Annotated in this window: 50 protein-coding genes, 3 tRNA genes and 2 pseudogenes (1 of these 55 running past the window's edge); 35 read left to right on the top strand and 20 right to left on the bottom strand. The window is 52.8% G+C overall.

Translation table 11 applies throughout. The features are described from left to right. Positions 1–289 precede the first annotated feature (289 nt). On the bottom strand, positions 290–511 hold the full coding sequence (locus M6D81_RS12515; protein WP_262677237.1) for a hypothetical protein: 222 nt from the start codon (positions 509–511) through the stop codon (positions 290–292). Positions 512–787: 276 nt separating this feature from the next. On the opposite strand from M6D81_RS12515, the gene nrdI reads away from it, so the two are divergent. The 5 genes from nrdI to M6D81_RS12490 all read left to right on the top strand — a co-directional run bounded on the left by nrdI (position 788) and on the right by M6D81_RS12490 (position 5,858). After that, positions 788–1,147 (top strand): class Ib ribonucleoside-diphosphate reductase assembly flavoprotein NrdI, encoded by a 360-nt coding sequence (gene nrdI, locus M6D81_RS12510; RefSeq protein WP_262677236.1) that lies wholly within the window; start codon positions 788–790, stop codon positions 1,145–1,147. Next, positions 1,134–3,218 carry a class 1b ribonucleoside-diphosphate reductase subunit alpha gene (nrdE, locus tag M6D81_RS12505; RefSeq protein WP_262677235.1) on the top strand — a complete coding sequence of 695 codons (2,085 nt, stop codon included), beginning with the start codon at positions 1,134–1,136 and terminating at the stop codon, positions 3,216–3,218. Before nrdI ends, nrdE begins: the two co-directional genes overlap by 14 nt. A 50-nt stretch (positions 3,219–3,268) precedes the next feature. Continuing rightward, positions 3,269–4,225 carry a class 1b ribonucleoside-diphosphate reductase subunit beta gene (gene nrdF, locus M6D81_RS12500; RefSeq protein WP_262677234.1) on the top strand — a complete coding sequence of 319 codons (957 nt, stop codon included), beginning with the start codon at positions 3,269–3,271 and terminating at the stop codon, positions 4,223–4,225. Positions 4,226–4,408: 183 nt separating this feature from the next. After that, on the top strand, positions 4,409–5,314 hold the full coding sequence (gene hprK / locus M6D81_RS12495) for an HPr(Ser) kinase/phosphatase (protein WP_262677233.1): 906 nt from the start codon (positions 4,409–4,411) through the stop codon (positions 5,312–5,314). Positions 5,315–5,402: 88 nt separating this feature from the next. After that, complete coding sequence (locus M6D81_RS12490; protein ID WP_262677232.1) at positions 5,403–5,858, top strand: GyrI-like domain-containing protein; 456 nt, start codon at positions 5,403–5,405, stop codon at positions 5,856–5,858. A gap of 72 nt (positions 5,859–5,930) precedes the next feature. Here the strand turns inward: M6D81_RS12490 and M6D81_RS12485 are convergent, their stop codons facing one another. Next, on the bottom strand, positions 5,931–7,100 hold the full coding sequence (locus M6D81_RS12485) for a GGDEF domain-containing protein (RefSeq protein ID WP_262677231.1): 1,170 nt from the start codon (positions 7,098–7,100) through the stop codon (positions 5,931–5,933). A gap of 264 nt (positions 7,101–7,364) precedes the next feature. Between M6D81_RS12485 and M6D81_RS12480 the strand changes: the two genes are divergently transcribed. The 3 genes from M6D81_RS12480 to M6D81_RS12470 are packed head-to-tail and all read left to right on the top strand — an operon-like array spanning position 7,365 to position 13,124. Continuing rightward, complete coding sequence (locus tag M6D81_RS12480) at positions 7,365–8,513, top strand: glycosyltransferase family 4 protein (RefSeq protein WP_262677230.1); 1,149 nt, start codon at positions 7,365–7,367, stop codon at positions 8,511–8,513. Continuing rightward, complete coding sequence (locus M6D81_RS12475; protein ID WP_262677229.1) at positions 8,510–9,808, top strand: metallophosphoesterase family protein; 1,299 nt, start codon at positions 8,510–8,512, stop codon at positions 9,806–9,808. The genes M6D81_RS12480 and M6D81_RS12475 overlap by 4 nt, the downstream gene beginning before the upstream one ends. A 55-nt stretch (positions 9,809–9,863) precedes the next feature. Beyond that, positions 9,864–13,124: an AAA family ATPase gene (locus tag M6D81_RS12470; RefSeq protein WP_262677228.1), complete on the top strand. Its 3,261-nt coding sequence runs from the start codon at positions 9,864–9,866 to the stop codon at positions 13,122–13,124. On the opposite strand, the gene M6D81_RS12465 is transcribed toward M6D81_RS12470, so the two are convergent. Together M6D81_RS12465 and M6D81_RS12460 are read right to left on the bottom strand one after the other, a co-directional pair. Further along, a complete protein-coding gene (locus tag M6D81_RS12465) occupies positions 13,090–14,136 on the bottom strand; it encodes a YkvI family membrane protein (RefSeq protein ID WP_262677227.1) in 1,047 nt (348 codons plus the stop codon). The two genes, M6D81_RS12470 and M6D81_RS12465, sit on opposite strands and share 35 nt — an antisense overlap. Before the next feature lie 191 nt (positions 14,137–14,327). Then, positions 14,328–15,041, bottom strand: coding sequence for a hypothetical protein (locus M6D81_RS12460; protein WP_262677226.1), 714 nt, complete (start codon positions 15,039–15,041; stop codon positions 14,328–14,330). Between the two features lie 144 nt (positions 15,042–15,185). Here M6D81_RS12460 and M6D81_RS12455 point away from each other — a divergent pair, with 144 nt between their 5' ends. The 6 genes and pseudogenes from M6D81_RS12455 to M6D81_RS12430 all read left to right on the top strand — a co-directional run bounded on the left by M6D81_RS12455 (position 15,186) and on the right by M6D81_RS12430 (position 18,522). Continuing rightward, the gene (locus tag M6D81_RS12455) at positions 15,186–15,755 is read left to right on the top strand and encodes a xanthine phosphoribosyltransferase (protein WP_262677225.1); all 570 of its coding nucleotides are present in this window, start codon (positions 15,186–15,188) and stop codon (positions 15,753–15,755) included. An 82-nt stretch (positions 15,756–15,837) separates the two neighbouring features. Then, the gene (locus M6D81_RS12450; protein WP_262677224.1) at positions 15,838–16,158 is read left to right on the top strand and encodes a hypothetical protein; all 321 of its coding nucleotides are present in this window, start codon (positions 15,838–15,840) and stop codon (positions 16,156–16,158) included. Positions 16,159–16,258: 100 nt separating this feature from the next. After that, positions 16,259–16,489, top strand: coding sequence for a hypothetical protein (locus M6D81_RS12445; protein WP_262677223.1), 231 nt, complete (start codon positions 16,259–16,261; stop codon positions 16,487–16,489). A gap of 27 nt (positions 16,490–16,516) precedes the next feature. Beyond that, positions 16,517–16,661: pseudogene (locus M6D81_RS12440) on the top strand (TFIIB-type zinc ribbon-containing protein); the annotation flags it as partial. A gap of 722 nt (positions 16,662–17,383) precedes the next feature. Further along, positions 17,384–17,893 (top strand): DMT family transporter, encoded by a 510-nt coding sequence (locus M6D81_RS12435; RefSeq protein ID WP_262677222.1) that lies wholly within the window; start codon positions 17,384–17,386, stop codon positions 17,891–17,893. A gap of 281 nt (positions 17,894–18,174) precedes the next feature. Further along, complete coding sequence (locus M6D81_RS12430; RefSeq protein ID WP_262677221.1) at positions 18,175–18,522, top strand: nitroreductase family protein; 348 nt, start codon at positions 18,175–18,177, stop codon at positions 18,520–18,522. Positions 18,523–18,587: 65 nt separating this feature from the next. Here M6D81_RS12430 and M6D81_RS12425 read toward each other — a convergent pair. Together M6D81_RS12425 and M6D81_RS12420 are read right to left on the bottom strand one after the other, a co-directional pair. Next, positions 18,588–18,674, bottom strand: a tRNA-Leu gene (locus tag M6D81_RS12425). A gap of 112 nt (positions 18,675–18,786) precedes the next feature. Next, entirely contained in the window at positions 18,787–20,178 is a 1,392-nt protein-coding gene (locus M6D81_RS12420) for a cytochrome P450 (RefSeq protein WP_262677220.1), read from the bottom strand. A gap of 153 nt (positions 20,179–20,331) precedes the next feature. Between M6D81_RS12420 and M6D81_RS12415 the strand changes: the two genes are divergently transcribed. Together M6D81_RS12415 and M6D81_RS12410 are read left to right on the top strand one after the other, a co-directional pair. Further along, the gene (locus M6D81_RS12415) at positions 20,332–20,928 is read left to right on the top strand and encodes a TetR/AcrR family transcriptional regulator (protein ID WP_262677219.1); all 597 of its coding nucleotides are present in this window, start codon (positions 20,332–20,334) and stop codon (positions 20,926–20,928) included. A gap of 93 nt (positions 20,929–21,021) precedes the next feature. Continuing rightward, positions 21,022–21,108 (top strand) — tRNA-Leu (locus tag M6D81_RS12410). Between the two features lie 184 nt (positions 21,109–21,292). Here M6D81_RS12410 and M6D81_RS31810 read toward each other — a convergent pair. Next, a complete protein-coding gene (locus M6D81_RS31810; protein WP_410795730.1) occupies positions 21,293–21,364 on the bottom strand; it encodes a YvbH-like oligomerization domain-containing protein in 72 nt (23 codons plus the stop codon). A 96-nt stretch (positions 21,365–21,460) separates the two neighbouring features. Here M6D81_RS31810 and M6D81_RS12405 point away from each other — a divergent pair, with 96 nt between their 5' ends. Beyond that, complete coding sequence (locus M6D81_RS12405) at positions 21,461–22,291, top strand: divergent polysaccharide deacetylase family protein (protein ID WP_262677218.1); 831 nt, start codon at positions 21,461–21,463, stop codon at positions 22,289–22,291. Here the strand turns inward: M6D81_RS12405 and M6D81_RS12400 are convergent. Continuing rightward, on the bottom strand, positions 22,256–22,987 hold the full coding sequence (locus M6D81_RS12400) for an N-acetylmuramoyl-L-alanine amidase (RefSeq protein WP_262677217.1): 732 nt from the start codon (positions 22,985–22,987) through the stop codon (positions 22,256–22,258). The two genes, M6D81_RS12405 and M6D81_RS12400, sit on opposite strands and share 36 nt — an antisense overlap. A 144-nt stretch (positions 22,988–23,131) precedes the next feature. Here M6D81_RS12400 and M6D81_RS12395 point away from each other — a divergent pair, with 144 nt between their 5' ends. Then, positions 23,132–23,317, top strand: coding sequence for a YqzE family protein (locus tag M6D81_RS12395; RefSeq protein WP_262677216.1), 186 nt, complete (start codon positions 23,132–23,134; stop codon positions 23,315–23,317). On the opposite strand, the gene M6D81_RS12390 is transcribed toward M6D81_RS12395, so the two are convergent. The 3 genes from M6D81_RS12390 to M6D81_RS12380 all read right to left on the bottom strand — a co-directional run bounded on the left by M6D81_RS12390 (position 23,302) and on the right by M6D81_RS12380 (position 27,078). Then, positions 23,302–24,201 (bottom strand): hypothetical protein, encoded by a 900-nt coding sequence (locus M6D81_RS12390; protein WP_262677215.1) that lies wholly within the window; start codon positions 24,199–24,201, stop codon positions 23,302–23,304. The two genes, M6D81_RS12395 and M6D81_RS12390, sit on opposite strands and share 16 nt — an antisense overlap. Positions 24,202–24,313: 112 nt before the next feature. Continuing rightward, positions 24,314–25,258 (bottom strand): YqhG family protein, encoded by a 945-nt coding sequence (locus tag M6D81_RS12385; RefSeq protein WP_262677214.1) that lies wholly within the window; start codon positions 25,256–25,258, stop codon positions 24,314–24,316. Continuing rightward, positions 25,255–27,078, bottom strand: coding sequence for a DEAD/DEAH box helicase (locus M6D81_RS12380; protein ID WP_262677213.1), 1,824 nt, complete (start codon positions 27,076–27,078; stop codon positions 25,255–25,257). The genes M6D81_RS12385 and M6D81_RS12380 overlap by 4 nt, the downstream gene beginning before the upstream one ends. Positions 27,079–27,353: 275 nt before the next feature. Between M6D81_RS12380 and M6D81_RS12375 the strand changes: the two genes are divergently transcribed. Beyond that, positions 27,354–31,085, top strand: a complete 3,732-nt coding sequence (locus M6D81_RS12375; protein ID WP_262677212.1) for an LAGLIDADG family homing endonuclease — start codon at positions 27,354–27,356, stop codon at positions 31,083–31,085. A gap of 9 nt (positions 31,086–31,094) precedes the next feature. Here the strand turns inward: M6D81_RS12375 and M6D81_RS12370 are convergent, their stop codons facing one another. Continuing rightward, complete coding sequence (locus tag M6D81_RS12370; RefSeq protein WP_262677211.1) at positions 31,095–31,886, bottom strand: MerR family transcriptional regulator; 792 nt, start codon at positions 31,884–31,886, stop codon at positions 31,095–31,097. A gap of 466 nt (positions 31,887–32,352) precedes the next feature. On the opposite strand from M6D81_RS12370, the gene M6D81_RS12365 reads away from it, so the two are divergent. After that, the gene (locus tag M6D81_RS12365; RefSeq protein ID WP_262677210.1) at positions 32,353–32,832 is read left to right on the top strand and encodes an NUDIX domain-containing protein; all 480 of its coding nucleotides are present in this window, start codon (positions 32,353–32,355) and stop codon (positions 32,830–32,832) included. Between the two features lie 115 nt (positions 32,833–32,947). Here M6D81_RS12365 and M6D81_RS12360 read toward each other — a convergent pair whose 3' ends face one another. Together M6D81_RS12360 and M6D81_RS12355 are read right to left on the bottom strand one after the other, a co-directional pair. Beyond that, positions 32,948–33,187: a hypothetical protein gene (locus M6D81_RS12360; protein ID WP_262677209.1), complete on the bottom strand. Its 240-nt coding sequence runs from the start codon at positions 33,185–33,187 to the stop codon at positions 32,948–32,950. Between the two features lie 136 nt (positions 33,188–33,323). Beyond that, positions 33,324–33,899, bottom strand: coding sequence for a hypothetical protein (locus tag M6D81_RS12355; RefSeq protein WP_262677208.1), 576 nt, complete (start codon positions 33,897–33,899; stop codon positions 33,324–33,326). Between the two features lie 807 nt (positions 33,900–34,706). Here M6D81_RS12355 and thrS point away from each other — a divergent pair. Further along, positions 34,707–36,419: pseudogene (gene thrS / locus M6D81_RS12350) on the top strand (threonine--tRNA ligase); the annotation flags it as partial. Between the two features lie 77 nt (positions 36,420–36,496). Here the strand turns inward: thrS and M6D81_RS12345 are convergent. Further along, complete coding sequence (locus M6D81_RS12345; protein WP_262677240.1) at positions 36,497–37,621, bottom strand: glycoside hydrolase family 88 protein; 1,125 nt, start codon at positions 37,619–37,621, stop codon at positions 36,497–36,499. A gap of 117 nt (positions 37,622–37,738) precedes the next feature. On the opposite strand from M6D81_RS12345, the gene M6D81_RS12340 reads away from it, so the two are divergent. Then, positions 37,739–38,602: an AraC family transcriptional regulator gene (locus M6D81_RS12340; RefSeq protein WP_262677207.1), complete on the top strand. Its 864-nt coding sequence runs from the start codon at positions 37,739–37,741 to the stop codon at positions 38,600–38,602. Positions 38,603–38,640: 38 nt separating this feature from the next. Here M6D81_RS12340 and M6D81_RS12335 read toward each other — a convergent pair whose 3' ends face one another. Continuing rightward, on the bottom strand, positions 38,641–38,850 hold the full coding sequence (locus M6D81_RS12335) for a DUF2536 family protein (RefSeq protein WP_262677206.1): 210 nt from the start codon (positions 38,848–38,850) through the stop codon (positions 38,641–38,643). A gap of 115 nt (positions 38,851–38,965) precedes the next feature. Here M6D81_RS12335 and M6D81_RS12330 point away from each other — a divergent pair, with 115 nt between their 5' ends. Then, complete coding sequence (locus tag M6D81_RS12330) at positions 38,966–39,088, top strand: hypothetical protein (RefSeq protein ID WP_262677205.1); 123 nt, start codon at positions 38,966–38,968, stop codon at positions 39,086–39,088. A gap of 183 nt (positions 39,089–39,271) precedes the next feature. Here the strand turns inward: M6D81_RS12330 and M6D81_RS12325 are convergent. Both M6D81_RS12325 and M6D81_RS12320 read right to left on the bottom strand, forming a co-directional pair. Continuing rightward, positions 39,272–39,347 (bottom strand) — tRNA-Thr (locus M6D81_RS12325). Positions 39,348–39,517: 170 nt separating this feature from the next. Beyond that, positions 39,518–40,840: a hemolysin family protein gene (locus M6D81_RS12320; RefSeq protein WP_262677204.1), complete on the bottom strand. Its 1,323-nt coding sequence runs from the start codon at positions 40,838–40,840 to the stop codon at positions 39,518–39,520. A gap of 382 nt (positions 40,841–41,222) precedes the next feature. Between M6D81_RS12320 and M6D81_RS12315 the strand changes: the two genes are divergently transcribed. Next, a complete protein-coding gene (locus tag M6D81_RS12315; RefSeq protein ID WP_262677203.1) occupies positions 41,223–42,374 on the top strand; it encodes a cysteine desulfurase family protein in 1,152 nt (383 codons plus the stop codon). Continuing rightward, positions 42,371–43,591, top strand: coding sequence for a tRNA uracil 4-sulfurtransferase ThiI (thiI, locus tag M6D81_RS12310; protein WP_262677202.1), 1,221 nt, complete (start codon positions 42,371–42,373; stop codon positions 43,589–43,591). The genes M6D81_RS12315 and thiI overlap by 4 nt, the downstream gene beginning before the upstream one ends. 21 nt (positions 43,592–43,612) lie before the next feature. On the opposite strand, the gene M6D81_RS12305 is transcribed toward thiI, so the two are convergent. Then, positions 43,613–44,308 (bottom strand): TerC family protein, encoded by a 696-nt coding sequence (locus M6D81_RS12305; protein ID WP_262677201.1) that lies wholly within the window; start codon positions 44,306–44,308, stop codon positions 43,613–43,615. A gap of 141 nt (positions 44,309–44,449) precedes the next feature. Here M6D81_RS12305 and M6D81_RS12300 point away from each other — a divergent pair, with 141 nt between their 5' ends. The 9 genes from M6D81_RS12300 (at position 44,450) to M6D81_RS12260 (ending at position 52,295) form a co-directional block, all read left to right on the top strand. Further along, entirely contained in the window at positions 44,450–45,109 is a 660-nt protein-coding gene (locus M6D81_RS12300; protein WP_262677200.1) for a TerC family protein, read from the top strand. 108 nt (positions 45,110–45,217) lie between these two features. Further along, positions 45,218–45,715 (top strand): hypothetical protein, encoded by a 498-nt coding sequence (locus tag M6D81_RS12295; RefSeq protein WP_262677199.1) that lies wholly within the window; start codon positions 45,218–45,220, stop codon positions 45,713–45,715. 45 nt (positions 45,716–45,760) lie between these two features. Further along, positions 45,761–47,602 (top strand): translational GTPase TypA, encoded by a 1,842-nt coding sequence (gene typA, locus M6D81_RS12290; protein WP_262677198.1) that lies wholly within the window; start codon positions 45,761–45,763, stop codon positions 47,600–47,602. Positions 47,603–47,630: 28 nt separating this feature from the next. Then, the gene (locus M6D81_RS12285) at positions 47,631–47,906 is read left to right on the top strand and encodes a YlaH-like family protein (RefSeq protein ID WP_262677197.1); all 276 of its coding nucleotides are present in this window, start codon (positions 47,631–47,633) and stop codon (positions 47,904–47,906) included. Positions 47,907–47,941: 35 nt separating this feature from the next. Further along, positions 47,942–48,214 carry a hypothetical protein gene (locus M6D81_RS12280; RefSeq protein WP_262677196.1) on the top strand — a complete coding sequence of 91 codons (273 nt, stop codon included), beginning with the start codon at positions 47,942–47,944 and terminating at the stop codon, positions 48,212–48,214. Positions 48,215–48,230: 16 nt separating this feature from the next. Then, positions 48,231–49,313: an LCP family protein gene (locus M6D81_RS12275; RefSeq protein WP_262677195.1), complete on the top strand. Its 1,083-nt coding sequence runs from the start codon at positions 48,231–48,233 to the stop codon at positions 49,311–49,313. 58 nt (positions 49,314–49,371) lie between these two features. Next, positions 49,372–49,509 carry a hypothetical protein gene (locus M6D81_RS12270; RefSeq protein WP_262677194.1) on the top strand — a complete coding sequence of 46 codons (138 nt, stop codon included), beginning with the start codon at positions 49,372–49,374 and terminating at the stop codon, positions 49,507–49,509. 104 nt (positions 49,510–49,613) lie between these two features. After that, positions 49,614–50,954: a PhoH family protein gene (locus M6D81_RS12265; protein WP_262677192.1), complete on the top strand. Its 1,341-nt coding sequence runs from the start codon at positions 49,614–49,616 to the stop codon at positions 50,952–50,954. Positions 50,955–51,083: 129 nt separating this feature from the next. Then, positions 51,084–52,295, top strand: a complete 1,212-nt coding sequence (locus M6D81_RS12260; RefSeq protein ID WP_262677191.1) for an extracellular solute-binding protein — start codon at positions 51,084–51,086, stop codon at positions 52,293–52,295. 18 nt (positions 52,296–52,313) lie between these two features. On the opposite strand, the gene M6D81_RS12255 is transcribed toward M6D81_RS12260, so the two are convergent. Then, positions 52,314–53,420: a coiled-coil domain-containing protein gene (locus M6D81_RS12255; protein WP_262677190.1), complete on the bottom strand. Its 1,107-nt coding sequence runs from the start codon at positions 53,418–53,420 to the stop codon at positions 52,314–52,316. 83 nt (positions 53,421–53,503) lie between these two features. Here M6D81_RS12255 and M6D81_RS12250 point away from each other — a divergent pair, with 83 nt between their 5' ends. Beyond that, on the top strand, positions 53,504–54,630 hold the 5' portion of the coding sequence (locus tag M6D81_RS12250) for a class I SAM-dependent methyltransferase (RefSeq protein WP_262677189.1). It continues 19 nt past the right edge of the window; the window shows 1,127 of its 1,146 coding nt (coding positions 1–1,127); its start codon is at positions 53,504–53,506; its stop codon lies beyond the right edge, outside the window.

The following is a 54,630-nucleotide window of genomic DNA, read 5'->3' as shown; positions in this document are numbered from 1 at the left end:
AAAAACGTACAAAGTAAGTAGTTATATAGACAGTAACTGCCTATCACTCCAATTGAGCGCATAGGAGGCGGGAATGAGCTGTAACATGCGATTGATCGCCCCAAATGGTCACATAGCCCCGCCAAGAGTGCCACGTCCGCCCCAAAGCCGCCATTAATCGCTCAAATTGGTTACATTACGGGCGGGAATGAGCTGTAACATGCGATCTATCGCCCATATTGATTACATAACAGACGGGAATGAGTTGAAACATGCGATCTATCGCCCCAAATGTTCACACTCATCCACGCTATTCTCGCAGCGCATCCTTCAAGCGGCTGTTCATGGCATCCGACGAGGCGCGTCGTTTGGAGGCGGAGAGCTTCAGCTGACGCACCTCATCACGAAGTCGATTGCGCTCGAATTCGATCGTTTCCACATAGTCCAATAGATCTTGAGACTTTCGTCCCGCTTCTTCGAACAGGACATGAAGTTCCCGAACCGCTTCCTCCCGGGATATCGTTTTTTTCATGTCTACCTCCAAATATAGCTATAAAATGTCACTATCCCATCATAGCCATATCTGATAGAATAGTCGAGTACGCTCAAAAACGCGGCAAAAAAACTAACCATATTTTTCATTGACGGAACCTATATCTTGATGTAAAATCAAAATCACCAACTACATATTGATGTATGTAGTGGTTTCAGTAATAGCCATCAGGCGAATCGTTACCTAGCGCATCTGCCACAGTCAGGGACAGAAGCGCATTTTTATTGCTATAATTCGGTAGAGGAGCGGGCGTTGATGCTAGTTGTCTATGATTCAAAAACAGGCAATGTGAAGCGTTTCGTCAACAAGCTGGAAATGCGGACGATGTCGATTGACGAGTATCATGATATTGACGAGCCTTATGTATTAATTACATACACGACAGGCTTCGGGCAAGTTCCGGAGAAGGTTGCAAGCTTCCTGGAAGCGAAGCATGGAATGTTGCGCGGCGTCGCCGCCAGCGGCAATCGGAATTGGGGAACGGGCTTCGCCAAGAGCGCGGATACCATCTCCCAGAAGTACGATGTCCCCGTCATTGCAAAGTTTGAGTTGTCAGGTACGACACAGGATAGGTTACATTTTGTTGAGAGGGTGCAAACCATTGAAGCATATTGAGTTGAACAACGAATTGATGCAGCGCGGCGAGGACGGCTTCTATCAGCTGGAGAAGGACAAGGAAGCCGTACTGGCATTCATGGCGGAAGTGGACGAGAAGAGCATGAAGTTCGACTCGCTGCGGGAGAAGCTGGATTACCTTATTGATAACGACTATTACGATAATGTATATGACAAATATACATACGAGCAAATAGAGGCTGTATTCCATCTGACGGCAAGCAACAATTTTCAATTCCAGTCTTACATGGCGGCATCGAAGTTCTACAAGGACTACGCCCTCAAAACCAACGACAAAAAGATGTATCTGGAGCAATATGCGGATCGAGTAGCCATCGTAGCTCTGCACCTTGGGGAAGGAAATATCGACAAGGCACTCAGCATTGCAGAGGCTATGATCGATCAGCGCTTGCAGCCGGCGACGCCGACATTCCTGAATGCGGGCAAGAGCCGCCGCGGTGAGATGGTATCCTGCTTCCTGCTGGAGATGGACGACTCCTTGAACTCCATCAACTATGTGCTGGGCACGTGCATGCAGCTGTCGAAGATCGGCGGCGGCGTAGCGGTCAACCTGTCCAAGCTGAGAGGACGCGGCGAACCGATCAAGGGCGTAGCGGGAGCGGCCAAAGGCATTATGCCGGTGCTGAAGCTGATGGAGGATGCATTCTCCTACGCGGATCAGATGGGCCAGCGCAAAGGCTCGGGTGCGGGCTACTACAATATTTTCGGCTGGGACGTTATCGAGTTCCTGGATTGCAAAAAAATTAACGCCGATGAGAAATCGCGCATCAAGACGCTGTCCATCGGCTTGATCATTCCGAATAAATTCTATGAGCTTGCCGCGGGGAACAAGCCGCTTGTCGTCTTCGGCCCGCATTCCGTTCACAAGGCATACGGCGTACACCTGGACGACATGGATATGGACAAGATGTACGAGGAGTTGCTGGCTAACGAGGCCGTGACGAAGAAGACGGTCATGAATGCGCGCGAGATGCTGACGAAGGTCGCTTCCATCCAGTTGGAATCCGGCTACCCGTATATTATGAACAAGTCCAATGCGAACGAAGTGCATGCGCTTAAGGATATCGGCAACGTGAAAATGTCCAATCTGTGTACGGAAATCTTCCAACTGCAGGAGACGACGGAAATTAACGATTACGGCTACGACGATGTCATTCGCCGCGACATCAGCTGCAACCTGGCGTCGCTCAACATCGTGAATGTCATGGAGCTTGGCAAGGTGAAGGATTCCGTCCATGTCGGCATCGACGCCCTAACGACGGTAAGTGACCTGTCCAAGATCGACAACGCTCCCGGCGTTCGCAAGGCGAATGAAGAGCTGCACTCCGTCGGACTCGGCGCCATGAACCTGAACGGCTACCTTGCGAAGAACCGAATCGCCTACGAGAGCGAGGAAGCGAGGGATTTCGCCAGCGTCTTCTTCATGATGATGAACTTCTACTCACTGGAGAAGAGTATGGAGATTGCCAAGGAGCGCGGCGTCACGTTCAAGGATTTCGATCGTTCGGAGTATGCCAAGGGCACTTACTTTACTCGCTATATTGAGACGGATTTCCGTCCGAAGACGGAACGCGTCAAGGAACTGTTCCATGGGATGGATGTTCCTTCTCCGGAGGATTGGGCTGCACTGAAGGCGAAGGTGCAGGAGCATGGCCTGTACCACGCGTACCGTCTGGCGATCGCGCCGACGCAGAGCATCTCTTACATCCAGAATGCGACATCCAGCGTCATGCCGATCGTAGAGCATATCGAGACGCGCACTTATGCGAATTCGACGACTTATTATCCGATGCCTTACTTGTCGCAGGAGAACTTCTTCTATTACAAGTCAGCCTACAATATCGACCAGTTCAAGCTGATTGATCTAGTCGCCGAGATTAGCCAGCATGTGGATCAGGGCATTTCGACCGTTCTTCACGTGAACAGCAACGTCACGACAAGAGAGTTGGCCAGATTCTACATTTATGCCGCGCAGAAGGGGCTTAAGTCACTGTACTACACGAGAACGAAGCGTCTGTCCGTAGAGGAATGTACAAGCTGCGCCGTCTAACGGATGAGTCAATTCATGATGAACAAGTAGCGAAGAAGGGGTATGCCTATATGAAAGCAGTAAACTGGAACCGCCCGGACGACGATTTTACGCACACGTTCTGGCAGCAGAATGTGATGCAGTTTTGGACAGATGAAGAGATTCCTCTCTCGGATGACAAGATGGATTGGATGAACATGACGGAAGAGGAGCAGAAGTTGTACAAAAATGTGCTTGGCGGTCTGACCTTGCTGGATACGATACAGGGCGGCGTCGGCATGCCGAAGATTCTGGAGCATGTCGACGGATTGCAGCGGAAAGCGGTCCTTGGCTTTATGGCAATGATGGAGCAGATTCATGCCAAATCCTACAGCAGCATCTTCACGACGCTTGCATCCAACGAAGAGATCGATGCGATCTTCAGATGGGTGGAGGAGAACGAGCAGCTGCAGCGCAAAGCCGAGCTGATCTCCGCATGGTACAGAAATATTACGGGTCCGAAGGAACTGTATAAAGCGATGGCAGCCTCCGTCTTCCTGGAGAGCTACCTGTTCTATAGCGGCTTCTTCTATCCGCTCTACTTGGCCGGTCAGGGCAAAATGACGAGCAGCGGCGAGATCATCGACCTGATTTTGCGCGATGAAAGCATTCATGGCTTGTACGTGGGCGTGCTGGCGCAAGAGCTGTTCGAGACGTTCAGCGCAGAAGAGCAAGAGGTGCTGCGCAGTGAAGTGCACGAATTGCTGCTGACCTTGTATGACAATGAAGTGAAATATACGGATGATCTGTATACGGCGGTTGGCTTGCAGGAGGAAGTGAAAACCTACGTCCGCTACAATGCCAATAAAGCGCTGATGAACCTTGGATTGGAGCCGCACTTCCCGGAGGAGCCGGTCAATCCAATCGTATTCAACGGCATCAGCACGCATACGAAGCAGCATGACTTCTTCTCCAAGAAGGGCAACGGTTACGTTCGTACATTAAATGTTGAGCCTTTGAAGGACGAAGACTTCGTTTTCAATTTTTAATGACAACAATAGACGCACCAGATTTTAATCGTCCTCCATTTACCGCTCCGGCTGTACTTGAGGGCGATTTTTTTAAACATACTGGCATATAAGTTCCGGGGTCCCCGCAAAGTACCCCAGTAATCTTCGAAGCGGAACCTCACTTTGTGGGGGAAATTAGCGGGGCTGGGAGGAAGGGGTTCCATGAAATTGATACAGGTGAAAGAGCTGCAGGCAAGATTCGGGCTGGAAGTGCTTGCGGCGGAGGAAAGGCTGGACCGGTCGATCGGGAAGGCGAGAGCATACCGGCCGGGACTGGAATTCACGGGTTACTTCGACTTCTTTCCGCAAGAGCATGTGCAGGTGCTGGGCAAAAAAGAAATAACCTATTTGCACAGGCTGACGGATGAGGAGCGCAACCATCATATCGGCAATATTGTGAAATATCATCCGCCGTGCTTCGTCGTCACCTCCGGCCAAAGCGGTCTGAAGTATTTGACGAAATATTGCGAGCAAGAAGGCATTCCGCTGCTCCGGACGAAGGAGCCGACATCTGCGTTCCTTAGCATGCTGGACGCCTTCCTGCTGAAAGCGCTGGCACAGGAGATCGCCATTCACGGCGTCTGCATGAACGTATCGGGGATTGGCGTGCTGCTTCGCGGCAAATCGGGCGTCGGGAAGAGCGAGACGGCGCATACGCTCATCCGCAGAGGGCACAGGCTGGTAGCCGATGATATCGTCGTGCTGAAGAAGCTGAGCGCGCAGACGCTGCTTGGCAGTCACAACGAGAAGACGAAGGAATTTCTGGCGCTTCGCAGCGTTGGTCTCGTCAATGTCGTCAGACTGTACGGCAGAGGTGCGTTCCAGGACGAGACGAGAATTACGCTGGATATCGAGCTGACGAAATGGCGGGACAACGAGTTGAACAACGAACTGGAGCTGGAGGAGAAGACAGTCGATTATATGGGCGTCCGCATACCGCACATTGAGATTCAGCTGCAGCCGGGACGGGACGTCGCCGGATTGATCGAAGCGGCGGCCAACAGCTGGTATTTGAAGCAGCAAGGCTATAGTGCAGCAGAAGAGTTTATGAAGCGTCTGGAACAATAAAACTACCATTTTAATGGCAATTCATGATACACTAAGAAGGTAGAAAGCTCATCCTACAGGTTCTGTCCATCAAAAGGAGGAAGCCAGCGTGGAAAACTGCTCGATCGTATCAAGACCGTCTCTGCACCTAGTCGGAATCAGTTATTGCGGTCCTTACGCATCCTTCCCGGATGAAGCCATTCGATTGCAAACGGAGTTTATGGCCAGGAAGCATGAATTGAACGAAGCGGCGAAATCAACTGTGCTTTACTGCCCCTATCATGGGAACGAATCCTTTGCGACGTTCTGGTCCTGCTTCAAGGTGGACTACAAGATGGAGGAAGCGCCGCCGGGCATGGTTCAGATCAGCATTCCCCCGCATCGTTACGCGATGGCTGCATGCTCCAACAAGCGAATCGGAGAAGGCTACGAACAGCTTCACGCCTGGATGAACGAGCAAGGCCTTGTGAAGCAGGAGAATGCGGTATCGCTGGAGCTATTCTATATGGATGAACAGCACTTCGAGGAGGAGCCGGTAGAGCTTCTTATTCCCATTAAAGATTAATTCAACCAATATACAAGAAGGGACTTCAGCGCGATGCGCGAAGTCCCTTGCTGCTGTAAGGAGAGATTGGCATTATGTCATCACCGCTTTGGCGGAAGCCGGCATGGAGCGATAGGCGGTGACCCGATTTTTGCCATTGGTCTTGGAATAATACATTGCTGCATCAGATTGCTTGATCAGCTCGTGAAGCTCCTTGCTGTCCTTGGATGTGCTATACCCGACGCTGACCGTCACAATCGTCTCCTCTTCTATCCGTCGGCGTATCGATTCCGCTACAACGTCGGGCTTGACTCGGTCGGTGCTTATGCAGGCCAGCAACTCCTCGCCGCCGTAGCGGCCTGCATGTCCGATGCCGCTGGATTCCTCGCGAATAATCTCCGCAACTCGCTTCAACACACCATCGGCCTTGTGATGCCCTTGCGTATCGTTCAGCCGCTTGAAGTTGTCGATATCGCAGAAGATGACCGCGACAGGCTTCCTCGCCTTCAGTTGCTCGGACTTGGCGCTGAAGTGGCGGCGGTTGTACAAGCCGGTTAGCCCGTCTAAGATAGAGGACTGATAGGTTGAGATCAGCCGCTCAATGACCCACTCGAACAGCATCATGAACAGGATGGCGGCATAGACGATCGGCAGCAGCAATACAAGCAGCAGCAGCCACGCCTGGGAGCTGTGGAACACATAATGGTCCGCTGCTCTGGCAAGCTCCAGACAGAAGTAGACGAGCAGGCTCGCATAATACTTCGGACTCATGTAGGCGCTTCGCGTACTGAGCAGCATCATCATCGCAAGGACGATGCTGTAGAAGTCCAATACCGGGAAGAGGAACAGGCCGGCATCGGTCGGCTTCATATCGAACAGCGGCGTAATGGCATGCTGTGCGCCTGCCAGCAGCAACGCGGCGACGGCCATCAGAAGGAACGGCGTCGTCTTCAGCTGCAGGGAACGAATCGTATACAGCTTCATGAACACGAAGTTGATGACGATGAAGATAAGAATAGCCATAAGTGTAGACGCGATATGCACCCATGAAGGCAGCGACCAACCAGGGAACGCCAGCAGCAGCAGCGTTTGTCTTGCCATCATAAGCATAATGCCAGCAATCAGCAGGCGGTATGTACCTTTGCTGCGGTAGCTTACATATAATTTAATAGACATGAAGAGCATGAGCACGAGCACAACGATTACCGACGAAGAAGAAAACAGCTGGGCGTGAGGCCCGGTCAACCATTGCATGAAAGTCATTATTCAACCACCATCAAGTCAGATTTGGCCATGTGCCTTTACAGAAACATACGTTCTATTATATCATAACGGAGTAGAAGAGAAAGGGAAACCTCTTTACAATTAATTCATCGGCGGAATGGGCGGTTATTTTTAATCCATGCGACAAGAAGTCTCCCACCTCTTAGCGTTAGCGTAGGCAGTGGGAGTATGTCACGAGCGACAGCATGTAAAATGTACAGGTTGTCTCGATTAAGGTTTTTTCATGAATAGGAGTTGAAATAGATGAACGTATTGCAAGCCATGTTTTTTCCTCCGGAGCAGCCGGGCGGTGTATCGTCTATGGTGCCATATATACAGGAACGATTTATGAAGCTGGGGTGGGAGATGGAGCTGTTCTCGCTGCCGAAGCGCGTGCGCGACAAGGGACAAGGCGAGGTCAAGTTCCACACATTCGATCATACACCGTTTGCGGGCAGCCGCATCGTGGACAAATATATCCAAACTTATCGGGACTACGTCTGGTGGACGGAGATGCGCATTAAGAAGAAGTACGATATTATTCATGCGCACCACCCCATTGCGGCACTGGTGATGAAGCAGTTATTCCCGGAGACGCCGCTTATTGTCACCATTCACTCCAGCTATGAGCGGGAGCTTATTCTGAACGGGAAAATAAAGGAGGGCAGCCCGGATCACCGGTTCCTGGCGGCGATCTATCGCGAGCTGGAGCAGAGGGCGGACCGGCTGCTGACGGTATCGGATTCCTTCCGCTCTTATTTGGGCCAATATGTGGAGCATCCGCAGAATATCGGCGTCATTCCCAACGGATTCGACGAGAAGCGGTTCAAGCCCATTGCCCATGACAATGCCGTTCCGCAGCTCATTACCGTATGCAGGCTTGTTCCCGCCAAGGGGCTGGATATTCTGCTGCACGCCTGCGCGGATCTGAAGCGGCGTGAGCACGCCTTCGTGCTTCATATTATCGGAGATGGACCCATTCGGGAGGAATTGGAGACGTTGGCCAAGGAACTGGGCTTGTACGACGACATCATATTTTACGGCTATATGCTTCATCCGGAGGAGTTCATGCCGTTCTTTGATATTTTTGTGCTGCCGTCTCGAGCGGAGGCATTCGGCTCCGTATTTGCGGAAGCGGCATTATGCTGGCTGGCGCTTGTCGGCAGCAATGTAGGGGGCATAGCGGAGCAGATCGAAGACGGCGTGAACGGACTGCTCGTTCCGCCGGAAGACCCTGCCGCGCTGGCAACGGCGCTGGAGAAGCTTGTGAGCGATCCGCACTTCCGCTACAATCTGGCCCGCGACGCTTGGAACAAGGCGAAGAAGGACTATTCGATTCGTCGCGTCATTACGCAGCTGAAGAAGGAATACAGTGCATTCAAGCCTGCGGAGCCGAAGGAGCCGATATCGTGAGCGTTACCGTTCCGTTCCGCTTCCTTCACGCTGCGGATCTTCACCTGGACAGCCCCTTTCGAGGACTGTCCAAGGCTCCTGCGGCCGTTCGCAGCGCGCTGGAGCAGTCTACCTTCTCGGCACTCAAGGCATTGACGGAGCTGGCGATCCGGGAAGAGGTCGACTTCGTGGTCGTAGCAGGCGACTTGTACGACGAGGCGGACAGCTCGCTCAGAGCGCAGCTGGCGCTGGCGAGGGAATGGAGCAAGCTGCATGAGCATGGCATTGCCGTATTCGCCATCCATGGCAATCACGATCATATGGGCGGCCAGCGCGCGAAGCTGAAGCTGCCGGAATCGGTGCACATATTTGGCCCGGAAGCCATGAGCGGCCAGCCGGCTTACCGTCGAAGCGGTGAGCTGGCTGCTTACATATATGGACAGTCATACGGGAGGCGGGCGGTTACGGACAACATCGCCGCTTCCTACCGCCCTTCTGCGGAGGCGCCGTTCCACATCGCGCTGCTCCATGCGAATGTGGGCGGCGATCCCTCTCATGACGCCTACGCGCCATGCACGCTGCGGGAATTGACAGCGGGCGGGTTCCATTATTGGGCACTCGGCCATATTCATACCCGCGCCATTCTGCACCAATATCCGCATGTCGTCTACCCGGGCAATGTGCAAGGACGGCATCCCCGGGAGACGGGCTCGCGAGGCTGCTATATCGTGGATGTGTCCCGATCGGGCGACGTGCAATTGGACTTCCGTCCGCTGGATGCCGTCCGTTGGATCGAAGGAGCGATATCGATTAACGGGATTCCCGATGAGGGCGAACTGCTGGATAAGCTGCTCGAAGTATCGTACGAGCTGGCTTCCCGGGAAGATGGCCGTCCGGTAATGATCAGACTGAAGCTGACCGGAGAAGGGATGCTGCACAGCAAGCTTGCGGATGGCGCCATCTTGGCCGACATGCTTGAGTCGCTGCAAGCGGAGCATGCGACAGAAGAAGAGACATCTGCTTGGATCTTCGTGTACGAGTTGGAGCAGCATACCCGCGAGCAGCTGGATTGGCGGGCGCTTGAGGAGGAAGAGAGCTTCGCGGGAGAGATGCTCCGTCTGGCCGGCAGGCTGCAGCGGGACGAAGCCGCATGGCAGTCGTTCGCGCGTGAGGCGCTGAGCTCGATTGCTGCACATCCCAAGCTTGGTCATCTGCAGCGCGGCAAGTGGAACGATCCGTCCAAGGAATGGCTGGAGCAGGCGATCAGGCTTGCCGTCGGACATATCGTGCGCCATTCGGGAGCCGGAAGAGAATGAAGCGGAATCCGGGAAGAGGAAAGAGTTCAACAGTGGATGGAACAGGAGGATGCGGATGAGGATAGTATCAGCGGAAGTAGACGGATTCGGATCGATGACTGGACAAGCGCTGGATACGGATGGCTCCGTCGTCATCGTGTACGGTCCCAATGAAGCCGGCAAGAGCACGCTATATCACTTTATTCGAACGATGCTGTACGGATTCCCGCGGCGCTCCGTTCCGGAATGGCATGAGCCGCTGTATGGCGGGCGTCATGGGGGCAGGCTGAGGTTCCGGGATGCGAACGGAGCCATATTCGTCGTGGAGCGGCATAGCGACAAGCGAGGAGGACTGCCTTATATCCGTTGTGTCAGCGAGCCGACGGATGGGCAGGCAGCTGCTCAGGGACGCTGGATGGTAGACCAGAAGGAATGGGAGCGGACATATCTGGGGAGCGTGAATGAACGGCTGTACCGTCAGCAGTTCGCAATTACGCTGACTGAGCTGCAGAATGTACATGCGCTGTCCGGCGAAGAGCTGGGCCAATACCTGTATCAAGCCGGATGGGGAGGAGGCAACGAGATCGAATCTGGGCTGAAGCGGCTCCGAGGAGAGCGGGAGCTGTTGTTCAAGCCGCGCGGCACGACGCAGCGCATGACCGCCGAAGCGCGTCAACTGGAGCAGCTTCGCGCAGAATTGCGTGCCGGCGGCAACGCGATCGACCGCTATAACGAGCTGACGGGCGAGAGCATGCGGGTACAAGCGAGGCTGGAGGAGCTTCAGACCGCTATACCATCGGCCGAGCGCGAGCTTAAGCTGGCTGCCAGAGCGTGTGCTGGTCATTCGCTATGGCTGGGGTGCCGGAGGCTGGAGGAAGAGCGGGGACAGCTGGCAGCGGCAGGACGCTTGCCCGAAGGAGCAGCCGGCAGCTGGAAGGAGCTGCAGAACGGGTGGAATGAGGTCTGCGAATCGGCCTTCCGGCTGGAGCGCGAAGCGGAGTGGCTGCAGCATAAGCGCAACGGCTTGATCATTGACGAGAGACTGCTTGCGGCTGAAGAAGAAGCTGCCGCCCTGCTGCTGGGCGCGGAGCGCATGTCGATGCTGCGCGTCCACAGGACGGAATGGCAGGCGGAGCTGCAGGGGCTGGATGAGACGATCGCTTCGCTCATGCTCGGCATCTCGACGGAGTGGACGGAACGGCAGCTGCGTGAGCTGCACGTATCCATCGGCGATCGGGATGACGTGCGTTCCCGAAGAGAGTGGCAGCATAACATGCAGCTGGAGGAAGAAAGGCTTGGCGCTGAAGTGCGGTCTTACGGGGAACAGGCTATTGAAGCGGAAGAAGAGCTGGAACAGGCAAGCCGACTGTTGAACCGCGCGAAGGAGCGGTGTGAAGCGATGATAGAGGGCGAGGCGCGTCTGCTGCCGCTGAACGAAGAGCAGCTTCGCCTTGCTTGGCATGGGCTGGAAGAAGCGATTCGCGAGTACGAACTGGATGTCGTCAGGAGTGGAAGCCTTCATCGCGAAGCCGGCGAGCAAGGGAAGGCCGACTCCGGGAAGCTGCGTCTGCCGCTATGGGGTGGAGCGGCAGCATCGGCAGCGGCGGTCGGGGCTGCCGCTTCCTCCACTGCCGGATTGGGAGGGGAATGGACGGTGCTTGTCGCCATTATTGCCGGCGTAATCTCCCTTGCCTTGTTGGCGCTGGCCGGTCGGTCGTCGGGCCGCGGAAGGCGGCATTCGTCTCCTGCTTACCCCTCCCGTGGCCGGGTGCGGAGCCGCAGCGGACATAACGACAGCGGCAGACAATCGACTGAGCAGGACGCGCTAGAGGCCGCGTTGAAGGCGATCGTACGCCATCCCGATACCGTCGTCTTCGGGCTGGAGAAGTCGGCCGATCGCGCCGATGCCCTCTCCCGCATTCGGACGGCTCTGCAGAGTGCCGTTCGGTCGCGCATGGAAGCGCTGCAGGAGCATCAATTGCAGCAAGGGCGCTGCGAAGAGCTCGAAGCGCGACGGACACGCATTCGAAGAATGCTGTCTGTGCGGCGGGAGGAGCTTCAGGCGCTGCAGACGAAGAGAGAGAGTGCCGATGCGGAGTGGAAGCGCTGGCTCGCCGATCACAGCTTGCCATCGTCACTCACCCCGACAGCCGCACTGGAAGCGTTCGAGCTGACGGAACGAGCCATGCAGCAGCTGCGACATTATGACCGCCTGGAAGCGAAGCTGGCCCAGGCCGATGAGGAACTGCGCGCATACCAGCATAAGGCGGAACGGATATGCTCGTTGTCGGAGCAAGCCCGGAAGCAGCTTGATACGGATGGGATCGTGGCGCTGCGCGTGCTGAAGAGTGAGATCGAAGCGCATGGAGTGGCACGGAAGCAGGCGTATGCCTGGCAAGGGGAGGAGCAGCGGCTGCGTATGGAGCTGTCCGCTCTGGATGCGCGCAAGGAAGAGATTCGCGCCGACAAGGAAGCGATCATGAAGAGTGCGGCTGTAGACGGTGAAGAGGCTTATGCCGTCCTGCTGGAGCGGCAGGAGCGTCTGTGGCAGCTTGACGGGGAGTATGACGCGCTCAAGCTGGAGCTGACTGCAGGCCTCCCCGAGCAGCGATTCGCGGAGCTTCAGCAATTATGGCTTCAGCATGACAAGGATTCGTTAGCGGACCTCCGAGAGGATGCTCGCCTGCGAGTGGAGTCGCTGCAGAGGGAGGAGAAGGGGTTGCACGAAGCAAGCGGGCGGCTGCAGCAAGAGATCCATGGGCTCGGCTTGGCGGATCGCAGCGAGCTGCAGACTCGCCTCAGCATGTCGCAAGCGAGGCTGGATGCAGATGCGGAACGATACGCCATACTGGCGCTCGGCATCGCGCTTATTGAAGGAACCAAGTCCATCTACGAGGAAGAGCGGCAGCCGTCCGTCCTCAGACGAGCCTCCAGCTATATGGCGGAGCTGACAGAGGGGCGATATCGAACGGTTATGCTCCCTGTGGAGGGCAACGGGCTTGTGCTAGTCGGCGAAGACCAGAGAGAGATCCCGAGCGATGCGCTAAGCAGAGGAACGGCTGAGCAGCTCTATCTGGCGATGAGGCTGGCGCTGCTGCAGGAGAGCGCGAAGCATGGCCGGCTGCCGCTGCTGCTTGACGATCCCTTCGTCAACTTCGATCGTGCGAGGATGAGGGCGGCGGCAAGATTGATGGACGGCTTGTCGGCGGACAGACAGATCATATTGTTCACTTGTCACGAGCATGTGCGCGATGAGTGGCTGAGCGTGTGCAAGGGAGCGAGGCTTGTGGAGCGGCAGGCGATCAGGCGCGGGGATGCGCTATCCGCTTGCGAATGATAAGGATGAGCCAGCCCATGCTGATAAGGCCGAACATGGGATACAACGTCGACAGCAGCGGCCCGAATCCGATCTGGCTGGCGAAGTAGCAGATGACGAGAATGCCGAAGGTGATCCACTGCTGCGACAGTTTCATTCTCTCCTGCAGTTGCAGCGTCAAGCCGTATATATCGGCGAGCAGCGTCGTGAAGATTTCCGAGAAGATCAGGAAGATATAGATTAGCTGGATGTAGTAGCCAAGTTGCTTCGCAATGCCGCCCATTGGAATGGAATATTGCTGAATGCCGGGCATATGGAGAGATAATGCAATATGGCCGGCCAGCAGCATGAAGCCGATGCCGATTCCTCCGACCCAGGAGCCTAGCGCAATCGTTCTGCGATCCTTGATTTTCGCGCCAAGCGGTACCAGCACTGCTTGTGCCAGCGATAAGTTGAAGGCGGTATACAGGAATGGCGACGCCCAAGCCGCCCACGGGGAATGATCTGTAGCCAACGTAAGAAATCTGCCCGAGCCCGGTCTCTGATAGGTGTCGATCATGACGATGACGGTGAACAGGAGCATCACGGGAACGACGATTGCATTGACAGCAAGAATCGCCTTCATTCCTTTTCGCAGCAGCAGGAAGCTGGCGGCAATCGTAAGCAATAACCCGATTTGGTACGGGATACCCCAATGCTCATAGAATATCGTACCGGCCCCGGCCAGCATGACGGCCGTGACGCCAAGCAGGATGACAAGCATGAAATAGCTGATGATCGTACCGTAACGGACGCCGAACAGGGCAATGTTCAGATCTTCATAGGATTTTGCCCTTATTTCGCTGGCAATGATCATCATTTTGCTGCCTAGCCATATGAACAGGAAGGTGGAAAGGGCGATCGTCAAGGAGGCCCAATAACCGAATCGCGTGAAAAACTGTAAAATTTCTTGTCCCGTCGCAAAACCTGCGCCAACGATCGTACCCATATATGTCGAGGCGATCTGCAATACTTTCCATGTCCGATTCTCCATAGCTTGCTTCCTCCGTTCGAACTGGGCTTCTATATAGAAGGTATGTACAAGCATATGGAGGCATGACTAAAAAACGCAAATCGAAGCTATCCTCTTCGACAATGGGCTTTCAGAACAATTAAAAAAGACAGCCTGAAGAGAAAAACTTCTCTACTGACTGTCTATTGTATGAAAGGTCTGGCGTAGACCGATTAGCTGACCGCGAACAGCTTCATGGACACGACTTCATTGTTTTTGGGATCGATGTCAAGCTTCAGCATGGCGCCGCTTCCTTCATAAGCAAGCTGATAGTCGGTATGCTTGTCTGGCTTGCCGAGCTGTTCCAGCGCCTTCTCCGATTTGACTCCTACCTTCACGTCCATAAGTCCCGGCTGAATGCTGCTGTCGTACACTTCCACGAATTGCACCATTCCATTGTCGTCGAAGCCGACAGAGAATCCGTCGTACTCCAGGATATGAATCTTACCGGATTTCTCCTCCAGCGAGTAGCTGTCCTTCTCTTGTCCGTACTGATCCACGACGGTTTCATTGCTGTCTCCGATGGATATGCCATGCAACTTGGGCAGCTCCGAGTTCCAGCTGTCCGGTTTGTCGTTCTCTTTGGATTTCTCCAGACTGGTACTGCCGTTTTTGGCCGATGAGGCCTCCAGATCCGTCTCCGATTCTGTGGCTTGCTCCTTGATATTCCCCGCGTTCGCGACTACAGTGGAATCATTCAAATATGTATTTTGAGGACCGTTTTTCGTTGCATCCCGCTGCTCGTCCTTGACATTGGCATTATCGTTATGATTACTGTCGACATTCGTTTGATCCGTTATTTGGCAGCCCGACAACAGTATGACCAGAGCGGATGCGGCGACCCATTGCGTCATGCGGGTGCTGTTGTTTCCCTTTTTTCTCTTCATCCTATTGCCTCCAATATGATGTTCTATACTATTAAACGCAGCAAGAGCGGATAAGGTTGCTTTTTTTTCGGAAGGATATGTTGAAAAATATGATGGTTTTCATTAATATGTAACGAAAAGGTATTTTGGCGGAGGTCATGTAGGATGGAAAAATTAAAGCAGCGTATTATGGATGAATCGTCCGTGCTTTCCAACGATGTATTGCGCATGGATGCGATTATTAACCATCAGGTTGATCCTGCGCTTACGATGGAAATGGGTCATGAGTTCGCCAAAAGATATGCAGAAGACGGGATTACCAAGGTTGTTACTGTAGAATCGTCCGGCATACCGGCGGCGTTCACGACAGCATATGTGCTGGGAGTGCCACTCGTATTCGCAAGACGCAAAAAAACGCTGATCGCCGATCCTGACGTTTATTGTGAAAGAGTACCTTCCTTCACAAAGGGGATGGTCACCGATATTATGATATCCAAGCAGTTTTTGTCTGCGGATGATCGCATCCTGTTCATAGACGATATCATCGCCAACGGAGACGCTGCGCGAGGATTAATTCGAATTATCGAGCGCTCTGGCGCAACGCTGGCGGGAATGGGCATCGTCGTGGAGAAAGCGTTCCAGGCAGGAGGCAGGTTATTGCGTGAACAGGGCATCCGTGTTGAGTCGCTTGTGCAGATCGCTTCCCTGGACAATGGAGAGATTACGTTCCAGTAAGAAGTACCAGAGCGACTTCCCTTTCCCGAAGGAACAATATCGCATATAATGGTAATGAAGTGATTGAGGGGAGGCAGGAACAATGGGAACGATGTCCGCGGATTTTTTGAATGGAAAACTTGCCGATGCCAAAACTCATTTCGAGCGAGCGCTGGATTGCAAGCATACGGAATTTGATGATTTGTATCCCTATATGGTAGAGCATCCTCAGTTTTTCTGGTACAAACGATATGTGGCTTGGTCTGAGTTGCTTACCATTGTGAAGCTTTGCGAGGAGCTGTCCGTTGAATGGAAGAAGCAGTTCACCGACAAGCAAAGTGATTATATTGCGAAGCGTGTCATGTCCTCGCGCGTATTGGACGAGTGGTTCGAGAAGAACGACTCCAGAGAGCATGTCGGCTAACTTGCGACAGCGTCGATTGCAACGGGCGGGTCTCAATGAACAGCACAGTCTTTCATTGAGGCCCTTCTTCATAAGGATGTACATATTGGAGGTTGGGAAGATGGCGGTATCCGAGCAGCAGCTGGATGCTTACCGGCAGAGCGGCGAGAAGGTGCGGGTCGTGCGGGACGAGATAGAGGGCAACGATGTCTTTGGCGTCGTCGTGGCATGGGACGATTCCACGGTTATGCTGCGCAAACCGAGCCGCAGAGTCGTCAAGCTGAGTCGTTCTTACTATTATATGTCTGCAGCACAGGATAGAGTGATTCCTGACGGGCAGTTCCCGTCGTAAGCAGCAATATAAAGGAGTGTGAATGGGATGAAATGTCCAGTATGTAACGATGTGCGAATGAGAGAAGTGGAGAAGGATAACGTGCTGATCGATGTATGTCCCGATTGCAAGGGGGTGTGGCTAGATCGCGGCGAGCTGGAGAAGCTGCTGCAGGGAGTTCATGAAGTGCGGCAGGAATATGAGCGCATGGAGCAGCAAATGCATGTTGGTTCAACTGACGGCAGGGGAGACCAGCCTTCGCAGCCGGCACCGCCTGCAGGAGCGTCGCAGTCGCCGACAGCGGGGGGATATCCGTCATCCGGCGGATACGGCGGACAGTACAATCAGCAGCCGCAGGGCGGCTTCGGCGGAGGGCCAGCTGGCGCTCAGGGATATCCGAGCGCGCCGCCTCCGCAAAGCGGTTATCCCGGCCCGGGACAATATGGCCAACAGCAAGGCTACGGATATGGCCACGGACAAAGTAAGTACGGGTACGACAAGTACGGCCGTCCATACAAGAAGAAGAAAACGGTGCTCGACGTATTCGGCGATTTGTTCGACTGAAATGAATAAAACTTTCTCAAGAGACGAACGACTCCTGAGAAAGTTTTTTTTGATGATATGCGTTTATAAAATTCGAGTTGAATCCCCATAGCAAGTGGATAGACTCGTGCGAGCCGAACTAGTGTAGGAACGCTACACTGGAGCGCCGAAAACGGGCATACGAACCGGAACGGAGTAGTAAAAGGGCGCCGTCAGGCGTTTCTCTTGTAATGAATATCGCGTCGCTCAGATTAACTGTATCGATACAATTGTGACAATGCTGCGTTGCAGCGATTCCCTCTTTGTCATACCATTACATACGTCGAATCGATTCATGACAACATTGTTGGCCATTCACGAGGGGGAGTAAAGTTGAACAATCAATTGAAGTTGGCTTACGGCGCAGCTGTTCTCAAAGCTACGATTTTTCTGCTTTTTTTATCATGCGTTGCTTTTTCCGGATACAGCGTGCGGGCCAAGTCACTGCTAAGGAATTACAGTCCGCTGGAAATTACCTACTTGATGATGGGGATCGGATTCCTGGCATTTCTTGTCGCTTCATTAAGCAACCATACGCTGAACGGCACGTTAGGCACATTGGCTGCTCCGCTAACAAACGGGACCTTTCTTATGTCTATTCTGTACTTGGGTGTGCTGTCGTCGCTCATTACCGCTTATCTATTCAACTTCAGTCTGTCGAAGATAGAAGCGTCAAAAAACAGCGTTTTTACGAATTTATCGACGGTCGTGTCCATTGCGGCCGGTGCAATCTTCCTGGGTAAAGCCATCACGTTTCATGCGGTCATCGGCGCCGCGCTTATTATAACGGGCGTGGTTGGCACGAATGTTTGGGGCGCAGGCGAGTCAAGTCTGGAATTATGAAGAAAGAGTGCGAACGAGCCAGCTTAGTGTATGCCACATACACTGGAGCGCCGAAAAGGTACGAGCGAGCTGAAATAGTGTAGGTGACATACACTGGAGCACCGAAAAGGTGCGGACAAGCCAGCCTAGTGTATGCCGCATACACTGGAGCGCCGAAAAGGTACGAGCGAGCTGAAATAGTGTAGGTGACATACACTGGAGCGCCGAAAAGGTGCGGACAAGTCTGCTTAGTGTATGCCGCATACACTGGAGCGCCGAAAAGGTGCGGACAAGCCTGCTTAGTGTATGCCGCATACACTGGAGCGCCGAAGTCGCATAAGCTAAGCGAAAGCGAAATACTGGAGCTGCTGACAATTGCGTCAACTGCGCCGTCGGCATGGAACCTCCAGTATTGGAAGTACGTGGTCATCTCCACTCAAGCGGCCAAAGAGAAGCTGCTGCCCATCGCAAATAACCAAAGGCAAGTTGTCGAGGCTTCCGCAGTGATAGCCGTGCTCGGAGACTTTCAGGCCAACTTAAATGCGGAAGACATCTTCGCGCCGGCTGTAGCCTCCGGCCACCTGCCCGAGAAAGTGAAGAATGGGTTCGTCGAACAGATCGAAGCTCAATACGTCTGGGAAAGCTTCTAGCCATTTTTCACACCATCAAGAAATGAAAGAAACCCTTCCAGCCGGAAGGGTTTAATAATTAAGTATGGTGCGGTCGAGAGGACTCGAACCTCCACGTCATTGCTGACACTAGAACCTGAATCTAGCGCGTCTGCCAATTCCGCCACGACCGCATGCCGTTTTATCGGACAAGAAATAATATACCATGCAAGGATAAGGTAGGTCAACTGTTTTGTCACATGTTTTTTTGTAGCTTTCATTTCTACCCATCCGCTTCCGTTCGCATCAGTTGAGATCAATCATCTGACGAATGGTTCCCCGTACAGGGCTGCGTTCAATTGCACTGCTTGGCGGCAAGAGCCTGACAGGCATGCCATGGACGGGGCGCATCTGTATGTTCGGCGTAATTTTTGCATGAGGGACGACAGAGAATCGATAATGCTGCAGGAGCACGGCCAGCACCAGCTTCATCTCCTGCATGGCGAAGTTCCACCCGATGCACATGTGCATCCCGGCGCTGAAGGGAAGAAATTCATATGGCGTAGGTTTGATTGTCTGCCATCGTTCCGGTCGGAATCGGTCCGGTTCACGATACAGGTCCGGGATTCGGTGGGTGATCATTTGACTGAAAAACACATTCGTATTTTCGGGGATGTCATATGTTCCTAACGCGCATGGAGCTGCGGTTCTTCTAGTCCCAATGCCGGCAGGGGGGAGCAGGCGCAAGCTTTCCTTCACTACGCCTTCCAATACGGGAAGCTTCATCACCTTTGCCAACGTTGTTACGTCACCCCCTAACGCCCCTTCCAATTCTTCTGTCAGTTGATATAATGTCTCGGGATGCTGACTCAATAGGAACAGGGACCAGGTTAATGCATTCGCTGTCGTCTCGTGCCCTGCGACGAATAAGGTGAAGGAGTGACCGATTAGTTCGGCTTCGGTCAATCGGGAGCCATCTTCATCGTGTGCATGGATAAGGGTAGAGAGAACATCTGTCTCGGGGGTACGTTGCTTCTCGGCAATGATGGCACATATGTCCGCATGCAGCTCGCGTGCTAAGTGCAACGCGCGATGATAGGGGGTAAGCGGGATGTCAACGGGAGCCAGCGATGCGAGCAGCAACGATTTGGTCAGCCGAGCGATCTGGTCCCCCATCCGTTCCAAGCGCGCTTCATCATATACCCCGAAGAGGGTTTTCACGGCAATGCGCTGCGTTAATTTTTTCATTTCATGATTCAGCTCGATCTCCTCTTTATTCCGCCACTCCGCCGCCAACTGCCGGGTCAGATTAACCATGTCTGTACTGTATCGCTCGATTTGCTGCTGATGGAAGGCAGGCATCATGAGGCGCCGATGCTGCTTATGCTTCTCGCCACGCATTAATAGCAGATTATTGTAGAACATTTCTCCCATAACGGTGTCTTTTGGCAAGTTGAGCAAGCTGGTGCTCACTTCGAAAAAGTCGGGGTTGGTCAGTATTTGACGATTATAATCAGCACCGAATGCAAAAACATGGGATGGCTTGTCTCCTTGCCGCATCGCGACAACATTCCCGAATGTCTGATGCAGCCATCGTTGGTATAATAACGGTCTTCGGAAAAAATGAAACAAATTCATTCTCCAGCCTAAGGCGGATTTTGGACCCGGTATGGATTGGGAAGATGTAATAGCTTCCATGGCTTATCACTCCTTGAATGAAATGAATAAAATATATATTAAATGTTCATAACATTCATTATAAATGAGTTATGCCTCATCATCAACTATGTTTTGAATAAATGATGTTGATTATATACAGAACATTTAGTATAGTGGCGATGGGGTGAGCATATGAACGGATATCAACTGCGTACCATGAGAAAAAAACAAGCAATTATGAAGGCAGCGCTGGAGCTGTCCAATCAATATGGGGCGGATAAGATCGGCATGGCTGAAATAGCCAAGCATGCCGGTGTATCGCCAGTGACGGTCTATAATTATTTTGGGGACAAAACTACCCTTATTCGTGTAGCGGTATTGGATGTGATGGAGCGAACACTGGAGCGTTATGAGGCAATTCTGGAGCAACCGGGTTCATTTCTGTCCAAGTTTCATCAAGTATTGACGGATCGTCATGAAATATCCAATTATGCCGGATTAATCGGAGGACAAGCGGACAGTGTTTTTCAACAACTGGAGCCATATTGGCATGCCTTTTATGAGGAGAAGACGTTGCCTTTTTTCAAGAAGCTGATTGCAATGGGACAGCAGGAAGGCTGCGTCGATTCATCGCTATCCATGCAAGCGGTTATTATGTATATTCAGATGTTCAAAGAACAGCTGGCCAAACCGGGTTTTCTGGGACATGCCGATAATGTCATATACAAGGAGCTAGAGCATCTCTTCTATTACGGATTAGTTGGAGGCAAGCGAGAGCAAGATCATTAATTGAAAAGCATGGATTAAAATGCTTGACCATACTTTGGATTCGTGATATGATATTCTTCGTTGCCGCTAATTGTTGGGGCACATGCACGATATGCGGTCGTGGCGGAATTGGCAGACGCGCTAGATTCAGGTTCTAGTGTCAGCAATGACGTGGAGGTTCGAGTCCTCTCGACCGCACCACTTAATCAATGACAGGTTTTTGATCTGCTTTTTAGGCAGATCAGGAGCCTTTTTTTTGTTTTTCAACAACATGAATGCTTAATACATGTACTTAAGTTCTTGGAACTGTATAGAGAATTGGGAATACACTCCATAGAGTATCTTCATTTGCAAAAAACGCTCCTCATGGGAGCGTTGTGCACAATTATTGGTTAATATATTTATCGAACACGTCGCCGAAATTTTTCACGTGATATTCCGTATATTTTGACTCCAGCCACTGCTTTCATAATTTTAGCAATGATGGGAAATAATAATGATCGTGACACGTAAGAAGCGATGTGTCAATAATCCGGTTCTGGGATGTGATGACATGTATGCATGGTTTAGAGGGAAGAAGAAGTACATTGTAGGTGGGCTGGCTCTACACGTGGCAATCGCCTGTCTGTTCGCGGGACCGGTGAATGCAAGTCCTATGCAGGCGGCGAAGGATGAGCGTCCGCGAACGGTCGCCGTCGTCATTGACGACTTCGGGAATGGCATGACCGGAACAGAGGAGATGCTGAAGCTGCCTGTCCATTTCACCGTAGCAGTTATGCCTTTCATGCCTACGACGAAGCAGGATGCCGAAGAGGCGTACAGGCTGGGGCACGATGTCATCGTACATATGCCCATGGAGCCGAATAAGGGGAAGAAGAGCTGGCTCGGTCCCGGAGCATTGACGACGGATCTGAGTGATGAAGAAGTCCGCAAGCGGGTGGAGGAGGCAATAACGAATGTGCCTCATGCCATCGGTATGAATAATCATATGGGTTCCAAAGTAACGGCGGACGAGCGGATGATGCGGATCATACTGACGGTATGCAAGGAGCGCGGCTTGTTCTTCCTGGACAGCAGAACGACTTCCAAGACAGTCGTGCCGAAAATAGCGGAGGAGGTCGGCGTGCCTCTGCTGTCCAATGACGTCTTCCTGGATGATGTCTACACGGAGCAACATATCACGAAGCAAGTATCGCAATTGAATAAGCTTCTGCATACGAAGGCCAATTGCATAACGATCGGGCATGTAGGGCCGCCTGGGAAGAAAACGGCAGCCGTGCTGAAACAGTCGATTCCCCGCATGCAGTCCGATGCGCAATTCGTCAAGCTTTCCGATATGGTGCAAACGTTATTGGGCAACCCATTGATATTGTCTGATTCCTGACACGATTGCCTTGGCCACCTGAAGCTGACCGGCGGAACTTGTGAGCATATTGACGTCGACAGGATTGCTTATGAAGCCCATCTCAACAATGACGGCGGGTTGCTCAACCTTCTTCAGCAAGTAGAACGCATCTCCCATTATAGGAAGCTTGTTCGAATTCTGCTGCCTGTTGAGCGCATTCTGCAGACAGAAGGCAAGCAGTGCGCTTTCTCCCGTCGGCTGATGAAGTACGACGGGACCGCGAGCCGAGCGGTTTCGTCCCCAGTTAACATGCAAGCTGATGAACAGACGGCTGTCAATCTCCTCCGACAGCTGCCTCCGTTGCGTTAAGTCTTTAAAATGCCTTGAACGGCTATGATGCCAACGATTCTCAGCGCTTAGAGCATAATCACCGGTTCGATTCATGACGGCCGGAATGCCTTCGCTGCGCAGGAGGACATACAGCTTGCGTGCGATTGCAAGGTTAATGTCCTTCTCCAGTATATCGCCTTGAGAAGTTCCGCCATCTATTCCGCCATGTCCGACATCGATCAGGACGACCGGATGAGGCAGTGTCCATTGCTGCTCTGCGGCTGCCTTCTCTTCCTCTTCCAACGAGACCGTAACGGAATTGGCGTTTGCCGATGCTGTATTCATGATGAGTAAGCCGGCTGTCGTCAAGCCGATCAACAGCTTGCTTATGAATTGAAGTGACATAATTGATGCCCCCGAACGCAGGATTGAATGGAGAAGCTGCAATCATTAGCGTGGCTTATTTGGCAGTTGCTCATACATGATTAATTGCCATCCAGTTGGGGAATGCTAGTGGTAAAGCGTCGAAGGTGAAGGAGGCGGAGCGCAATGGGAGACCTGGTGAAATATTTGACGGAGCAATTCGTGCAATTCATGGAGACTCCTCATGAACAGCGCAAGCAAGCCAAAGCGTCAGCCAAGGCGACGAAAGAGCCTTGGCTGACGAAATGGTTCGGCTGGGGACCGGTCGGTATGCTGTTATGGTGGAAGAGAAAAAATCATGATGAAGAGTAAAATTGGCCCATCTTCGCGAGGTAATGGAAGGGTATGATTCTTACGGATTCCACTTCCTGATTGGAGTAAAGCTTGACATAGAGCACTTGATCTTCCCATAAATCATATCCGATGACGGACCAAACGTATTGAATCGATTCGCTGTACAGTTCAGCCGTGTATCTAATTTCCTGTTCATTGTTTTGCAAGGCTCGAAGAAGAGAGCGGGCATCGGATTCCAATGGAATTGGCGATTCGGTCAGCCATGGCATTCGATCATAAGGCTGGAATGACGGCAAATCCAACTGAGAAGTTAAGGAGGCATGAGGGATTGTTACCCCATGTCTTATTGGCATGTCCGCTTCCAGCTCGGTCGCCTTCTTCATCTCTTCCTCCGTTACGGGCAGCGGACCGCCATGTACGGGGTCGGCATACAATGGCTCCTTGCCGTGCGACCATTGCCACAGGGCAAGGAGCGGTTGAACGTATACCGATTCGGCTTTCCCGTCGGACAAAGACTCTCCCGTATATTGCTCTGCAAGAAGCAAGGAAGCGGCGTGGAAGGGGTGATATGGGCCATATCCGTACTCGCCCAGCACATATCCTCCTTCCGGATCGGCATGAATGATCATGTAGCCGACAGTATTCTCATCCTTCGTAAGCACGACGAGCCAGCTGTGGGTCCCGGGGCCAAGCGGCGATATATGCAGTGTCGCATCACGCCAGTTCTCGTATTCCGCGCCGCTGCCCGCAAGCTTGTCCGCCCATGCCCCCGCTTGCTTCTCCAGTGAAGAAGCGTCTTGCGCACTTCGCGAGCCGGATGGGAATGCAGGCTGCTGGAAGGCTAATAGCAGCAAGGCGGCCAGCATACCTGCCGCCGTTACTTTAATCCATGGCTTGGCCATATCGATCACCTCTCCATCATTTTAATGCAGCAAGCGGGAGAAGGCTGTTGCAACCTGTCGCGGATATGCCGACAAAGAGCAGCCTTTTTTTGGCGCAATCCGTCTAATGGGCTTAATGAATGCCTGGCAGATGAAATATGCCGCAGTTAATGGCGGATGCCGTCACCCGCGGCTCGAATTGCCATCTGATCTCTGCTTCGCGTTGCCGGTATTGATCGTGAATAGCTTCCTTCTTATCTTCTGCGGCATGCTCTAATAGCGGTTCGTAATAGTCGTTTACGCGCTGCAGCTCGTCCCTCAGTCGGGAAGTGGCATCTTCCGCCCAGCTATAGTCATAGGAGCGAAGCTTCCGTTCCAGCGTCTGCTCTACGACTGCCAATGCCCGATTATACGAAATACCGTTTTTGGCAATATGAATGTTGGAGGGCAGCTTCATCGTCAGCTTGCACGCTTGCAGGCGATCGTGGAAGCCTTCGACGCAATGCCCTGTCACAAGAGATACGCCGAAGCTGTGTATCTCCTCGCGCTTCCGGTCGCAAGCGAATTCTACCCGCATATTGACGCCAAGCCACGCTGTGTAGGGTGTGGACTGCAAGGGATGCCCGCTCCGCTTGTCGGGTTCCTGGAACAAGTAAACGTAGCTGCCTCCGGAGCGGGATGCCTGGAACAGCTGCTCCAGCCTCCTCGATCCGAAGTACAGATCTTCCCTGGGCATTCTCGGTTGTCCTGCGATACTTGTATGAAGAAAGCCGAAGGACCTTCCCAATGCGGCGTCTGCAGCTGCCGTAGTGGCCTCGGGCGCAGCTTCCCCGCCGGCTTCGGCCGCCTTCTCCTTCGCGTCGAACTTGCTTCTGTCGGTGACGAACAGGTAGGACATCGTCTCTGGTTCAGCTCCTACCCGATCGACGAAGCTCCAGTAATAAGGCCTGTTCGTCAGTTCCCGGTCGGCATCCGGCGACAGCTTGACCGCAAAGTGATGCGGCGACTTCTCCAGAATAGAGCAGCCGGTCGCTTCCAGATAGCGCTGAACGTATTTATGTACTTGCTTCTCGTTCATGGCCGCACCTCCACCGATACGCCAAGCTTATCCATCTTGATCATCGACCCGGAGCTTGGAGCATACGGATTGCGCTGTGTGCTGACATCGTTGCGGATCTGACTGAGCGAACTGCCGATCTGATTCAGCTCCCGGTTCAGCTCCTTGTCATTCTGCGCTTGAAGCAAGGCTTTCGCCAGTCGCTGCTCTACAGTCGCTTCTCCGCTCTCGAATCTCTCCAATATATGGTCCAACTCACCGATAACCAGCTCGAACAGATTGATTTTCTCATGGAGCAGGTTGACGATATGCTCTTCGATCGTGCCCAGCGTGCACAAATTATAGATGCGCACATCTTCCGTCTGGCCCAGCCGGTGCACCCGGCCGATACGCTGCTCTACCCGCATCGGATTCCACGGCAGATCGAAATTAATCATATGGTGACAGAATTGCAGATTGATGCCCTCGCCGCCGGCTTCCGTAGCGATCAGCACTTGAGCCCGGCCGCGGAACAGATCCATCATCCAATCCTTCTTTCCCCGGTTCATGCCGCCCCGGTAAGGGACGGCAATCATATCGTGCGAACGGAAAAATTGCAGTAAATATTCCTGGGTGGCTCGATACTCCGTGAAAATAATGACTTTTTCATTCATTTCCTTCACAAGCTGGAGCGCTTTCTCCGCTTTCGTATTGGCGGTTATACTTCGAATTTTCTCCACCAGCTCCCATATCTTGGGGCGCATCGGCGAATCTTCGGCAGACTTTTTGAACAAGTTGACAAGCGTCAGGAAGACGGCATCCCGGCTGCTGCATACTTCTCTCTGCAGCGTCACAAGCGACAGCATGCTGCTGAGATCTCCGCCGCTCTCGTCATAGCGTTCCTTGACGAAGCCGGTGACGGCGTCGTACAGCGCTTTCTCTTCGGGAGACAATGCCAGCGGAATGTTCTTCACGAATCGCTTCGTGAAGTGAATGCCGCCGTCGCCTCGCCGATTGCGGATCATGACGCCCGAGAGCGCCTCCTGCAGCTGATCCTCATTTTTGGGAAGCCGCTTGTCCACGACGAAGTTGGCGGCGAAGTCGCTCTGTCCGCCGAGCTGTCCCGGCTTCAGAAGCGTGATGAGGTTGAACAGCTCGTCGAGATCGTTCTGTATAGGCGTTGCCGTCAGCAGCAAGCAGTATTTCTTTCTGAGCAGATTGGCGAATTGGTAGTTTGTCGTCTTCTTGTTCTTCAGTTTATGCGCTTCATCGATAATGATCAGATCGTAGTCTGTGCCGAGCACCAGCTCCCGATGAGGCTCCCGCTTCGCGGTATCTATCGAAGCGACGACGACGTCGTAACCCCAGGTATGCGACTTCTTCTGAGCGACAGCCGGAATGCCGAACTTGCTGTTCAGCTCGCGCACCCATTGCAGCACCAGCGAAGCCGGAACGAGTATGAGGGCGCGCTTGACGAGACCGCGCACCATATATTCCTTCAGCACGAGGCCCGCTTCTATCGTTTTGCCAAGCCCCACCTCGTCTGCGAGAATGGCTCTTCCGCCCATTTCATGCAGCACCTTGCTCGCGGTGCTGATCTGATGGGGCATCGGCTCGAATTCAGGCAGGGTACGCAAGCATTGCAGCTCTTCGAAGCTTTCAACCCGCTTCGCTTCCTCGGCCTCCATCGCAAGCTGATAGAGCGTCCAATCATCCCATGGCCCATTGCGGGATATCCGGTTCTGCAGCTCCTCGAACCATGTCTGGTCGCACTGAAGCTCGACCAACGGGTGGAGCTTGCGCACGGCTTTGGAAGAGGCGCTTCCCGCCGATTCCTGTGCCGTCGATTGATTGATCGTCATATGTGAATGCTCCTTTGTGAACAATAGAGAATCAAGTAGTCATTAGTATGGCCTTCGTTGTAAATAATAATAAGAGAGCAGTGAAAAAAAGAGGGCAACAGGACAAAAATGATATCGTCGAAATACAGTCATAAAGATTTCTGAATTTTGCCGCAATTTATTGATTCGATCAATATATAGTGTGATATACTTTTCAATATCACTACATATTGTCTGTTTTTGCCGAGTATGCTGAATCCACTCCAGAACAATCATTAATCGAGGAGCGTGTAGCCATGGGAGGGCTTGAGGGATTAAGTGAAAAAATATTTTTGGATCGCTATGCGAGAAAGGCTGGCGATGCCGGACTCGTAAAGCCGGGGGATACAGTGCTGGCGCTGGTAAAGGAAGATCCCAAATTTCCCGTGAAGGAAGTGGGAGAAGTGTTAGAACGAGAAGGCGAAAGATTGTCTCTGCGGTTGCGAAGCGGGGAGGAAGTCGAATCGTCATTGGATCGCGTGACATTGCCTCTCGAGAATACACCCGCCGAGATGTGGGACCGACTTGCCGCGTCGCTGGCGTCCTGCGAAGGAGAGCATCGGGAACAAGAGCTGTGGAGAGAACGATTCCGCTACTTGCTGGATGACTGGAAGCTGGTGCCCGGCGGCCGAATAGCAGCAGGAGCCGGCGCAAGCGATGAACTGACGCTCTTCAACTGCTATGTGCTTCCTTCACCGGTCGACAGTCGGGGCGGCATTATGAAGACGTTGACCGATATGACCGAGATTATGGCGCGAGGCGGGGGCGTTGGCATCAATCTGTCTTCGTTGAGGCCGGCCAGAGCACCTGTAGCGGGGGTGAACGGTTCCTCCAGCGGTTCGGTTTCCTGGGGCGGCTTGTTCAGCTATACGACAGGACTGATCGAGCAGGGGGGGAGCCGTCGAGGAGCGCTTATGCTTATGATGCACGATTGGCATCCCGACGTACTCAGCTTTATCGCGGTGAAAGAGACGATGGGGTTGATTACGAATGCGAATTTGTCCGTGTGTCTGAGCAATGCCTTTATGAATGCCGTGAAGCATGACTTGGAATGGGAGCTTGTTTTTCCCGATACGAAGGAAGAGGGATACGACGAGCTATGGAGCGGCGATATCGGCGAGTGGCGCAAGCAGGGGAAGCGTGTCGTCACTTATCGGAAGGTGCGTGCCCGTGAGATTTGGGACCGGATCATTGCCTCAGCCTGGAAGTCGGCAGAGCCCGGCGTCGTGTTCATGGAACGGTACAATGAAATGTCCAATAGCTGGTATTTCAATCCCATTGTGAGTACGAATCCGTGCTTTCATGGCGATACCCGGATTGCAACGGAGTTCGGATTGCTGCGAGTAGAGGAATTGGCATCAAGAGTGGGATCGAGGAGCTTCAATATCATCACCGATAATCGTATGATAGCAGAAGCAATGGTCGTGAATGGGCGATTATATGAAGGCAATGGTGTCACGATCAGAAGGGCGAAGGCATTTCCTACCGGAAAGAAGAAAGTATGCACCGTATGTCTAAGCAATGGCATGCAATTAAAGGTAACTTCAGATCATCGATTATATACAAACAATGGTTGGAAGGAAGCACGGCAATTAACGGTTCAAGACGAAGTTTATGTGCAGTCGGGTTCCGGCCTGTTTCCATCTACGGATCGGCTTGGCAGCCGTTGGGGGATGTTTCTGGGATGGCTGACTGGCGATGGCTGGTTGTCGAAGCGAGGGGATATCGGAATGGTATTCGGCAGGGAAGATGCCGAGGTTATTCCACATATGGTCGAAGCAGGCAAGATGCTGAGCGGAACGACAGCGAAAGTGTTCGAAAGAAAAAACGGAACGAAGCAAGTGTTCTGGTGGCGCCAGGCTTTCCGCAATCAACTGATTGAGCTTGGCGTGAAGGCGGTACCTGCATATAGGAAAGAGGTGCCGGAGTGCATTTTTTTCGCTTCGAAACCGACCGTCACGGCTTATCTCCAAGCTTTGTTCAGTGCGGACGGGACTGTATATGATAAGGATGAGATGCATAGAACGGTCCGGCTGACTTCCGCTTCCGTAAAGCTGCTGCAGGATGTGCAATTGCTGCTGCTTAATTACGGCATACATGGGCGCATATATGAACGCAGAAAATCCAATCAGCAACAGTTTGAATATGAAACATCCAATGGAGAACAACGCGTATACAAGTCTCATCCCAGCTTTGAGCTTGTCATTAGCGGCAATAACATCGTTGTATTTCATGAACAGATCGGCTTCCGCTTCGTAACGAGAAAGCAATCGGCATTGGATCGGATTGCAAGGCCATCGCGAAAACTGGAGAAGTTCAAATCCAGGGTGCTGAAAGTAGAAGATAAAGGAGAGGAAGTACCCGTCTACGACTTGACGGAACCCGTTACGCATTCCCTGATTGCCAACGGCTTGGTCGTTCATAATTGCGGCGAACAGGGCTTGCCGGGCTGGGGCGTATGCAATTTGTCCGCAGTCAATTTGTCGCGGTTCTACGATGAGGAGCGGCACGATGTCGATTGGGATGAGCTGGCGAAGGTTACCCGCTGGTCGGTGCGCTTTCTGGATAATGTCATTGATTGTACACCGTATCACTTCCCGGAGAATGAGGCGAACCAGAAGCGGGAGAGGAGGATCGGTCTAGGTACGATGGGGCTGGCGGAGCTCATGATCAAGCTTCGCATTCGCTACGGCAGTCCGGAATCGCTCGCGTTCCTCGATCGGCTGTACGGCTTCATGACGAAGGAAGCGTACTTGGGGTCCGCTGAGCTTGCTGAGGAGAAGGGGGCTTTCCCGGCCTTCCGGGCGGAGGAGTACTTGCAGAGCGGCTTCATGAAGGAGCTTGCCGCTGCCTATCCGGAAGTCGGCGAGGCGATCAGGGAGAAGGGAATGCGCAACGTAACGGTCATTACGCAAGCCCCGACAGGCAGCACTGGTACGATGGTCGGCACGTCAACCGGTATCGAGCCGTACTTTGCCTTCCAATATTACCGACAGAGTCGACTGGGATACGACAGGCAATACGTTCCGATCGCAGCGGAATGGAAGGAAGCGCACCCCGGAGAGGAACTTCCGGACTACTTCGTGACGGCGATGGATCTGTCGGCGGAGGATCATATCCGGACGCAGGCAGCCATCCAGCGATGGGTAGACAGCTCCATCTCCAAGACCGCCAATTGTCCGGCTGACTTCACAATTGAAGATACGAAGCGGCTGTATGAGCTCGCTTACGAGCTGGGCTGCAAGGGAGTAACCATCTATCGCGACGGCAGCAGGGATGTGCAAGTGCTGTCGACGAGCGAAGATAAGGGTGGAGACGCGGAATCCGCCTTGCCTTCGCCATCGGCCAAGGAGGAAGAAGCATCCATAGCGGATGAGACGCTGCCGGATGAGATATTGTCGATGAATGAGACGGCGTTAGCAGAAAGAAGTGAGCCGGCAAGCAATGACAAGCCTTATAAGAAGAGGCCCCAAGTGATGCGGGGGGCCACATACAAGCTCAATACGCCGTTCGGCAAGGCATATATTACGATCAACGATTTGGACGACGCACCTGCTGAAATATTCCTTAATGTAGGCAAAGCCGGCTCCGATGTGTTCGCCATGGCGGAAGCGCTGGGCCGCGTATGCTCGCTGTTCCTCCGCTATGGCGATCATGGCCATAAGGTGGAGCTGCTTATCAAGCATTTGAAGGGAATCGGCGGCACTGGCGCCATCGGCTTCGGCCCCAAGCGGGTGGAATCGATCGCCGACGCCGTCGCCAAAGCGCTGGAACTGCATATGGAGCAGCTGTTGGAAGGTCGGCTGGCATCCGGGCAAGCGTCTGTCCCTGCTGCTGAGCGCGCTCTGTCTCCATTGCGGGACGATGACGAGCTCGCGGCAGCCCACGAAGAGAGTGGACGCGATCTCTGTCCTTCATGCGGCTCGGCGGCGCTTCTTAATACTGAGGGCTGCAAGCACTGTGCCAGCTGCGGATACAGCAGGTGTTAGACATTCTCTCTAATCGATTATAGCCGGTATAATGTGCTCCGCGATCAGCGTCCATCTGTCACGGGAATTCGTCATAAAGGAAGAAGCGATGGCGACAACGAGATCATGCTTCGGGATGCAGCATATAGCGTTGCCGCCATCGCCGAGCGCCATGTAAGCCGGGACGCCGTCGGCTTCACCCAGCCACCAGAGGTATCCGTACTTGTTGGCATTCATGGAGATCGACTTCCGTATCCAGTCCTCCGGAACAATCTGCTCTCCGTTCCAAGCGCCGCCGTTCAAGTAGAGGAATCCGAAGCGAGCCATGTCGAGCGGAGTCAGCGTAAGGCCCCAGCCTCCTGTGGAGTGCTGTGACGGGTCCTTCACCCAGCCGCGCACCCGGTGTCCGAACAATTCGTCGAAGCCGAACTTCTCCATCGGAAAGTCGGGGACAGTATTCATGCCAATCCGTTGAAACAACCGTACATTAGCATACTCTCTGGCGCTCATGCCGGTTGCGCGGGTAAGGATGGCTGACAGAAGGTGCGCGCCAGCACTGGAATACTTGAAATTGCCGATCTGACCGCCCCGGCCCATCCGATCCAGCGTATAAGCGATCCAGTCAGGCATTTCCTCCAATGAGAAGCTGTACGATTTCAGCCGGTTAATGAAGAGCATTCTTTTCAGTTGACGGATGGAATAATAGCGGTAGCCGTTGACCGGATTGATCTCCTCCGGGTGGATCAAGCCGATCTCGTCGTAATATCGGAGCGTCTTGGCGGATACCTCGCATATTTTCGAAAATTCGCCGATCGACAACAAAGGATCGCCTCCTGCAAGAACAATTTCGTATCGATACGTTGTTCATCATTACTGTAAAGCTTACCCTAAGGGCAAGGTCAACGGCAAAATATAAAAAAGGAAAAGGACGACCGGCATTTCCACGAATGAGGCAACAGTGCGGGACAGGAGTGAGAGAGCTTAAATGGTGGTGAACAGCGAGTAAATTGTTCTAGCGGTTGCGACTGAGCTTATTTAATCGAATAGCGGCAGATTGGAGCTGGAAGAGGTTGAATAACGACAATAGCGTCCGTTAGCGCATAAATTGTTCCTGATAATCGCAAATAGCCGCAATGGCGCTCGTTAGATGTGGATAAGCTAGCGCAGTGCACTAGAGAAGAGTAATGGTGTGTGTGGTGTGGGCGTTGGCGGTATGAATAATGCTTTACAAAAACACGTTGCAAGTGTATAGTAGTTGCTCTGAATAAACTGGGTGGGGAGGATAACAATGACATTTCCGATTCGGGTGAGAGCCTGCGCGCTTATTTTGAAGGAGCAATCGGTGCTGCTGGTCGAATTTCGGGACGAGCATGGTGTGCATTATAATTTGCCTGCAGGAGGTGTGGAAGCGGGTGAATCCGTCATTGAAGCGACACGAAGGGAAGCGAAGGAGGAAGCGGGCGTCGATATCGAGGTCGGTCCTGTCGCCTTCGTATACGAATATGCTCCGCACCTGGACTGCAGCGGGCAGTACAAAGATACGCCGCACGGTCTGAGCATTATATTCGATTGTACGATTGTTCCCGGCTCGGTGCCCGGGATGCCACTGATTCCCGACGAGAATCAATCCGATGTGAGATGGGTACCGCTATCCCAATTGGACAATATCGTACTGTACCCGAATATTAAGGACCGAATTATCCAATACGCTGCAAACAGAAATCGGAATATATCTTTCATTGAAGACCGCGAGCTAGCGGTATACTAAGCAATTTCAAAACGGCGGTCTGAAGCGCTTCATGAGAGCAATGCTGCCATGAGCCTAACGCTAAAGATCCCCTGTATCGATTCGAAAGAGAGTCGATAGGGGATCTTTCGCCACATTAGCTATGCGAGCGCTGCTTCTTCCTCGATTCCAACACAATAATCAGCGGGTAAGCGGCAACGAGCGCAAGAGTGGCTATAACGGCACCATGAAAGTAGCTTCGGAATGTTTGCACGGACCAGCCGTCTTCTCCGATAATCAAGTAGGTGAACGGATTGGCAATGCCGATGCCGTCTTGGATGCCGGGAATTAGGCTTTCTGTATAATTTTGCGCGAGACATATCGACGCGGTTACCATCAGTCCGATCGCAAGAAGCAATCCTTTGGAATTAAGGGGAAGCTATACGAAATCGTCGGAATGCGAGAACGGAAAAAGAGACGAAGAGCACATTCAGAACCGCGACGAACATACTGATCTCACCTCTCAAACATAATTAGCACATCTCATAGGTGTGACGGAACAGCGCCTTGAGCTCGATATGCTGCAGTTGCTCCAGCATCTCTCTCGTCTCCGGAAGCCCGCCGCCGGTTTCCTGCAGCTTCACGATATCGGTGAAGTCTTCGCTCGTCCAGCCCGATTCATCCCGGAAGCGGATCAGCTCCCTGGTCACCTTGTTCGAGGGCAGCGCATCAAGTCCAACTATACCAGTCAAGTAGTCCGCCGCCGCCTGCTGTACCAGTGCTTTGACAGGATGGTTGCCGGCGCGCATGAACCAGTAGTTCCCGTTGCCGTAATCCCGCTCCATCCGGTGCATTAATCCGTGCCAATAGCCGCCGGTGGGATCGTCTTCGATCTGCTGGGCATACGAGTGCGATACCTCAAGGCTGTCATTCCACAGATGCAGAGCGGCCTTTAAGGCGATGGCCGCTTTCGAGTCGCCAAGGGCGGACGTATCCAGTGCGGCGATCTCCTCATCCAGCTTTGCATCCCAGACGCTTGACGGTGTTAGAGTGGGTAGCGGCAATCGGCCATTCAGCCGCTCCAAGATACTATCAATACGTTGCTTCATTTCGAGAGCCTCCTTCATTCCAGCTTTATCCTTATCGTCCATTGTAGCATAGCATCATGGCATTGAACCAATAGTTAACAGGCAATCAGGGGACAGTCAGTCCTTTGTCAGAGAAGAGTTTCAATCCGAGCTTTTTCATAAATAGTTCCATAAACGTTGTTGACAACTTTAATCTCCCACTCTATAATTGGTCACATTACATGTAAACGTTCAGTTGGATGTTCCATGAACGTATTTTAACAGCTGCCATCAAGGACATGAACGCTTAGTGAACCTGCCCAGAGAGAGGGGACAACCGGCTGCAATCCCCTTCAGTGTTCATGAGCGATTTACCCCCTTGTAGCTGCGAAGCGGAAATCATGCAGAACATGAGAGTAAGCATCGCCGGGTATCTCCCGTTACAGAGTTGAATGAGCATCCGGACCATGGCCGGATGGAATTAGGGTGGAACCACGAGCGCATTCGTCCCTTGCGGATAGATGCGTTTTTTTGTTGTCTGTACAATGGAATATATTAGGTGATTATCAAGGACATGAATATCTGGCGTTGCTGCACAGAGAGAGAGGACCCGGCTGAAATCCTCTTCCGTCAAGCCAGGATACTTACCACCTTGTAGCCGCGATATTGAAATCATACCTAGGATGAGAGTAGACTTCGCCGGGAATTCCCGTTATCGAACAGTCAAGGATTCGGCAGTCTGTCGAATTGAATGTAGGGTGGAACCACGAGCATATTCGTCCCTTTTCCGGGATCGGGTATGCTTTTTTAGTTGTTAAGGAGGAATAGGAAATGGAAGCAAGTAAGCAAGAACAACTGGATGTTATCCGTCACAGTACGGCTCATCTGATGGCGCAAGCGATCAAGCGTCTTTACGGCGAAGTGAAATTCGGCGTCGGGCCCGTTATTGAGCATGGATTTTATTACGATTTCGACATGCAGGTGAAGCTATCGGTCGAAGATCTGCCGCGAATCGAGGAGGAAATGAGGAGCATCGTCCGTGAAAATCTGCCGATCAAGCGGCTGTCCGTTAGCAGGGAAGAAGCGGAGCGCCGATTCCATGAGCTGGGTGATGAGCTCAAGCTAGAATTGCTGAGCAGTATTCCGGAAGATGAGGAGATTACATTGTACGAGCAAGGAGAGTTCGTGGATCTGTGCCGCGGTCCGCATATGGAGTCGACAGGCTGCCTTGGTGTGTTCCAACTGATGAGCATTGCCGGCGCGTACTGGAGGGGAGACAGCCGTAACAGGATGCTGCAGCGGATATACGGTACGGCGTTCCTTTCCAGGCAAGAGCTGAACGCTCACATGCGCGCCTTGGAAGAAGCGGAGAAGCGTGATCATCGCAAGCTGGGCAAGCAGCTGGAGCTGTTCATGTTCTCCGAGGAAGCGCCAGGCATGCCGTTCTACTTGCCCAAGGGGCAGATCGTGCGGCAAGAGCTTGAGGCCGCGCTGCGCGAGTTGCAGACGAAGCGTTATGGCTACGAGGAGGTGCGGACGCCGTTCATGATGAATCAGCAGCTATGGGAAAATTCCGGTCATTGGGAGCATTATGGAGAGAATATGTATTTTACGAAGGTAGACGAGCACAAATTCGCGCTGAAGCCGATGAATTGTCCCGGTCATATGCTGATATTCAAAAGCAAGCTTCGCTCTTATCGCGACTTGCCGCTTCGTCTGGCGGAATTCGGGCAAGTGCATCGGCATGAGTTTAGCGGGGCACTGAACGGAATGCTGCGCGTCCGCACATTTTGCCAGGATGACGCGCACTTATTCGTAACACCGGATCAAATCCAATCCGAGATCCGATCCATCATTAGCATGGTGGACGAAATGTACGCCATTTTCGGCTTTACGTACGAGGTGGAGCTGTCGACTCGGCCGGAGCATGCGATGGGAAGCGACGAGGAATGGGATCAGGCAGAGAATGCGCTGCGAAGCGTACTGGAGGAGTCCGGGCAGGCCTATAGCATAAATGAAGGCGACGGCGCATTTTATGGGCCGAAGATCGATTTCCATATCAAGGATGCGATAGGCCGGAGCCATCAATGCGCTACCGTTCAGCTGGATTTCCAGATGCCGATTCAATTCGAACTGTCCTACATCGACGAACGCAACGAACGGGTGCATCCCGTTGTCATTCACCGTGCGATCTACGGCTCCATCGACCGCTTCTTCGGCATCTTGATTGAGCACTACGGAGGCGCATTCCCTGTGTGGCTCGCTCCGCGGCAAGTGAAAGTCATCCCGGTAGCGGAGGCTCATCTGTCATACGCCGACGATATATGCGAAGCGTTGAAGGCGGCAGGAGTGCGTGCCAAGGCGGATTCACGCAAGGAGAAGCTGGGATACAAAATGCGTGAGGCGCAACTGGAGAAGGTACCGTATATCGTTGTCGACGGGGATAAGGAGCAAGAGGAGCAAAGCGTTGCCGTACGGAAGCGTGGAGAGTCGCGAAATGAAAGCTTGCGTCTGGAGCAGTTGCTGGCTAGGGTGAAGGAGGATATAGCCACGAAGCGGTAGGATAAATCATGGCGAAAATGACGGCAGAGCGGATAGGAGGAAGGACCGCCCACCGCTCTGTCATCGCAGTCATGCGTTTAGAATATACGCCGTTCCCAGCCGTTCAGCTTGGCGAACGCTTCGGCGAAGTAGTAGTCGCCATATATGAGCGACACGTTAATGTGGGAGTTCGCGGGCTTATGTGCCGTCGCTTCAAGCAGAATGCCTTGATGGTCCGGCTTGTCCCAAGTGGCATAGTTCTCGCTTAACGAGTAGAGAATCCGTTCCGCGGCAGCCATATACATGCCTTGCTCATCCGCAGGTACGCCTTGTGCCAGTTCGATCAGACCAGATGCAGCACATGCCGCCGCGGAGCTGTCGCGCGGCTGGCCATCCAGAGACGGCAAGCGGAAGTCCCAATACGGCACATGATCATCCGGCAATGCAGCTATGAAGTAATGGGCGATGCGCTTGGCGGCATCCAGATATCGTTGTTCGCCTGTATAGCGGTATGCGACGGCCAGTCCGTGGAGCGCCCAGGAATTGCCGCGGCTCCAAGCGGAGGTGCCGGAATAGCCTTGACCGCCGATCTGCTCCACGAACTCCCCTGTCTCCGGATTGAAGGCCAGAATGTGGCAGACGGAACCGTCGTCGCGAATGGCGTATTCCAGGACAGAATCCGTATGCTTCATGGCGATATGCTTGTAGCGTGGATCGCCTGTGACATCGCTTGCCCAGTAGAGGAGTGGCGTATTCATCAGGCAATCGATAATAGCCCAGCCCGTGTTGTCCTTCTCGCCCCACTGATTCCAGGCCCGAATGAAGTTGCCCACAGGGTTGAAGCGACCGGCCAGAAAGTTCGCCGCTTCCAGTCCGATGCGCAGCCCGTCCTCATCGCCGGTAATGGCATGCTTGATGACAGACGTCGGCAGGAATTGGAAGCCGACATCATGATGCATCGGATTCGGGTATTCGCTAAAGCCGACAGCCAGCTTCTTATCCCAGTCCCAGGCGGCATCCTTGAAGCTGTCCTTGCCTGTCACATCATGCATGAGCCACAATAGTCCCGGCCAGAAGCCGGATGTCCACCAGCTGTGCGGCATATTATCGTATTTGCCGTCCTTACCTGCGGCATGTGGCGAGTTGTCTCCGATTTGAGCCATCATGCGCTCTACTTTCTCGTCAAGGCGGTTCATGATTTCTTGTTTATAGGCTTTATTCATCAATACAGTATTCCTCCTTGGAATGAATTAATTTCATTATAAAGCCCCCAAATAGATAAAAGTTGCTGTACAATGATTAAAAATGTTGCTCTGTTGACTTAAGTAGGAGGACAGTAGATGAATTCTTATTATGAACAGCTGAATTATCATAGCTCTCCATTTCAATGGGCATACCGCAATCGGACGACCGCACCGTTTCAAGGCTACTATCATTTGCACCACGGCTACGAGCTGCTGGTGATTCATCAAGGACGGGGGAATGTGGTCGTCAACCAGCAGACCTACCCTATATGCGGCGGCAAAGTGTTTTTCTTCAAGCCTCTTCAATTGCATCGTGTTCATGTCGATATTGATAACGATCATCCTTATGAACGAAGCGTATTCCACTTTAACGCTGTTCATATGGAGAGTTATCTGGCTGTGTTTCCGAGTATAAAGGATTTTTTTATGCGGCTCAGCAAAGGGCTCGTTAAGGAGCAAACATTCGATATGAGTGATCGGATAGTAGCGCTGGATCAAGCATGCGAGGAATTTCAAACGCAAATTGCGGGAGCATCCACAGTTGCGAAGGGGGATCAATCGGCGCTATATTTGCTGCGGTTGTTGTCGCTTATTCAAGGCAAAATCGGACCTAAAGGCGACGGCGAAGAGGGAAGCGGGGAGAAGCTGCGTCATTCAGAGCGGGTGATGGAGTGGATGGAGGAAAACTACAGTGACGCTTTCAAGCTCGAGGCGCTGGCGGAAGAGCTACATATGTCGAAAAGCTACTTGTCGCGCACGTTTCGCAAAGAGACGGGCAGCAGCATGACGGAATATTTAAGCGCACGGCGAATCCAGGAAGCCTGCAGCCTGCTGCAGGCCAGCGATTACTCCATCGAACGCATCGGAGAGTTGGTTGGGCTGCCCAATGCGTCTTATTTTATTCAACTGTTCAAGAAAATCATGGGCATATCCCCGCATCAATACAGATTGAAGCTGTAGAATGAGCATATGTCCCAGCTCCGGTCCAGCGTCCTGAATTAACGTTTGAGCTTGAAATGTACGGCAGCGCTGTAATGCATTTTTTCCGTTCGATGATTGAACGCGGTTTGATATTGAACCGCATGAACATCCAGCATTAATGCTTTATTTGTGTCGATGGCATAACGGATTTGGTCTTCCAGCGTTTTTTGCGTTTCCGCTTCAAAAAATTCAATCTTGGTGTCAATCAAGTCCAGATGGAACTCCATTTTCATGTCACCTCTGCATTGTAGTGGACAATTGTCCCAATTTGTTTACAAATTTGCCGCATGTATGCTCACCGTTTCCTGTAGAATAATAGGTGTATAGGAAGGGAGGGCAACTATGGGCAATGTTCCTGCATCCGTATGGATATTCTCGATATTGATCATTGCGATCGTCACCTGGATGACACTGTGGGTAACCAAAAAAGCTTACTCCAAAAAGTGGGACCAATCCGATGAGTAACGCATATTATCGAACCCGTCTAGTCTAAGTCCGGACGTGCATCTTGAACGCAATCATGTTCATGTATGTATGAAAGGGCTTATTTTTCATCGTTCTTATGGATGTGGAGAGTCCGTGTCAGCACAAAAAAACCCTCGCTGATATCCCATCAGTCGAGAGCTGGCTGTTCCTCTTATTTGAAGATGGTGCCGGCGAGAGGACTTGAACCCCCAACCTACTGATTACAAGTCAGTTGCTCTACCAATTGAGCTACACCGGCGCATTTCTAATGTTTCCCGAGGACAAGTGTTATTATGCCACAGCTTTTTTGCATTGGCAAGCATTTTGTCGAAGTTTAAATTTTCAAAAAATAACGCTCGAAAAAGAAGCTTTCAGCGCTGCGGACAAGCAGACTGAAAGCTTCTTGTATGTCGTTTTGTTGTCGAATCTTTAAGCGGTCTCGCCTTCCACTTCAGGCTGCAAAATTTCAAGCTCGATTTTGCGAATGCGGTTTTTGCTCGTTTCCCGAATAATAAATTTCAAGTGCTGGAATTGAAATTCCTTGCCCTTCTTCGGTTCAAGCAGCTTGCTATACAGCCAGCCGCCAACGGTGTCCACATCCTCCTCTTGAATGGCAATGCCGGTCAGCTCGCTCAGTTCGTCGAGAAGCACCTTGCCGTCGATAAGGTAGCAGTTATGATCAAGCTGTTCGATTTCCTTGCGTTCGTCGGTATCGAATTCGTCCCGAATCTCGCCGACGATCTCCTCCAGAATATCCTCGATCGTAATCAGACCTGAGGTGCCGCCGTATTCATCCACAAGTATTGCGATATGAACGCGTTCCTGCTGCATGCGCTTGAGCAGCGTCTTGACAGGAGTAACCTCCGAGACGCTAAGGACGGGATGAATCAGCTTCTTGAAATCGAAGGGCTTGCCTGCTTCGTATTCCAGGAATAATTGCTTCGTATTGATCATGCCGACAATATTATCCTTACTCTCGGAAGCAACGGGAAAGCGGGTGTATTGCTCCTTGCGGATAATTGCCAGATTGTCTTGCACCGAATTGTTCGTATATAAACACATCATGTCCGTGCGTGGAACCATGATTTCTTTGGCCAGCATTTCGTCGAATGCGAATATACGGCTCACATAACCGTATTCCGTATTGTTGATTTTGCCGCTCTGATAGCTTTCGCTCAAGATGATTTGAATTTCTTCCTCGGAATGCGCATCCTCATGCTCATTGGCCGGCTTGAGCCCGAACAGGCGTACCAACCCGTTCGCGGAACCGTTAAGCAGCCAGATGAACGGATACAGGAGGGTGTGGAAGAAAATAATCGGTTTGGCCGTTAGAAAGGAAATATATTCAGCTTTCTGTATGGCCCATGTTTTGGGAGCCAGCTCTCCGATGACGACGTGCAGGAATGTAATAACTACAAATGCAATACCGATGGAAAGAGCGTGACTAATGCTGCTGCTTAGTCCAAATTCATCAAAAACGGGAGTCAGCAACACTTCTACTGTCGGTTCGCCGAGAAAACCAAGGCCAAGCGCCGTAATGGTAATTCCAAGCTGACAAGCCGACAAGTATGCATCCAGATTGCTAGTAACCTTCTGTACGGCGAGCGCGTTCTTGCGGCCTTCCAGCACCAGTTGGTCAATGCGGCTCGCTCGGAGCCGGACGATGGCAAATTCCGTTGCGACGAAGAATGCAGTCAGCAGAATAAGCAGAGCAATCATGAATAGTTTTAAAAGTATGGGACCACTGTCCATTTCTGTTTCTCACTACCCCTTATAATAATAGTTTTATTCTAGTCTACTATATCTGACGTTGACAGCATATGACAACCGCGATAAGGGACGGTTAACGTTTATCCGGCACCTTCAGCAGGCTTTACTGCGGCAAGAGGTGCTATTCTCGCCCGATTCCTTGCCTTTACACCTGCATGAGTTCAATTGCCCCGCCCTGACTGCCATAATAGCAACCTTGCAGAAGAGACTGGCCTGCAACGGAAAAAAGATGTACAATAAATAGCGGAAAAAGCTGATGGCCGATGAAGGATCACGGCTCGCTCAAGTCATGAATGCGAGAGCGCACCGTTGGTCTTTTTCTATTCATATGGATAGGAACAGGAAAGGAGGCGTCCAAAGGAAGATGCATTATTTCGATCATTGCGCGTCATCTCCGCCTCGCGAGGAAGTCATCCAGACGATGACGGATGTGATGCGAAAGACTTATGCGAATCCCTCTTCGCTGCATGCGGCCGGGGTTGAAGCGGCGAAGCTTATCGAACGGTCGCGCACGCTCGTCGCCGCTCAGACGGGAGCTAGCAATGGCAACTGGATATTCACTTCCGGGGGAACGGAATCCAATAATTTGGCATTGAAAGGCGCAGCAAGAAGTTACCGCAGCAGAGGGAATCATATTGTGACGACAAGCATTGAGCACCCATCCGTCACTGAGCCGCTCAAGCAGCTCGAAAGCGAAGGTTTTCAGATCACGTACTTGCCGGTGGAGCCTACAGGTCATGTGAGTCCGGATGCGGTGAAGCAAGCGATTACGGATAAGACGATTCTGGTCAGCGTCATGCATGTGAACAACGAGATTGGCACCTTGCAGCCCGTAGAGGAGATCGCCCGGCTATTGAAGTCTTATCCCAAAATCCTGCTTCATGTCGATGCGGTGCAGAGTCTAGGCAAGCTGCCTATTCCGCTGGAGGAATGGGGCGTGGACCTGCTGAGCGGATCAGCGCACAAGCTGCGCGGACCGCGCGGCGTCGGCTACTTGTATGTTCGTAAAGGTGTAGCGCTCCAGCCGCAAATATCGGGCGGCGCTCATGAGCTTGGAACGAGGGCGGGGACGGAGAATGTGCCTGGCATCGTCGCTTCGGCGAAGGCGTTAAGGCTGGCCTGCGAGGGGATGGCCGAACGATCCGCCGTATTCGGACGTCTGTCGGCAAAGCTGAGGGAGGAGATCGCCTCCATTCCGGAGCTGAAGCTGACCGGAGGTGCGCCATATGCTCCGCATATTGTTCATTTCACTTATCCCGGCATGAAGCCGGAAGTCATCGTTCATATGCTGGAGCAGAGAGGCATCATTGCCTCGACGCGCTCCGCATGCTCCTCCAAGTCAGACAAGCCGAGCCGAGTGCTGCAAGCGATCGGGGCTTCGCATGCGGAAGCGTCGGGAGGCATCCGCATCAGCTTCGGAGATGAGCATCGCGAAGAGGACATCGATATGCTGTCGGGAGCACTGCGCAGCATTGTGACCCAACTGAAACCGCTGGAGAGGAGCAGGCAACATTGATATATGATCAGATCGTATTGCGTTATGGCGATTTGACGATGAAAGGCAGGAATCGCAACCAATTCGAAAGCAAGATGGTGAGAGCGGTCAAGCATGCACTCACGCCGTTTCCGAATACAAGCTATTGGAAGACGTACGGGCGGATGTATGTGCAGTTGAACGGGCATCCGCACGGTCCGGTCATTGAACGGCTCAAGGAATTGTTCGGTATCGTATCCGTCAGTCCGGTAGTCAGCACGGAGCCGGAGCTGGAGGCTATCCGCAGTACGGCGTTGAAGCTGATGCATAGCCTGGACCATGTGCCGAAGACGTTCAAAACAAATGTGCGCAGAGCCTGGAAGAAGTTCCCGCACAATTCCCAGGAGATGAACCATCTGGTCGCGCAGCACGTACTGCCCGCCTTTCCCGATATGCGCGTGGACGTAAGGAACCCTGAGCTGGAACTGCGCGTCGACATTCAGGAGGAAGCCGCTTATATTTATTGGGAGGTCGTGCCGGCTGCCGGAGGCTTTCCGTTCGGCTCCAACGGCAGAGCGCTGTTGCTTCTGTCAGGCGGAATCGATTCTCCCGTGGCGGGATGGATGGCGATGCGGAAAGGGCTGGAGCTGGAAGCGATACACTTCCACAGCTATCCCTTCACCAGTGAGCAGGCGAAGGACAAGGTCGTCTCGCTGGCGAAGCGTCTCACCTTCTTCAGCGGTACGCGCATGAGGCTGCACATCATCTCGTTCACGGACATTCAGACGACGATTGCGGGATGCAAGCAAGAGCATCTGACCATTACGCTTATGCGCCGCGCTATGCTTCGCATCGCAGAAGGCGTTGCCGAGGAGATTAAAGCGGGCGGACTGGTGACGGGCGAGAGCCTGGGGCAGGTCGCCAGTCAGACATTAGCCAGCATGAATGTCATCGGACGCGCAGCTGAACTTCCGCTGCTGAAGCCCCTCATTATGATGGATAAGAACGAGATCATCCAATTGGCTGAACGAATCGGCACATACGAGACGTCCATTCTACCATATGAAGATTGCTGCACATTGTTCCTGCCGAAGTCGCCCAGCACCAATCCTAACTTGAAAGTGGTGGAGAGGGTGGAAGGGAATCTGCCGAACATGGAGGAAATGATTCGGAGAGCAATTGAGGAGCGTGAAGTCATCCTCGTCTCCCCCCACGACGCGTCGCCACAGGAACAGGCGGGAGAAGAAGACTGGTTCTGAACATGAAGAAAGCGTCGGTCCCTAATGGGAGCCGGCGCTTTGTTGTGTTGCGCGTTCTTTCGAACGGTTAACTAAGTATCCCGCCAGTACCGTCAATCCCGTCACTACTGCAACGAATATCCAGTAAATTAGCTTGTTGTCAAGGAAGAAGCTTTCATAAGCCTTCTCGTGCGTAAGCATCTTGGCAGCCGTGAATGCAAGTACGGCCGCACCGATATAGATAATCCACTTGAATCTATTAATCAGCTTGATGAACAAGGTGCTTCCCCATACGACGACAGGAATGCTGATGAGCAGTCCCAGCACGACGAGCAGCATATCTCCATGCGCCGCGCCGGCAACGGCAATGACGTTGTCTATGCCCATGGCGGCATCGGCGATAATGATTGTCCGGATGGATTGTCCAAGCGTATTGCCTGCCTTGATATCGCCGTGATCTTTCTCTTCGACAAGCAGCTTGAAGGCGATCCATAGCAGCAGAAGGCCGCCTATAAGATGAAGCCAAGGTACATTCAGCAGCTTCACGAAGAGCAGCGTTGCGGCGATGCGAATGACGATGGCTCCCACGGTTCCCCAGATGACGGCCTGCTTCTGCTGTTGCTTAGGCAGGTTGCGGGCGGCCAGTGCGATAACAATGGCGTTATCCCCGGCCAATACCAAATCAATGACGACAATTGTAGCCAGTGCTGTGAAAAACTCGACCGTGAAAAGATCCATCTGATGTTTCCTCCTTTCCATAGATTGCTTTGCTTATTGAAGTCTACAATAAATAGTGGCATTCGGGAAGATAGCCGCTAAATTTTTTTGGACATATATCCCTCGGAATGGACATACCTCTGATACAGGGGGGGATTGTCCATGGACAGCACACTTATTTTTTTCGAAATCGTCTTAATTAATGTATTGCTAAGCGGCGATAACGCGATTGTGATCGCCATGGCCAGCAGCCGGCTGCCTTCCCGCCAGCGCCGGAAGGCCATATGGTGGGGGGCGTTCGCCGCGGTTGCCTTAAGATGCGCATTGACAGTCGTCGCTTTGCAGCTGCTCCAAATTCCTTATCTGCAAGCCGCAGGATCGATCTTGCTGCTCGTCATCGCCTACAAGCTGCTTGCAGAGGCAGGCGGGCGGGGAGAAGAACATCAGATTAAGGGAGGCTCCACGATCAGAAGCGCCATCTGGACGATCGTCACGGCGGATTTCATCATGAGTCTGGACAACGTGCTCGCCATTGCAGCCGTTGCAGAGGGAGATCTCGTGCTCATCCTGCTGGGCATAGCGCTCAGCATTCCTATGATTGTATGGGGAAGCCAGCTGCTCGGCACGCTGCTGCTGCGCTTTCCTGCGCTGTCTTATGCGGGATCGGCTCTGCTTGCTTACGCTGCCGGCGAGATGCTGGTTGCCGACCCCGGCATGAATGAGCTGCTGTTCCAGCAGTCGCGAGATCTGACAGAGCTGATCCCGCTTCTGTGCATTCCGCTCATCATCGCCGTTTCGATGGCATTCAGAAAACGAAAATGAAAATTGAGGCGACATACTGGTATTTTTGCCGCAGTTCCTATAAACTAAAAAGGATAAAAAATGTCGTCTTTCGTCATTCAGCGCGAAGGATGGGTAAGGAGCGGAATTATGCCAAAAAATAAATATTCCGCCGGGATAATTTTGCTGTTGGCCGGGGTTGTTATCCTGCTCGGCAAGTTAGGGCTGTTCAGCTTTCTGGGCAGCATCTTCTGGCCGCTGCTTGTGCTGATCCCCGGCGTGCTATTGCATGTGCTTTATTTCGGCAGGGTAGTTCCGGCAGTTGCGCTTGTTCCAGGCGGCATGCTGGTTGTGTACGCTTTGTTGTTTATCGCTTGCAATATTTTCGGTTGGGACGCCTTGCAGGCGCTATGGCCCTTATTCTTGTTCGGGATTGCCGCAGGACTTTACGAGTATTATATTTTCGGCTCATCCAAGCAGAAGGCTGTTCTAATGGCAGCAATTGCGCTTAGCGTATTTTCGCTGTTATTCCTTATCCTGGCACTGATGTGGGGCTGGGGCATCTATGTAATCGCGCTGCTGCTAATCGTTGCGGGGGGATGGCTGATGTACGGCCCCAATCGCTGGTCCTTCCGGTTCCGCAGATAAGCGAGTGTTATACAAAAAATTAAATAGTGGAGTGGATTATTTCAAATGCAAGCTAGAGAAAACTTACGCAACATTGCCATCATCGCGCACGTCGATCACGGCAAGACGACCTTGGTGGACAAGCTGCTTCAGCAATCCGGCACGTACAGAGACAACGAATCGATTCAGGAGCGCGCCATGGACTCCAACGATCTGGAGAGAGAACGCGGCATTACGATTCTGGCCAAAAATACGGCCATCAATTACAAGGACTACCTGATCAACATCGTTGATACGCCAGGACACGCCGACTTCGGCGGCGAAGTGGAACGGATTATGAAAATGGTGGATGGCGTCCTGCTCGTGGTGGACGCCTTCGAAGGCTGTATGCCGCAGACGAAATTCGTCCTTCGCAAAGCGCTGGAGCACCAATTGACGCCAATTGTCGTCGTAAACAAAATCGACCGACCGAACGCAAGGCCGGTGGAGGTCATCGACGAGGTGCTGGACTTGTTCATCGAGCTTGGCGCGAACGACGATCAGCTGGACTTCCCGGTCGTCTATGCCTCCGCACTGATGGGCACTTCAAGCATGGACCCCGAAAAGCAGGACGAGAATATGCAGGCGCTCTACGATACGATTGTGGAGCATATTCCTTCGCCAACCGAGAAGGTCGACGAGCCGCTGCAGTTTCTGGTTACATTGCTTGACTATAACGAATATCTGGGACGGATCGCGATCGGCCGCGTGAACAGAGGCAAGATCAAGCAAGGCCAGCCGGTCGCCGTCATTAATCGCGAAGGAGTGACGAAGTCGGCGCGAATCGAGAAGCTGTTCGGCTTCCAGGGACTGAAGCGAATCGAGGTGGCCGAGGCTGGAGCGGGAGATATTGTCGCCATTGCCGGCATCAGGGAGATCAATATCGGCGAGACGATAGCCGATCCTGCGCATCCAGAAGCGCTGCCGGTGCTCAAAATCGACGAGCCGACGCTGCAAATGACGTTTCTTGTCAACAACAGTCCTTTCGCGGGCCGCGAAGGCAAGTGGGTGACGTCCCGCAAGCTTCGCGAGCGTCTGTTCAAGGAGCTGGAGACGGACGTCGCGCTGCGGGTGGACGAGACGGACAGCCCCGACGCATTCATCGTATCCGGACGCGGCGAGCTGCATCTGGGTATTCTGATCGAGAATATGCGGCGCGAAGGCTACGAACTGCAAGTGTCCAAGCCGGAAGTCATCGTGAAGGAAGTAGACGGCATGAAGCAGGAGCCGTATGAGCGCTTGCTGATCGATGTGCCGGAGGAAAGCATGGGCGCGGTCATGGAAAGCCTTGGCATGCGCAAAGCCGAGATGGTCAATATGATCAACAACGGCAACGGCCAAGTTCGTCTGGAGTTTATTATTCCGGCTCGCGGCTTGATCGGCTACCGCACGTCGTTCCTGACGCTTACGCGCGGGTACGGCATTATGAACCATGCCTTCGACAAGTACGGACCGCTTGTGGGCTCTTCCGTCGGCGGCCGCCATCAAGGTGTGCTGGTTAGCAGCGAGAACGGTACGTCCACGTTCTACGGCATGCTTGGCGTAGAAGACCGCGGCATTCTGTTCATGGAGCCGGGCACAGAGGTCTACGAAGGCATGATCGTCGGAGAGCATAATCGGGATAACGACATTATCGTCAATATTTGCAAGGAGAAGCAACTGACCAACGTACGCTCTGCCGGCAAGGACGATACCGTCAAGCTGAAGACGCCTCGATTGTTCTCGCTTGAGCAAGCGCTGGAATACTTGAACGATGACGAATATTGCGAGATTACGCCGAAGACGATACGCCTTCGCAAGAAGCTGTTGAACAAGGGCGATCGCGATCGTGCGGAGAAGCAACGCAAAATGGCGCAAGCGGGCGTGTAGCCTGGCGGCATGACAGGAGGAATCAATCATGCAGGAATGGCTGAGCGAGCATAAGCTTGTATCTTACGTGCTTATACTGGCGTTCACCATCTATATTTTCAACAGTGTATTCCGTCCGCAGGCAAGACTTCCTCTGCTGAAGGAAGTCCTTGTCTATGTCGTCATGGCGATCGGTAGCTTCGTCCTTATGATTCTTCAAGTAGACAAGCTCCCCATCATCCAATGCATGGGCATCGCTGTATTGATGATGCTGATGCTGCGCGGACGTCAGCTCTATGACAAGTATCGGAAGAAGAGCGGTTAGCGGCCTTACAAATCGCAGTTTCGGAGGTGCGGCGTGTGAGAGAGGAAGACGCATTGTTCAATTGGCTGCAAATCCGGGTTGTCGCAGATGCGCGCCCGGAGGACGAAGCGGCCCGCAAGACGCTGGAGTTTTTCCTGGACGTGCTGAGCGAGGATCATGCCATCACTTCCGCCGAGATTTCGCGAACCGACGATACGATGATTTATGTGAAATACGAGAAGAACGGCAAGTCCAAGCTGCAGCTGATTCCCCGCGAAGCGGGGGAACAGCTGCTTCTGGACATTAACGCCAATCCGAAATTCAACTAAAGGGGCTTGCAGGTCAATGAGTCAAGGTCAATCTTCTACAATGCCTCCCCGATCAACGATGAGGGGCTCCAAACCGCCCAAGCGTCCAAAGCCGAAAAAACGAAAAAGCAAGCTGAAGGTGTTTTTTATCACGCTTTTTTTTCTTCTGCTCGGCTTAATGCTGGCGATTGCAGGCTGGCTCAGTTATTTGCTGTTAAAGACAGACGAAGCCTTCGATACCATCTCCATTGTGGATGAAACGATAGTCACTCCGGTGCCTGTGAAGGAATCCGTCAAGAAGAAGCCGGTATCCATGGTTATCATGGGCATTGATTCCCGCTCGGGAGGCGGAGGATTGAATACCGACGTGTTGATGGTGGCTTCATTCGATCCGGAATCCAAGTCGGCCTCTATCGTGTCCATTCCCCGGGATACACTGATCGAAGTGGATGGCTATCGCGGCAGGAAAGCGAACCGATTCTATGCGGACTTCTTCATGGCGGCCCGCAACGAGGGGAAAGATAAGGAAGAAGCGGCGATCGCAGCGAAGGAAGAGTTCCGCAACGTGCTCGGCAAGCTATTCGGCATTGATGTCAAGTACGCGACGCTCGTCAACTTCAAGGGCTTCGAGGACACGGTGGATCTGCTCGGCGGCATCGACGTGTATGTCGATATGCGCATGAAATATACGGACTCCCATGATGGCACCAATATCGACTTGCAGAAGGGCGAACAGAAGCTGGACGGCAAGCAGACGCTCGATTTCGTCAGATACCGCCAATCCAACGATGGCACCAACATGTCGAGCGATTTCGACCGGAACCGACGGCAGAGCGAGGTAGTCGGTGCGCTGGTGGACAAGCTGATGACCGTAGGCGGAGTCTCCAAAATCGGCAGCATCATCGAGAAGATGAGCGAGAACGTGCAGACCGATATGCCCGAGAAGGAAATTAGCCGGATGATTAATACATATTTGGGCATCAAGAGCAGCGATCTGACCTTCATGCCGCTGGAAGGCAACTGGAAGAGTCCATTCGTCTATATTAATGAAGAAAGCCTTCAGAAGGCGAGGAATGAACTGCAGGCAAAAATGGGAATGCCCGTAGACGCTGCAGAATAAAATAGCTATAATAAGGCTAGAACAGCCCTATCTAATCCATTCTGGGGAGGTCCTCGCAATGATGGATGTGAACATGACTAGCTGGCGCAGCAATAAGGAACGTCGGATGAAGCTGTTTCAAGTCTTCCCGTGCAAGTTGAATCGAGGATGCCATGAGGACAAGTTTGCCCCTTGGCGTGTCATATGGAAAGCCTAGTGATTATTCACTAGGCTTTCTTGCGTCTTAAGGGGAGGTTTACCGCATCTTAACAATCGGAATGACTATTGCAACTATCATCGATATGCCGGGAGGTTTCTTTCATGAAAAAAATATTCGTGCTCGATACCAATGTGCTGCTTCATGACCCACAGGCCATATTCGCCTTCGAAGACAATGAAGTGATCATTCCCGCGATCGTACTGGAGGAAATCGACTCCAAGAAAAGATTAGCCGATGAGCTTGGACGCAACGCCCGGACCGTATCCCGCCTGCTGGACGGCATGCGCCGTCAGGGGCATCTTCACGAAGGCATTCCCCTACAGAACGGCGGACTGCTGAAAGTAGAATTGAATCATCGCAGCTTTATGCGCGTACAGGAAATGTTCGGCGACATGTCCAACGACAATCGGATACTGGCCGTCGCCCTGAATTATCAGCTGGAGCAAGAAGACGCTGCAGCGAAAGCCGATAAACGGGAAATCGTACTCGTCAGCAAAGATGTGCTCGTACGTATTAAGGCGGACGTACTGGGGCTGAAAGCCCAGGATTATCTGTCGGATCAAATTGCGCCGGCATCAGATGCTTATACGGGCTGCGTTACCTTGTTCGTCCATCCTGCCGTTATCGATGAATTTTATACGTTCCGATTTCTGAGTGTCAATCAACTGCAATTAAAGTCGATGCCAAGACCTAACGAATTCGTTATTTTGCGGGACGAGATGGGAACGAACAAGTCGGCGCTGCTGAAGGTTAGCTCAGATGGAGCGAGACTTGAACCTTTGTATCTGAGCAACGATCCCGTGTGGGGGATTACGGCCCGCAACGCCCAGCAGCGCATGGCGTTGGAGCTGCTCCTCAGCGACGATATACCGCTCGTCACTTTGTCTGGAAAGGCCGGCACAGGCAAAACCCTGCTTGCGCTGGCAGCAGGCCTGATGAAGGTGGAGGATGAGCATAAGTATAAGAAGCTGTTGATTGCCAGACCGGTTGTCCCGATGGGGAAGGATATTGGCTATCTGCCGGGGGAGAAAGAAGAGAAGCTGAGGCCATGGATGCAGCCTATCTACGATAATCTGGAGTTTCTGTTCGATACGAAGAAATCCGGCGATATTGAAAAAATATTAATGGGCATGGGAAGCATCCAGGTTGAAGCGCTGACGTATATTCGCGGTCGCTCTATTCCGGGGCAATTCATCATTATCGACGAAGCTCAAAACCTGACAAGACATGAGGTGAAGACAATTGTCTCGCGTGTCGGGGAAGGCAGCAAAATCGTGTTGATGGGCGATCCGGAGCAGATCGATCATCCTTATCTGGATTCCGTCAGCAACGGATTGTCCCATATCGTAGAGAGATTCAAGCTTGAGGGGATAAGCGGCCATGTCATGCTGGAGAAAGGGGAGCGCTCCAAGCTGGCGCAGCTGGCGGCGGATCTGTTGTAATAAGGGGGAGAACAGCAAGGCGGCTGCGCCCTGCAGCCGTCTTTTCTGCTGGTAAAGCCTTGCCACAAGCTGATAAATATTGGTATTCTATAGCATATATAAGAGCAGGAAAAGGAAAGGAGGAGCCGTGTGTCTCCTCGGAAGTATGTGCCTCTTATCGTCGTTGTTCTGTTATTGTCTTCATTGCTGCTTATTCCGTATTCACGCTCCATACAGAGCAGTCTGCCGAGTCCGCCGCAAGGATACGAAGCGTTCTCGGGCTTCGACGGCCCCTTGCCGGACAAGCCCGTTGTCGAGCTTCATGCAAGCGTTTCCGTAACGGCGGAGCAATTCCTTGAGCTTCAAAGAAGGAATCGCACCTTCATGGCCGACCATCCCCATATTGTCGTCCATCTAACGAATGAACCCGACTTCTCCTCCGCACACGATAACTGGGAGCGGAACAGCAGCGTTGGAGACGGAGCCGATATGCTGCTGCTGCATAACGAATGGGTGATGCCATTCGCGGTTCGAGGATTCTTGAAGCCCGTAGACAGCAAGCTTGCGAACGAAGGGCTGCCGCAGCACGCGAGCGGGTGGCTGGAGCCGTTGAAGTGGAACGGATATTTGTGGGGCGTGCCCTACGATATCAATCCCTATGCATTATTGTGGAACAAGTCCATGCTGGCAGAGGCGGGAATGTCGGAGGAGCCGCAAGATTGGGGCTCGTTCCTTGCACTGGTTCAGCTACTCTCCGAAGGCGAGGAGGAAGCGACGCTGCTCAATCTCAGTCCGGACGATATAGAGCAGCTGCTGGTATGGCTGGAGAAGTTCAGGAAGGATGAGGAAGCTTCAGCCATGAAGCTGGAGATGACCGGAGAGCAGCAGGAGCGGCTTATATGGCTGAGCGCCCAGCAGGAACGAATCGGGACGCTTAGCTTGCAGCAATTGAATCAGATAATGCAAGCGATCAAGGAGGACAGATTGCTGTCGCTCATCCTTCCGTGGCACATGTACGAAGGGCTGGATAATGCCGTCAAGAGATCGTTGATCGTCGATCAGAAGGGCTTTGCGCATCCCTGGATTAGCGGCAGCAGCTACGTCATTGGGGCCGACTGTCAAGCGGAGCAGGAAGCGATGCAATGGATTGAAGCGATGGTGCAGCAGGGAGGACGAAGTTTCCCGGCGCTCGCTTATATGGAGGAGGAACAGCAGCTGTATAAGACCGATCCCGGCTGGCCGGATCGAAAGCGACTCTTGGAAGGGCTGTGGGGCCGTTATGCGCGGAAGGAAATTGCGATGGACGCTTTCATAGCGGAGCTTGCCCATCCGAGCGGCGAAGGAGCTGCACGCCCGGAATGAGGCAACCCCTCGCCGTCCTTATAGGCTGATGGACAGCTTGATCGTCAGCTTGCCGTCCTTGGCTTCGACGTCCTTCGCCTTCAAGAAGGAGAGGAGCAGCTGCGGATAGAAGCCCAGATCGAATTCCTCTTCCAGCGATCGTCGAGTCGTGTCGGGAAGCGAGAAGCCGTTGTACAGCAGCTTGTCAACGTGGAACAGAATGCCGTTCACCGGCTCGTCTTCCACGGTGTAATGTCCCGATACAGAGATCTCCATGCCGTCCTTGTTGCCGTAGGCCGTAACGGAGCCGTCCAGGAATTGGAATGCAAAGTGCTTGAATCGCTCGTCTTGTTCCTGAAGGAAGGCATTCAGCTCCCCTTCTGGAACTGTGATAGTGTATTGGAACCCCTGGTTATCCAGCATATCTTTATTGTCGCTTATCCAGCCGGGCAGCTCCTGCATGGCGCCGGCCAGCGCCTGGAAGTATTCTTTCACTTTTGCCAGACCTTTTTCTTCCCAGGATCGGGTCAGCTCCCCCATCAGCAGTCGTATGCGGTCGGCATCGGTTCGTCCCTGCAGCTCTTCTTCCAGCTGCGCTTCCAGGGCGAGAACGCGCTCCCGCTGCTCCTGAAGCCGCTGCTCGACGGCAGCGAGCTCATTTTCTTTATCTTCCAGCTGACGATAGCCTTCTTGCATATCGCGATACTTGTCTATGTAAGAATGAAGCGTATGCCTGTCCTTGCTTACGATAATATCGATGTAATCGATGATGGATAGGAAGGTCGTCCATGATTTCGAAGACAGCAAGCCGACATACAGCATATCGCGGTCACCCATATAATAAGCGCGGAGTACTTTGCCTGCATCGTCCCGCTTTGTCGCAATATCGGCTTCCTGCCGTTCCAGTCCGTCTTGTGCCAGTTGCATCGTATGCTTCAATTCTTTCATCTGTGCGCGGATCGCTTCAATCTCGCGGTCGATTTCAACGACAGACAGACTTTTTTCCAGCAGGGCATGTACATCGTCGGTAGCGGCGTCTGGCGCGGTCGACTCTGCCATAACGGGCATTCGCAGAGCGAGCAGCGCGCTGATCAGGAACAGGATGAAGGCGGTTTTTGCATTAACGTATGGCATCATTTTTTTCAAGCGGCATCCTCCTCCCTCAGCAATAAGTGTATGCGTCCGCCTTCTTCATTATATCTTAGATGCGGAAAAGGAGAAATCTCGCAATGGCAAATGTGCAATCCGAAAGCGCTCTTGAACAGAAAATCGAACGCATCATCGTCCGTTCGAGGCATCAAGGCGCGTATAGCGATGAACTGGGAGCGGCTCGCTGCGCCTCGTGCATCACCTTCCATGATTATATGGCGATGTGCCTGTACGATGAGGAATACGGCTATTATCGGCAAGGCGAGATCAGAATCGGGAAAGAAGGCGACTTCTATACAAGCTCGGCCGTTGGAGCCGGACTGGCGGCAGTCATTGCTTCCTATGTGATGGACTATGCGAAGGAAGGTCCTCAGCCCCTAACGTTCGTGGAATGGGGGGCGGGGACGGGAAGGCTGTCTGCGCAGATTGCTGCAGAATGGAAGAAGCGTCTGCCGCTATGGAGAGAGAAGTTCCGCATGAAGCTCGTGGAGGATTATCCCCCGCATGCGGAGGCTGCGAGGCTGCATCTGCCACATGCTAATTGCCTAACGTCCCGGGAGGCGCTGGCGGACGCCGAGGGGACGCTACAAGCGCCCGCCGTTATTCTTGCGAACGAACTGCTGGACGCATTCCCCGTTCACCGTATCCAACGAATGGGAGGGCATCTCTATGAGCTGGGTGTAGCAGTTGTGAACGGCCACTTCCGCTATGTACGGATGGCCATGACGAATCCCGACTTTCGCAAGTGGCTGCATCGCGACGGCATTCGTCTACGTGAAGGTCAGATTACGGAGCTGTGCCCGGGCGCGGGCCGGTGGGTAAGAGAGATCAGCGGAATGATGAAGCGGGGCAGAGTCATCATTATCGACTACGGATACGACGCCGAGGAATATAGCGCAGCTTTCCGGATGGATGGCACACTGATGTGTTATTATCGCCATATGGCATCTGATCAGCCGTTCCAGCGGCCGGGCCAGCAGGATATGACAGCTCATGTCTCCTTCTCCTATCTGAAGGCGGAGGCGCGCAATGCCGGGTTCAGTGTCATCTTCGATGGGAGCCAGAAGCAGTTCATGGTGAACCACGGCATCATGGAGTTGCTGATTGAGCATCGCGACAGCAATCCCTTCAGCGAGGAAGCGAGGAGCAATCGCTCACTGCGCCAGCTTCTGCTTAGCGACGGGATCGGCGAAGCGTTCCGGGTGCT

This window comes from Paenibacillus sp. J5C2022 (genome assembly GCF_025567625.1).
GTDB lineage: Bacteria > Bacillota > Bacilli > Paenibacillales > Paenibacillaceae > Pristimantibacillus.
Note: the sequence above shows the minus strand (reverse complement) of the source record. Positions and strands in the feature narration are given on the sequence as shown.

What these genes read in the sequence shown, in the direction of transcription:
- M6D81_RS12330 (WP_262677205.1), top strand. Translation starts at nt 38,966, where the DNA reads ATGGGCAATGTTCCTGCATCCGTATGGATATTCTCGATATTGATCATT.
- M6D81_RS12320 (WP_262677204.1), bottom strand. Translation starts at nt 40,840, where the DNA reads ATGGACAGTGGTCCCATACTTTTAAAACTATTCATGATTGCTCTGCTT.
- M6D81_RS12285 (WP_262677197.1), top strand. Translation starts at nt 47,631, where the DNA reads ATGCAGGAATGGCTGAGCGAGCATAAGCTTGTATCTTACGTGCTTATA.
- M6D81_RS12275 (WP_262677195.1), top strand. Translation starts at nt 48,231, where the DNA reads ATGAGTCAAGGTCAATCTTCTACAATGCCTCCCCGATCAACGATGAGG.
- M6D81_RS12390 (WP_262677215.1), bottom strand. Translation starts at nt 24,201, where the DNA reads ATGGCCAAGCCATGGATTAAAGTAACGGCGGCAGGTATGCTGGCCGCC.
- M6D81_RS12420 (WP_262677220.1), bottom strand. Translation starts at nt 20,178, where the DNA reads ATGGAAGCTATTACATCTTCCCAATCCATACCGGGTCCAAAATCCGCC.
- M6D81_RS12270 (WP_262677194.1), top strand. Translation starts at nt 49,372, where the DNA reads ATGATGGATGTGAACATGACTAGCTGGCGCAGCAATAAGGAACGTCGG.
- M6D81_RS12375 (WP_262677212.1), top strand. Translation starts at nt 27,354, where the DNA reads ATGGGAGGGCTTGAGGGATTAAGTGAAAAAATATTTTTGGATCGCTAT.
- M6D81_RS12485 (WP_262677231.1), bottom strand. Translation starts at nt 7,100, where the DNA reads ATGACTTTCATGCAATGGTTGACCGGGCCTCACGCCCAGCTGTTTTCT.
- M6D81_RS12470 (WP_262677228.1), top strand. Translation starts at nt 9,864, where the DNA reads ATGAGGATAGTATCAGCGGAAGTAGACGGATTCGGATCGATGACTGGA.
- M6D81_RS12405 (WP_262677218.1), top strand. Translation starts at nt 21,461, where the DNA reads ATGTATGCATGGTTTAGAGGGAAGAAGAAGTACATTGTAGGTGGGCTG.
- hprK (WP_262677233.1), top strand. Translation starts at nt 4,409, where the DNA reads ATGAAATTGATACAGGTGAAAGAGCTGCAGGCAAGATTCGGGCTGGAA.
- M6D81_RS12340 (WP_262677207.1), top strand. Translation starts at nt 37,739, where the DNA reads ATGAATTCTTATTATGAACAGCTGAATTATCATAGCTCTCCATTTCAA.
- M6D81_RS12400 (WP_262677217.1), bottom strand. Translation starts at nt 22,987, where the DNA reads ATGTCACTTCAATTCATAAGCAAGCTGTTGATCGGCTTGACGACAGCC.
- M6D81_RS12345 (WP_262677240.1), bottom strand. Translation starts at nt 37,621, where the DNA reads ATGAATAAAGCCTATAAACAAGAAATCATGAACCGCCTTGACGAGAAA.
- M6D81_RS12395 (WP_262677216.1), top strand. Translation starts at nt 23,132, where the DNA reads ATGGGAGACCTGGTGAAATATTTGACGGAGCAATTCGTGCAATTCATG.
- M6D81_RS12315 (WP_262677203.1), top strand. Translation starts at nt 41,223, where the DNA reads ATGCATTATTTCGATCATTGCGCGTCATCTCCGCCTCGCGAGGAAGTC.
- M6D81_RS12450 (WP_262677224.1), top strand. Translation starts at nt 15,838, where the DNA reads ATGGGAACGATGTCCGCGGATTTTTTGAATGGAAAACTTGCCGATGCC.
- M6D81_RS12360 (WP_262677209.1), bottom strand. Translation starts at nt 33,187, where the DNA reads ATGGTAACCGCGTCGATATGTCTCGCGCAAAATTATACAGAAAGCCTA.
- M6D81_RS12480 (WP_262677230.1), top strand. Translation starts at nt 7,365, where the DNA reads ATGAACGTATTGCAAGCCATGTTTTTTCCTCCGGAGCAGCCGGGCGGT.
- M6D81_RS12300 (WP_262677200.1), top strand. Translation starts at nt 44,450, where the DNA reads ATGGACAGCACACTTATTTTTTTCGAAATCGTCTTAATTAATGTATTG.
- M6D81_RS12305 (WP_262677201.1), bottom strand. Translation starts at nt 44,308, where the DNA reads ATGGATCTTTTCACGGTCGAGTTTTTCACAGCACTGGCTACAATTGTC.
- M6D81_RS12465 (WP_262677227.1), bottom strand. Translation starts at nt 14,136, where the DNA reads ATGGAGAATCGGACATGGAAAGTATTGCAGATCGCCTCGACATATATG.
- nrdF (WP_262677234.1), top strand. Translation starts at nt 3,269, where the DNA reads ATGAAAGCAGTAAACTGGAACCGCCCGGACGACGATTTTACGCACACG.
- nrdI (WP_262677236.1), top strand. Translation starts at nt 788, where the DNA reads ATGCTAGTTGTCTATGATTCAAAAACAGGCAATGTGAAGCGTTTCGTC.
- M6D81_RS12515 (WP_262677237.1), bottom strand. Translation starts at nt 511, where the DNA reads ATGAAAAAAACGATATCCCGGGAGGAAGCGGTTCGGGAACTTCATGTC.
- M6D81_RS12265 (WP_262677192.1), top strand. Translation starts at nt 49,614, where the DNA reads ATGAAAAAAATATTCGTGCTCGATACCAATGTGCTGCTTCATGACCCA.
- M6D81_RS12295 (WP_262677199.1), top strand. Translation starts at nt 45,218, where the DNA reads ATGCCAAAAAATAAATATTCCGCCGGGATAATTTTGCTGTTGGCCGGG.
- M6D81_RS12365 (WP_262677210.1), top strand. Translation starts at nt 32,353, where the DNA reads ATGACATTTCCGATTCGGGTGAGAGCCTGCGCGCTTATTTTGAAGGAG.
- M6D81_RS12355 (WP_262677208.1), bottom strand. Translation starts at nt 33,899, where the DNA reads ATGAAGCAACGTATTGATAGTATCTTGGAGCGGCTGAATGGCCGATTG.
- M6D81_RS12445 (WP_262677223.1), top strand. Translation starts at nt 16,259, where the DNA reads ATGGCGGTATCCGAGCAGCAGCTGGATGCTTACCGGCAGAGCGGCGAG.
- M6D81_RS12380 (WP_262677213.1), bottom strand. Translation starts at nt 27,078, where the DNA reads ATGACGATCAATCAATCGACGGCACAGGAATCGGCGGGAAGCGCCTCT.
- M6D81_RS12335 (WP_262677206.1), bottom strand. Translation starts at nt 38,850, where the DNA reads ATGGAGTTCCATCTGGACTTGATTGACACCAAGATTGAATTTTTTGAA.
- M6D81_RS12455 (WP_262677225.1), top strand. Translation starts at nt 15,186, where the DNA reads ATGGAAAAATTAAAGCAGCGTATTATGGATGAATCGTCCGTGCTTTCC.
- M6D81_RS12385 (WP_262677214.1), bottom strand. Translation starts at nt 25,258, where the DNA reads ATGAACGAGAAGCAAGTACATAAATACGTTCAGCGCTATCTGGAAGCG.
- M6D81_RS12415 (WP_262677219.1), top strand. Translation starts at nt 20,332, where the DNA reads ATGAACGGATATCAACTGCGTACCATGAGAAAAAAACAAGCAATTATG.
- M6D81_RS12460 (WP_262677226.1), bottom strand. Translation starts at nt 15,041, where the DNA reads ATGAAGAGAAAAAAGGGAAACAACAGCACCCGCATGACGCAATGGGTC.
- typA (WP_262677198.1), top strand. Translation starts at nt 45,761, where the DNA reads ATGCAAGCTAGAGAAAACTTACGCAACATTGCCATCATCGCGCACGTC.